At 72.7% G+C, this 57671-nt stretch carries 51 protein-coding genes and 2 pseudogenes (2 of these 53 only partly in view); 27 read left to right on the top strand and 26 right to left on the bottom strand.

Annotated elements, in window-relative coordinates; translation table 11 throughout:
• The 9 genes from ACU616_RS24130 to ACU616_RS24090 form a co-directional block, all read right to left on the bottom strand.
• Positions 1–252, bottom strand: the start of a protein-coding gene (locus ACU616_RS24130; protein WP_446760936.1) for a family 1 glycosylhydrolase. 750 nt of this gene lie to the left of the window's left edge; the window shows 252 of its 1002 coding nt (coding positions 1–252); it begins with the start codon at positions 250–252; its stop codon lies beyond the left edge, outside the window.
• Positions 253–267: 15 nt separating this feature from the next.
• Complete coding sequence (locus tag ACU616_RS24125; RefSeq protein WP_446760935.1) at positions 268–1902, bottom strand: FAD-dependent monooxygenase; 1635 nt, start codon at positions 1900–1902, stop codon at positions 268–270.
• Between the two features lie 182 nt (positions 1903–2084).
• A complete protein-coding gene (locus ACU616_RS24120; RefSeq protein ID WP_446760934.1) occupies positions 2085–2990 on the bottom strand; it encodes an alpha/beta hydrolase fold domain-containing protein in 906 nt (301 codons plus the stop codon).
• Between the two features lie 73 nt (positions 2991–3063).
• Positions 3064–3618 (bottom strand): quercetin 2,3-dioxygenase, encoded by a 555-nt coding sequence (locus tag ACU616_RS24115; RefSeq protein ID WP_446760933.1) that lies wholly within the window; start codon positions 3616–3618, stop codon positions 3064–3066.
• Positions 3619–3670: 52 nt separating this feature from the next.
• Positions 3671–3925: an alpha/beta hydrolase gene (locus ACU616_RS24110; RefSeq protein WP_446760932.1), complete on the bottom strand. Its 255-nt coding sequence runs from the start codon at positions 3923–3925 to the stop codon at positions 3671–3673.
• Positions 3877–4641, bottom strand: a complete 765-nt coding sequence (locus ACU616_RS24105) for an alpha/beta hydrolase (RefSeq protein ID WP_446760931.1) — start codon at positions 4639–4641, stop codon at positions 3877–3879. Before ACU616_RS24105 ends, ACU616_RS24110 begins: the two co-directional genes overlap by 49 nt.
• 130 nt (positions 4642–4771) lie before the next feature.
• Positions 4772–5581 (bottom strand): IclR family transcriptional regulator, encoded by an 810-nt coding sequence (locus ACU616_RS24100; protein WP_446760930.1) that lies wholly within the window; start codon positions 5579–5581, stop codon positions 4772–4774.
• Positions 5582–5846: 265 nt separating this feature from the next.
• A complete protein-coding gene (locus tag ACU616_RS24095) occupies positions 5847–6008 on the bottom strand; it encodes a hypothetical protein (protein ID WP_446760929.1) in 162 nt (53 codons plus the stop codon).
• A 304-nt stretch (positions 6009–6312) separates the two neighbouring features.
• On the bottom strand, positions 6313–6480 hold the full coding sequence (locus ACU616_RS24090) for a DDE-type integrase/transposase/recombinase (protein WP_446760928.1): 168 nt from the start codon (positions 6478–6480) through the stop codon (positions 6313–6315).
• Positions 6481–7148: 668 nt separating this feature from the next.
• On the opposite strand from ACU616_RS24090, the gene ACU616_RS24085 reads away from it, so the two are divergent.
• From ACU616_RS24085 to ACU616_RS24055, 7 genes are all read left to right on the top strand, one after another.
• Positions 7149–8159, top strand: a complete 1011-nt coding sequence (locus tag ACU616_RS24085) for a sugar phosphate isomerase/epimerase family protein (protein WP_446760927.1) — start codon at positions 7149–7151, stop codon at positions 8157–8159.
• Positions 8160–8415: 256 nt separating this feature from the next.
• Positions 8416–9006, top strand: coding sequence for a hypothetical protein (locus tag ACU616_RS24080; RefSeq protein ID WP_446760926.1), 591 nt, complete (start codon positions 8416–8418; stop codon positions 9004–9006).
• Between the two features lie 626 nt (positions 9007–9632).
• A complete protein-coding gene (locus ACU616_RS24075; protein ID WP_446760925.1) occupies positions 9633–10622 on the top strand; it encodes a helix-turn-helix transcriptional regulator in 990 nt (329 codons plus the stop codon).
• Positions 10623–10667: 45 nt separating this feature from the next.
• Positions 10668–11306 carry an MBL fold metallo-hydrolase gene (locus ACU616_RS24070; RefSeq protein WP_446760924.1) on the top strand — a complete coding sequence of 213 codons (639 nt, stop codon included), beginning with the start codon at positions 10668–10670 and terminating at the stop codon, positions 11304–11306.
• Between the two features lie 655 nt (positions 11307–11961).
• Positions 11962–14910: an ATP-binding protein gene (locus ACU616_RS24065; RefSeq protein ID WP_446761527.1), complete on the top strand. Its 2949-nt coding sequence runs from the start codon at positions 11962–11964 to the stop codon at positions 14908–14910.
• A 65-nt stretch (positions 14911–14975) separates the two neighbouring features.
• On the top strand, positions 14976–17540 hold the full coding sequence (locus ACU616_RS24060; RefSeq protein ID WP_446760923.1) for a PEP/pyruvate-binding domain-containing protein: 2565 nt from the start codon (positions 14976–14978) through the stop codon (positions 17538–17540).
• A 71-nt stretch (positions 17541–17611) separates the two neighbouring features.
• The gene (locus ACU616_RS24055; RefSeq protein ID WP_446760922.1) at positions 17612–18595 is read left to right on the top strand and encodes a methyltransferase; all 984 of its coding nucleotides are present in this window, start codon (positions 17612–17614) and stop codon (positions 18593–18595) included.
• A gap of 895 nt (positions 18596–19490) precedes the next feature.
• Here the strand turns inward: ACU616_RS24055 and ACU616_RS24050 are convergent.
• The gene (locus ACU616_RS24050; protein ID WP_446760921.1) at positions 19491–21116 is read right to left on the bottom strand and encodes an FAD-binding oxidoreductase; all 1626 of its coding nucleotides are present in this window, start codon (positions 21114–21116) and stop codon (positions 19491–19493) included.
• 155 nt (positions 21117–21271) lie between these two features.
• The gene (locus ACU616_RS24045; protein WP_446760920.1) at positions 21272–22087 is read right to left on the bottom strand and encodes an SDR family NAD(P)-dependent oxidoreductase; all 816 of its coding nucleotides are present in this window, start codon (positions 22085–22087) and stop codon (positions 21272–21274) included.
• Positions 22088–22297: 210 nt separating this feature from the next.
• Between ACU616_RS24045 and ACU616_RS24040 the strand changes: the two genes are divergently transcribed.
• The 4 genes from ACU616_RS24040 to ACU616_RS24025 are packed head-to-tail and all read left to right on the top strand — an operon-like array spanning position 22298 to position 26988.
• Positions 22298–23509: an FAD-dependent oxidoreductase gene (locus tag ACU616_RS24040; protein ID WP_446759151.1), complete on the top strand. Its 1212-nt coding sequence runs from the start codon at positions 22298–22300 to the stop codon at positions 23507–23509.
• A 40-nt stretch (positions 23510–23549) separates the two neighbouring features.
• Complete coding sequence (locus tag ACU616_RS24035; RefSeq protein WP_446760919.1) at positions 23550–24674, top strand: alpha/beta fold hydrolase; 1125 nt, start codon at positions 23550–23552, stop codon at positions 24672–24674.
• A gap of 7 nt (positions 24675–24681) precedes the next feature.
• Positions 24682–26007, top strand: coding sequence for a cytochrome P450 (locus tag ACU616_RS24030; protein ID WP_446760918.1), 1326 nt, complete (start codon positions 24682–24684; stop codon positions 26005–26007).
• A gap of 18 nt (positions 26008–26025) precedes the next feature.
• Positions 26026–26988, top strand: coding sequence for a PDR/VanB family oxidoreductase (locus tag ACU616_RS24025; RefSeq protein ID WP_446760917.1), 963 nt, complete (start codon positions 26026–26028; stop codon positions 26986–26988).
• Between the two features lie 100 nt (positions 26989–27088).
• Here the strand turns inward: ACU616_RS24025 and ACU616_RS24020 are convergent, their stop codons facing one another.
• The 3 genes and pseudogenes from ACU616_RS24020 to ACU616_RS24010 all read right to left on the bottom strand — a co-directional run bounded on the left by ACU616_RS24020 (position 27089) and on the right by ACU616_RS24010 (position 30497).
• Positions 27089–27964: an SDR family NAD(P)-dependent oxidoreductase gene (locus ACU616_RS24020; protein ID WP_446761526.1), complete on the bottom strand. Its 876-nt coding sequence runs from the start codon at positions 27962–27964 to the stop codon at positions 27089–27091.
• 153 nt (positions 27965–28117) lie between these two features.
• A pseudogene (locus tag ACU616_RS24015) lies at positions 28118–29107 on the bottom strand (FAD-dependent oxidoreductase); the annotation flags it as partial.
• 7 nt (positions 29108–29114) lie between these two features.
• Positions 29115–30497, bottom strand: coding sequence for an MmgE/PrpD family protein (locus ACU616_RS24010; protein ID WP_446760916.1), 1383 nt, complete (start codon positions 30495–30497; stop codon positions 29115–29117).
• Between the two features lie 408 nt (positions 30498–30905).
• On the opposite strand from ACU616_RS24010, the gene ACU616_RS24005 reads away from it, so the two are divergent.
• The 3 genes from ACU616_RS24005 to ACU616_RS23995 all read left to right on the top strand — a co-directional run bounded on the left by ACU616_RS24005 (position 30906) and on the right by ACU616_RS23995 (position 33750).
• Positions 30906–31319, top strand: coding sequence for a nuclear transport factor 2 family protein (locus ACU616_RS24005; RefSeq protein WP_446760915.1), 414 nt, complete (start codon positions 30906–30908; stop codon positions 31317–31319).
• A 63-nt stretch (positions 31320–31382) separates the two neighbouring features.
• Positions 31383–32708, top strand: coding sequence for a cytochrome P450 (locus ACU616_RS24000; protein WP_446760914.1), 1326 nt, complete (start codon positions 31383–31385; stop codon positions 32706–32708).
• A gap of 43 nt (positions 32709–32751) precedes the next feature.
• Positions 32752–33750 carry an SDR family NAD(P)-dependent oxidoreductase gene (locus tag ACU616_RS23995; RefSeq protein WP_446760913.1) on the top strand — a complete coding sequence of 333 codons (999 nt, stop codon included), beginning with the start codon at positions 32752–32754 and terminating at the stop codon, positions 33748–33750.
• Between the two features lie 426 nt (positions 33751–34176).
• Here ACU616_RS23995 and ACU616_RS23990 read toward each other — a convergent pair whose 3' ends face one another.
• The 5 genes and pseudogenes from ACU616_RS23990 to ACU616_RS23970 all read right to left on the bottom strand — a co-directional run bounded on the left by ACU616_RS23990 (position 34177) and on the right by ACU616_RS23970 (position 38521).
• Complete coding sequence (locus tag ACU616_RS23990; RefSeq protein WP_446761525.1) at positions 34177–34722, bottom strand: IclR family transcriptional regulator domain-containing protein; 546 nt, start codon at positions 34720–34722, stop codon at positions 34177–34179.
• 26 nt (positions 34723–34748) lie between these two features.
• On the bottom strand, positions 34749–34910 hold the full coding sequence (locus ACU616_RS23985; RefSeq protein WP_446760912.1) for a helix-turn-helix domain-containing protein: 162 nt from the start codon (positions 34908–34910) through the stop codon (positions 34749–34751).
• Positions 34911–35391: 481 nt separating this feature from the next.
• The gene (locus tag ACU616_RS23980; protein WP_446761524.1) at positions 35392–36042 is read right to left on the bottom strand and encodes an HtaA domain-containing protein; all 651 of its coding nucleotides are present in this window, start codon (positions 36040–36042) and stop codon (positions 35392–35394) included.
• A 198-nt stretch (positions 36043–36240) separates the two neighbouring features.
• Positions 36241–37142, bottom strand: a pseudogene (locus tag ACU616_RS23975) (PDR/VanB family oxidoreductase); the annotation flags it as partial.
• A 182-nt stretch (positions 37143–37324) separates the two neighbouring features.
• Positions 37325–38521, bottom strand: a complete 1197-nt coding sequence (locus tag ACU616_RS23970; RefSeq protein ID WP_446760911.1) for a cytochrome P450 — start codon at positions 38519–38521, stop codon at positions 37325–37327.
• A 231-nt stretch (positions 38522–38752) separates the two neighbouring features.
• Between ACU616_RS23970 and ACU616_RS23965 the strand changes: the two genes are divergently transcribed.
• From ACU616_RS23965 to ACU616_RS23955, 3 genes are all read left to right on the top strand, one after another.
• The gene (locus ACU616_RS23965) at positions 38753–39673 is read left to right on the top strand and encodes a LysR substrate-binding domain-containing protein (RefSeq protein ID WP_446760910.1); all 921 of its coding nucleotides are present in this window, start codon (positions 38753–38755) and stop codon (positions 39671–39673) included.
• A 1679-nt stretch (positions 39674–41352) separates the two neighbouring features.
• Complete coding sequence (locus ACU616_RS23960; protein WP_446760909.1) at positions 41353–41481, top strand: hypothetical protein; 129 nt, start codon at positions 41353–41355, stop codon at positions 41479–41481.
• A gap of 223 nt (positions 41482–41704) precedes the next feature.
• Positions 41705–41980, top strand: coding sequence for a transposase (locus ACU616_RS23955; protein WP_446760908.1), 276 nt, complete (start codon positions 41705–41707; stop codon positions 41978–41980).
• A 33-nt stretch (positions 41981–42013) separates the two neighbouring features.
• Here ACU616_RS23955 and ACU616_RS23950 read toward each other — a convergent pair whose 3' ends face one another.
• Both ACU616_RS23950 and ACU616_RS23945 read right to left on the bottom strand, forming a co-directional pair.
• Entirely contained in the window at positions 42014–42151 is a 138-nt protein-coding gene (locus tag ACU616_RS23950; protein WP_446760907.1) for a hypothetical protein, read from the bottom strand.
• 104 nt (positions 42152–42255) lie between these two features.
• Positions 42256–42939, bottom strand: a complete 684-nt coding sequence (locus ACU616_RS23945; RefSeq protein WP_446760906.1) for a TetR/AcrR family transcriptional regulator — start codon at positions 42937–42939, stop codon at positions 42256–42258.
• Positions 42940–43037: 98 nt separating this feature from the next.
• On the opposite strand from ACU616_RS23945, the gene ACU616_RS23940 reads away from it, so the two are divergent.
• Positions 43038–44546, top strand: coding sequence for an MFS transporter (locus ACU616_RS23940; RefSeq protein ID WP_446760905.1), 1509 nt, complete (start codon positions 43038–43040; stop codon positions 44544–44546).
• 488 nt (positions 44547–45034) lie between these two features.
• On the opposite strand, the gene ACU616_RS23935 is transcribed toward ACU616_RS23940, so the two are convergent.
• Entirely contained in the window at positions 45035–46009 is a 975-nt protein-coding gene (locus tag ACU616_RS23935; protein WP_446760904.1) for an aldo/keto reductase, read from the bottom strand.
• A gap of 143 nt (positions 46010–46152) precedes the next feature.
• Entirely contained in the window at positions 46153–47631 is a 1479-nt protein-coding gene (locus ACU616_RS23930; protein ID WP_446760903.1) for an MFS transporter, read from the bottom strand.
• 473 nt (positions 47632–48104) lie between these two features.
• Here ACU616_RS23930 and ACU616_RS23925 point away from each other — a divergent pair, with 473 nt between their 5' ends.
• The 7 genes from ACU616_RS23925 to ACU616_RS23895 all read left to right on the top strand — a co-directional run bounded on the left by ACU616_RS23925 (position 48105) and on the right by ACU616_RS23895 (position 53912).
• On the top strand, positions 48105–48311 hold the full coding sequence (locus ACU616_RS23925) for a hypothetical protein (RefSeq protein WP_446760902.1): 207 nt from the start codon (positions 48105–48107) through the stop codon (positions 48309–48311).
• Positions 48312–48927: 616 nt separating this feature from the next.
• Positions 48928–51057, top strand: a complete 2130-nt coding sequence (locus ACU616_RS23920) for an MMPL family transporter (RefSeq protein WP_446760901.1) — start codon at positions 48928–48930, stop codon at positions 51055–51057.
• 75 nt (positions 51058–51132) lie between these two features.
• Positions 51133–51336 (top strand): hypothetical protein, encoded by a 204-nt coding sequence (locus ACU616_RS23915; protein WP_446760900.1) that lies wholly within the window; start codon positions 51133–51135, stop codon positions 51334–51336.
• Positions 51333–51557 (top strand): hypothetical protein, encoded by a 225-nt coding sequence (locus tag ACU616_RS23910; protein ID WP_446760899.1) that lies wholly within the window; start codon positions 51333–51335, stop codon positions 51555–51557. Before ACU616_RS23915 ends, ACU616_RS23910 begins: the two co-directional genes overlap by 4 nt.
• The gene (locus tag ACU616_RS23905) at positions 51554–52723 is read left to right on the top strand and encodes a sensor histidine kinase (protein WP_446760898.1); all 1170 of its coding nucleotides are present in this window, start codon (positions 51554–51556) and stop codon (positions 52721–52723) included. Before ACU616_RS23910 ends, ACU616_RS23905 begins: the two co-directional genes overlap by 4 nt.
• An 8-nt stretch (positions 52724–52731) precedes the next feature.
• On the top strand, positions 52732–53382 hold the full coding sequence (locus ACU616_RS23900) for a response regulator (RefSeq protein WP_446761523.1): 651 nt from the start codon (positions 52732–52734) through the stop codon (positions 53380–53382).
• An 83-nt stretch (positions 53383–53465) separates the two neighbouring features.
• Entirely contained in the window at positions 53466–53912 is a 447-nt protein-coding gene (locus ACU616_RS23895) for a GtrA family protein (protein WP_446760897.1), read from the top strand.
• An 81-nt stretch (positions 53913–53993) separates the two neighbouring features.
• On the opposite strand, the gene ACU616_RS23890 is transcribed toward ACU616_RS23895, so the two are convergent.
• Positions 53994–54260: a putative quinol monooxygenase gene (locus tag ACU616_RS23890; protein WP_446760896.1), complete on the bottom strand. Its 267-nt coding sequence runs from the start codon at positions 54258–54260 to the stop codon at positions 53994–53996.
• 3 nt (positions 54261–54263) lie between these two features.
• Positions 54264–55460, bottom strand: coding sequence for an FAD-dependent oxidoreductase (locus ACU616_RS23885; protein ID WP_446760895.1), 1197 nt, complete (start codon positions 55458–55460; stop codon positions 54264–54266).
• Between the two features lie 97 nt (positions 55461–55557).
• On the opposite strand from ACU616_RS23885, the gene ACU616_RS23880 reads away from it, so the two are divergent.
• Positions 55558–56202, top strand: a complete 645-nt coding sequence (locus tag ACU616_RS23880) for a TetR/AcrR family transcriptional regulator (protein ID WP_446760894.1) — start codon at positions 55558–55560, stop codon at positions 56200–56202.
• Here ACU616_RS23880 and ACU616_RS23875 read toward each other — a convergent pair.
• A complete protein-coding gene (locus ACU616_RS23875; protein ID WP_446760893.1) occupies positions 56175–57110 on the bottom strand; it encodes a LysR family transcriptional regulator in 936 nt (311 codons plus the stop codon). The genes ACU616_RS23880 and ACU616_RS23875 overlap by 28 nt on opposite strands.
• A 97-nt stretch (positions 57111–57207) precedes the next feature.
• Here ACU616_RS23875 and ACU616_RS23870 point away from each other — a divergent pair, with 97 nt between their 5' ends.
• Positions 57208–57671: the start of a fumarylacetoacetate hydrolase family protein gene (locus ACU616_RS23870; protein ID WP_446760892.1), read on the top strand. The gene runs 511 nt beyond the window's last position; the window shows 464 of its 975 coding nt (coding positions 1–464); it begins with the start codon at positions 57208–57210; its stop codon lies off the right edge, out of view.

Genomic DNA, 57671 nt, shown 5'->3' with positions numbered 1-57671 from the left:
GCTCTCGTCGGGCTCGACGCGGCTCCACTCCAGGCTGAACCGGTAGGCGTCCAGGCCGGCGCCCGCGACGAGGTCGAGGTCCTCGGGCCAGCGGTGCCAGGAGTCGCAGGCGTCGCCGCTGGGCTCCGCGAACGGCGAGTGCGCGGCGTGCTCGGCCTCCCAGTGGTCGTTGTTCACGTTGCCGCCCTCCACCTGGTGGGCGGCGGTGGCGGCGCCCCAGAGGAAGCCCTCGGGGAACTGCGCGGCGGTCATGGGGTCTCCTCGGGGTCAGCGGCTGGCGGGTGCGGGGACGGCGGCCCCCAGCACCCGGGTGAGCAGGGCGGCGGGGTCCTCGACGACGTCGCCGCGCCAGGCCACGTGCTGGTCGGGCCGGACCAGCACCAGGCCCGCGCCGACGAGCCGCCGCAGCCGGGGCAGGCTGCCGAGGTCGACGACCTCGAGGGGCACCCCGGTGGCCGAGGCCTCCCGGCGCAGGCCGGTGCCGTCCGCGGCGGGGTCGAGCACCAGCAGGGTGAGTTCCGGGCCGAGCGCGTCGTAGAGCGAGCGGCCGTCGGGCAGCCAGGCGTGCGGCAGCCGGGCGCCGGGGTGCGCCGAGGGGGTGTAGCTCGTCAGGGCCGGCGCCGGTACGGGCCCGCCGTCGGGCACGACGGCGGGGGAGCGCGGGTAGTCGTAGCCCAGCACCAGGCCGAGGCTGTGGAACTCGGGGTCCTTGACCTGCAGAGCGCCGGCCAGCGCCGTCCGCAGCTCCTGCCCGGCGGGGCCGTCGTCGTCGAGGTCGCGGCCGGCGAAGGACGGCGCGAGGAACGCCTCCTGGCTGCCGGCGGCGTCGATCGTGCGCTCGGCGACCGGCCGGCGCTCGGCCTCGTAGCTGTCCAGCAGCGACTCCGGCGCCCAGCCGCCCAACACCGCGGCGAGCTTCCAGCCGATGTTGACCGCGTCACCGACGCAGGTGTTGAAGCCGTGGCCGCCCCACGGCGGGTTGAGGTGGGCGGCGTCGCCGACGAGGAGCACCCGCTGCCCGCGGTAGCGGTCCACCAGCAGCATCCGGGCCTGCCACGGGTCGGTGGCCAGCACCTCGACGTCGACGTCGTCCCCCACCAGGGTGCGCACCAGTGCCGCGGCGTCGGCGTCGCCGCCCACGCCGTCGAGGCCCTGCACGATCGCCCACCACGTGCCGTCGAGGTCCAGCCGGCCCATCAGGCCGCCGCGCTCGGCGCCGATGACCCAGTAGTGGACGCCGAGGGCGCACAGCGGCCGCTCCTCCAGCGCGCGCGACCGGAAGGTGACGCTGAGGTTGGGCAGCGCGCCCGACGAGCCCTCGTAGCGGGCGCCCACCGCCCGCCGCGAGACGCCGCCGCTGCCGTCGCAGCCGAGCAGCCACTCCGCGGTCACCTCGGTGGTGTCGCCGTCCGGGCCCTCGACGGTCGCGCGGACCTCGGCGGTGCCGTCGGTCACCGCGGTGACCCGCCGGCCGGCGAGCAGGGTGACCGTGGGCAGCTCGGCGACGGCGTCGCGCAGCACCTGCTCGACCACCGGCTGGGGCACCTGCTGCCCGGCCTCGGCGGCGACCTCGCGGCGGCCGGTCCACAGCCCGAACGCCTCGGGAAAGCGGGTGATCTCGTGGCCGAACAGGCCGGTGCAGAAGACGACGTCCTGGGCGTGCGCCACCGGCAGCGGCGCGTGGGCGCGCAGCCGGTCGGCCAGGCCCCACCGGCGCAGGTGCTCCATCGTGCGCACGCTGGTGGTCTTGGCCCGGGCGCGCAGCGGGTCGAGGGTGGTGCGCGGCTCGACGACCAGCACCTCGACGCCGCGCCGGCCCAGCTCGATCGCGGCGGCCAGCCCGCTGGGGCCGCCGCCGGCGACGAGGACCGGCACCCGGGACGGGACGTGGGCTTCGGTCACGCGGGACTCCTGTCAGGGAGCACGGACCGCGGCGCGGGGCACGCGGGCCGGGGAGGGAGCCGCCGCGGCGGGGGATGAGGACCTGCGTCCCGCCGCGGTCGGTGGATCGAGCATGCGTGGCCGCCGTCACCCTGCCGAGACCCGATTCCATTGGCCGGCACGCGAGCCGGGGCGGTTCCGGATCAGCTCCCGAGCAGGCGCGCGCGGAGGAAGGCGACGGTCCGGTCGAGGGCGTCGGCGGCCGCGTCGGGGGCGCCCAGCCACATGTGGTCGGCGCCGGCGGAGGTGTGCAGGTCGACGTCGGCACCGGCCGCGCGCAGGGCCTCGCCGAGGCGCTCGCTCTGCACGCAGGGCACGAACCGGTCGGCGCGCCCGTGCAGCAGCAGGAACGGCGGGGCGCCTGCCGCGACGTGGGCGAGCGGGCTGGCCTGGGCCGCGCGGTCGGGGACCGACGACGGCGGTGCGCCCAGCAGCTGCGCCTCGCGGGTGGTGGCGTCGTCGGGGTCGGCCCCGGCGTCCCCGGCGAAGCCGACGAGGTCGGTGGGCGGGTACCAGGCGGCCACCGCGGCGACCGCGCTCGGCGGCCCGGTCACGCCGACCTCCCCCTCCAGCGCCGGGTCGCTCACCAGGCCGAGCAGCGCGGCGAGGTGGCCGCCGGCCGACTCGCCCCACGCCGCCACCCGGTCGCCGTCGACGTCGAGCTCGCCGGCCCGCGCGCGCAGCCACCGGACGGCGGCCTTCGCGTCGTGCAGCTGCGCCGGCCAGACCGCCTCGCCGGTGAGCCGGTAGTCGGCGCTGGCGACGGCGACCCCCGCCGCGGCGACCCGCTCGAACAGCGTGCGGGCCGGGAACGCCGGCCCGCCGGAGTGCCGGCTGCCCAGCCGCCAGCCGCCGCCGTGCAGGAACAGCGCGACCGGGTGCGGGCCGTCCCCGGCCGGCAGGTACAGGTCGAGCTCGAGCGGTCGGGTGCCCGGGGTCGCGGCGAACGGGACGCCGGGGAGGACACGGGTGCCGTCCGGGCCGGGGGACGGCGCGGGCAGCGGAGCGGCGTGTGCGGGCGGGGGCAGCGGCAGGGCGGGGGTGGGCACGCGGGACCTCCTCAGAGTGCGGAGCCCCGGCGCGCAGGTTCCCTGCGCGCCGGGTCTCCGGTGGGACGACGGCTCAGGCGTCGGGCCACTCGTGGTCGCGGAGGAACTGCATGTCGTGCTGCTGCGCGGCCGCCTGCATGCGCGGGAAGTCCGGAACGAACGGCGGCTGGTCCTTGGTCGGGTGGTCGGTCGGCTGCCCCATGTGCTGGAAGAACCGCTCGAACCCGCCGGAGAGGGTGCCCATCATCCGGGCGTCCTCGACGATTTGGTACGCGTGCGCGAACCCCGCCGGCACGAACCCGAAGTCGCCGGGGGTGAGCAGCTGCGACTGCTTGCCGCCCTCGGTGTCCTCGAAGAACAGCCGCACCGAGCCCTCGAGCACGTAGAACGTCTCGTGGGTGGCGTTGTGCGAGTGCGTGGGGATGACGTCGCCGGCGGGGGAGTCGCTGACGACGATCCCGAATTGGTTCTCGGTCTCGTCGCCGGACAGCAGCACGCTGAACAGGTCACCGAAGAGCATCGCGTGCTCGCCCTCGCCGCGGCGCAGCACGTAGGGCACCGGCTTGCCGGGCAGCACGCCGTGCCACTGCGGGCCCTTCTCCGGGTCGATCAGGTACTCGAAGCTCATCTGCACTCCCGGGTCGGGTCGGCGGTGACCGCCCGAGCATCCGTGAGCCGGGTCACCCGACCAACGGCCGTGCCATTGAGCGGCACACCTCGGCCATCAGGTCGAGTGCACGGTCGACCGGCTCGACGTCGGCCGCGGGCAGGTCGAGGAAGCCGTGCAGCATCCCGGGCACGAGCACCTGCCGGACGTCGACGCCGGCCGGCGCCAGCGCGGCGGTGAACGCCTCGGCCGAGGCGCGCAGGTCGTCGTACTCGGAGGTCAGCAGCAGCACCGGGCACAGGCCGTCGAGGACGGCGTTGGCCGGCATCGCGCAGCCATCGGCCCGGCTCTCCGCCCGCCGAGGTGGGTGTGGATGATCGACGCCCGGTCCTCGGGCAGGAAGCGCAGCAGTCGGGGGACCTCGGTCATGAGCGCGGCCAGCGCCGCGGACGGCGCCGGGACGACGGCGTGCAGGGTGGTGCAGGCCGGCACGAGGGCTGCGGGGACCCAGCCGTCGTCGTCGCGCAGACGCAGCACCGCCCCGGTGGCCAGGTTGCCGCCCGCGCTGGCGCCGCCCACGGCGATCCGCGCCGGATCGATGCCCAGGTCGGCGGCGGAGTCCCGGACCCAGCGGACGGCGGCCACGACGTCGTCGTGGGGGACCGGGTAGGTGACTCCGCCGACGGCGAGCCGGTGGTCGACGCTGACCACGACGGCGCCGGCCCGCTCGCACACCTGCCGGGCGGTCCAGTCGGCCTCGGGCACGTCCAGGTCGCCCAGGCGGAAGGCCCCGCCGTGCAGCCACACCAGGCATGGCCGGCCGGTGCCGCCGCCGTCGGGCTCGTACACCCGGACCGGGACGTCGCCGTGCGGACCAGGCGCGGCCGCCGGCCGGGTGGCGACGGCGGGCGGCGGGGGAGCGCCGTCGACGGACATGAACGCGTCGAGGCGGGCGCGCTGCTCCGGGTCGGCGAGCCTCTGCTCGAAGGAGTCGATGCCCTCCAGCAGGTGCAGTGTCTCGGCGATGGCGGGGTGGATCGGCACGAGTCCCTCCGGAGCTCGGCGGTGGTCCGCGTCACCCTCGCCACCTGGGTGCCGCAACGGCCATCCCCGTGCCATTGGCCGGCAGGTCGGCACCGCCCCCGTGCTCCCGGCGAGAAGCCCCGCGGCGGCCTCAGCGGCCGGGGCCGAGGGGACGGCGGGCGCCGAGGCCGCGCGAGATCGCCCGGGCGGCGGTGCGCACCGCGGGGCCGAGCACGCGGGCGTCGGCGCCCTCCTGCGGGACGACGACCGAGACGGCGGCGGCGAGCCGGTCGGCCGCGCCGAACACCGGCGCGGCGACGGAGACGATCGGCCGGGGCACCCGGCGCCGGAAGTGGGCCATCCCCTCGCGGCGCACCTCGGCGAGCGTCCGGCGCAGCGTCGCCTCCGACACCGGGACCTGCTCGGGCTCGTGCAGCAGCGGGCGGGCCAGGTACTCCTCCTGCACCGCCGGGTCGGCGAAGGCCAGCAGCACCAGGCCGACCCCCGTGGAGTGCAGCGGCAGCCGCCCGCCCACCTGGTAGAGCACCGGGATGGCCGCGTGCGCCGACAGCCGCTCGAGCAGCACCGCGTCCCCGCCCTCGCGGACGGCGAGCAGCACGTGCTGGCGGGTGACCTCCTCGAGGTCGCCCAGGAACGGCATCGCGACCTGGCGCAGACCGCGGGCGCGGGGCGCGAGGGAGGCGACCTCCCACAGCCGCAGGCCGACCGTGAACCGGCCGTCGGCCCCGCGCTCCAGGGCGCCCCACGCCTGCAGCCGGCCGGCGAGCCGCAGCGCCGAGCTGGTCGGGATGCCGCTGCGCCGGGCCAGCTCGCCGAGGGTCAGCGACGGGTGCGCGGCGTCGAAGGCGCCGAGCAGCGCGAACGCGCGGTCGACCACCGGGTCGCCCTGCGGCGGCCGCTTGCCGCGGACGCGCGGCACCGCACCAGGGTCCTCGCTCACCGGAGGGCCACCGTGGCATCACCCGTGAGGTGCACACCACACTCGCTTTCCATTGTCCCTCGGCCTTGGTCTCCCAGCTGGCGAGCAGTCGCGTGCGCAGACCCAGGCGCCGGCAGGCGAGCAGCCCCAGCAGGGAGGCGAGCGTCATGATGCCGAAGCCGCCGGCCTGGATGCCGGCCAGGATGACGACCTCTCCGAACGTCGACCAGTGCATCGGGGTGTCGACCACGGCCAGGGCGCTCAGGCTCTTTGTCCCGTGCCGGGTTCAGTGGAGGCTTGGAACTGACGCGGCGACGGTGGCCGCCGCGGGGTTGTGCCGGTAGAAGACGTCCTCGTGCTCGGCCGGTGGGATCAGGCCGATCTCGCCGTGCAGACGCCGGTGGTTGAACCAGTCGATGTTCCCCCACTTCGTGGGAGGTGCCCCCATCGGCGACGGCGATCTCGAGGTCGTCGATGCCCCTCCAGGGGCCCTTGTTGCGGGTCAGCTCGGCTTTGAACAGCGAGTTGAACGCCTCGGCCTGGGCGTTGTCGTACGAGTCCCCGGTCGAGCCGACGGAGGCAATCGCCCCGGCGTCGGCGAGGCGCTGCGTGTAGCGCACGGCGAGGTGTTGCGACCCCTTCTCCGAGTGGTGGATGAGGCCGCCGAGGTCGCGGCCGGCCCGGCGGCGGGTCCAGATGCCCATCTCCAGGGCGTCGAGGGCCGGGTCGGTGCGCAGCGACTTTGACAGCTGCTAGCCGACCACTCGGCGGGAGAACACGTCGATGACGAAGGCGGCGTACACCCAGCCGGAGAACGTCCGGCAGTAGGTGATGTCAGCGACCCACAGCTGGTCTGGGCCGGTCGCGGCGAACGCCCGCTTCACCAGGTCCGGGCGGGTGTCCGGGCCAGCGCTCGGCACGGTTGTCCGCGGGCCTTTCGCCTGCATGATGCCGCGAGCCCCGCCGTGCGCATCAGCCGCTGCACGGTGCAGCGGGCCACCAAGTGGCCGCCGCGCGTGGCGTTCCGGCGTCCACCGCCACGGCTGCCACAGCCACGGGGCCTGTGCGCCGCGCGACTCAGCGGACGTTCCTCGCGGACAGGGCCGCCTCCGGCACGCGCGAGTACGGCCGTCCAACGCATTGCGCCGGCTGTCGTGGGCGTGTGCCGGAGGGTGCCGACGGCCAGCGCCACTGACTCGCGCTGACGCACTGTGCAGTACTCGTTCCCGATCGACGGCGACCCGCCGTACCCGGCGGCCTGCGGGGCGGCGACCCACCGGACGGCGCCGCACGTCGCGTGCCCTGCTCGCACGGGGTCGAGCAGGCGCCGGGGGAGGACGGCGGACTGCTTGCCGTCGGCCACGAGGTCGGCGTCGGTGACGTAGGAGGCCTTGTCGGAGCGCTGGCGAGCACCCGTCCGGAGAGAACTTCGGCGTGCTGCAGGGTGCCGACCGGCGGGAAGATCGAGGGGTATCTGGCGCAGTGTCTCGACTGATGGTGGGTTGAAGGCCCGCCCCGGCGCGTCCGCACCGAGTTCTCCGCGCGCTGGCTGTCGCCACGCCGGCCACCGAATCCCCTCGGAGACATCATGAAGCTCGGCCTCTACAACGCGATCCTGCACGACCGGCCCCTGCCGGACGCGCTCAGGGTCATTGCCGACCTCGGCCTCACCGGCATCGAGATCAACTCCGGCGGCTTTCTGCCCGCGGTGCACATCCCGACCTTCGACGACATCCTGATTAGCGACGCGGCCCGCGACGACTACCTCGCCCTCTTCGACGGGATGGGCGTCACCATCGCGGGACTGAACTGCAACGGGAACCCGCTGCACCCCAACCCGGAGATCCGCGAGAGGCATTCCGAGGACGTCCGGCGCTCCATCCGGCTGGCCAGCCGGCTCGGCCAGACCCGGGTGGTCACCATGTCCGGTCTGCCGGGAGGAGAGCCCGGCGCCACCCGTCCCAACTGGATCGTCAACGCCTGGAACTCCGCCGCGCTCGACGTCCTGGACTACCAGTGGGAGGTCGCGACCCCGTTCTGGAGGGGAATGGACGCGCTCGCCGGCGACCACGGGGTCAAGGTCGCGCTCGAGCTGCACCCGCAGAACCTGGTTTTCAACACCGGCGACGTGTACGAGCTCATCGACCGCACCGGTGCCCAGCACGTCGGCGTCGAGCTCGACGCGTCCCACCTGTTCTGGCAGCAGATGGACCCGATCTCGGTGACCCGCAAGCTGGGCCCGCTGGTCTATCAGGCCGCGGCGAAGGACGTGCGGATCAACGAGGACAACGTCGCTCTCTACGGGGTTCTCGACAACCGGTTTCGTCGGCTCGCCCCGGACGAGCCGCGGGTCAACCTCGGTGGCGACGAATGGGCGAACGAATGGCCGAAGGACTCCGCTTGGGACTTCGTGGCCCTCGGCAAGGGCCACGACGTCGGCTTCTGGACTGAGTGGCTCCGGGCGCTGTACGACATCGACCCCGGGATGCTGGTCAACATCGAGCACGAGGACGTCGAACTGGGCCGCATCGAAGGCATCCAGGTCGCCACCGAGGTGCTCAAGCAGGCCGACGCAGCCCTCGGAGCCGGCACCGGGTAGGACAGGGGGCGGCCGCGAGCCGTGAGGCGGTCCGCCACCGAATCGCTCCAGCCCCGTCCGCCGACCGGCCAAGGCTCGTCAGCGCGGTTGGAGGCCGGTCCCCGTCTGAGTCATGACCCATGGGCCGACCCCGATGGCGTCATGGTCACCGCACCGCTGACCAACCCGGTGAGGTCTGCTCCACCACTCAGCGGGACGTCACCACACGCTGCAGCGCTGCCGCCGGGTCCTGGGAGCCAACTCCGCCAACGCCCTGATGGCGGCGACCGCCCTCACGGGCGCTCTGCTTCGGCTGGGCAGAGTGCCGGCATCCCGGGCCTTGGGGGAGGACACGCTCCAGCGCAGCCGCCAAACCCTCGGTGATCACACAATCACTAATGCCGTCGAGCGCATCCTCGACGCTTGTAAAGCGCGGCGTGCCACCCCACCAACGACCTCGTGCATGGTTAGCGGCGGGCCGTCGTTGACCTGTCAGGGCAAGGTCCATCACGCGGTGGCACCGGCCGGAGACTCTCGGCGGCCGGGGAAGCGGGTCGGGTCGTGGGGCTCGTTCCTGGCTGGAGACCAGTCCGGCGACCGCAGGCAGCATCGTGTCGAGATGTTCGCGTCGGCCGAGGTGGCGCGAGAGGGCTCGCCAGTGCTTCAGGTGGCTGATGCCGTGCTCGACGTGGAATCGCTGTGCGGCGTGAGCCCGGCGTCGGCCTCGTGCGCGACCGTGGGGCTTCCGTATCGGTGTCCGAGGGGCGACGTGCCACGTGCGCACATGGCTCCGGCTCCGACGCGGGCCGGGGATATGCGGCTCGCGGTGGCTACGACCTCCGTCGTGACCGTGGCCGCGACTCGATAGGTGTACGCCACCGGCCTGCTGCCCTAGCCTCATCCGGTGGTCGATGAGCTCTCGGCCGCCGAGCACCAACAGCTCGCCTCGGTGACGTTCCTGGACGACGACTTCGTCGCCGCGCGACATCACCTGGAGTTGGCTTTCCGCGGATGGCGCAGGCTCCGGGAGCCGCGGAGGGCGGCGCGCGTCGCCGCGGAGCTGGCCGATCTGCACGGCAGCTGCCTGGACAACCTGGCCGCGTGCCAAGGGTGGGCTAACCGGGGGCGGCGGGTGCTGGTCCCGGTCGGACGGTGCGTGGAGCTCGGCTATCTGGAATTGCCTCTCGTCGCCTGTCTGGCGCCGGACGTGGACGCGCTCCTGGCCGCCGCAGACCGCGCACTGGAGCTGGCTCTCGAGTTCGCCGACCCCGATCTGGAGATCCGTGCGCTGGCCGATGGCGGCTACGCACTCGTCGCGCAGGGGCGGTTGCGTGAGGGGTTCGCCCGCCTGGACGAGGCCATGGCCGCTCTGTCCGGCGGTGAGGTGTCCAATCTGGCGATGGCAGGGACCGCATACTGCGCGCTGCTGTCGGCCTACGACCGTGTAGGAGACGTTCGGCGTGCCGAGGAGTGCAGCCGCGTCGTCCTGGGCGGGTGCTCGACCCGCTGGGCCGCCCGCGCGTCCTGCACGCGCACTGCCGGCTGGTCTACGGCTCGGTCCTGTGCACCGTCGGCCGGTGGACGGAGGGCGAGTCGGCACTGTTGGAGGTGTTGTCGGCGTTCGGGACGGCGGTCGGGCACCGCGGCGACGCCGCAACCCGGGTCGCGGGCCTGCGGTTGCTGCAGGGCCGCTTCGAGGAGGCAGGCGCGCTACTGCGGTCGGCCTTCACGGCTCGCTCGGCTGCCGAGCCGCTGGCGCGCCTCCACCTGATGACCGGGAACCCCGACCTGGCCGTCGGTGTAGCGCGTCGGGAGCTCAACGCCGTCGCCAGTGACCGGCTCCGCAACGGCGAGCTGCTCGGACTGCTCGTCGAGGCCGAGATCGCACGCGACGACGTCGCCGCCGCGATGGGCTGGGCTGCCAGGCTCAACGAGCTCGCTGAGGGGAGCGAGGACGCGGCGCTGCGCGCCCAGGCTCGCGTCGCCGTCGCGCGCGTCGCCGCCGCGCATCTGGATACACAGGCTGCCCTGAAGGCGTTCCAGGCGGCGCTGGGTCTCCTCGGCGACAGCAGGCCGCTGCTGAGCGCCACGGTGTCCATGGAGGTGGCCGAGGTCCTCACCCGCGCCGGTGACCGGGCGGCCGCGGTCGTCGAGGCACAGCGCGCGCTGGCCACGTTCGACCGGCTCGGCGCCAAGCTGCTCGCCGACCGGACCGGCGCCCTGTTGCGCTCACTCGGCAGCCGCTCACGGGGAATGGTGCGGGCTCCCGACGCGGCGGCGGCCGACCTCAGCCGGCGCGAGCGGGAGGTGCTCGAGCTGCTGCGCCAGGGCTTGACCAACGGCGAGATCGCCGCCCGTCTGTTCATCTCGGGACGGACCGCCGAGCACCACGTCGGCCGGGTGCTGAACAAGCTGGGCATGCGTTCGCGAGCGGAGGCGGCCGCGTTCGCAGTGGCGCACCTGAATGGGGGGTCGAGTACGTAGTCCAACCGATGTACCCGGGGTCAGGGCGGCGCATGGTCTACAGCCATGCAGACCACGACCGTCACCGAGATCGCCGACGGGATCTACCGCATCTCCACGTCGGTACCGGACGTGGCCCCGCCCGCCGGGTTCACGTTCAACCAGTTCCTCGTCGACGCCGACGAACCGCTGCTGTTCCACGCCGGCCACCGTCGGATGTTCCCGCTCATCGCTGAGGCAGTGACCCGCGTCCGTCCGGTCGAGGACCTCCGCTGGATCACCTTCGGACACGTCGAGGCGGACGAATGCGGAGCGATGAACGCCTGGCTCGCCGCCGCCCCGCACGCCGAGGTGGCGCACGGCGTCCTCGGCTGCCAGGTCTCGCTCGACGACATGTGCGACCGCCCACCGCGACCCCTGGCCGATGGCGAGGTGATCGACCTGGGCGGCAAGCGGGTGCGCCACCTCGACACCCCGCACGTCCCGCACGGCTGGGAGGCCCGGGTCCTCTACGAGGAGACGACCGGGACGCTGCTGTGCGGCGACCTGTTCACCCACATGGGCGACGGACCGGCGCTGGTGGAGACCGACGTCGTCGGACCCGCCATCGAGGCCGAGCTGCTGTTCCGGGCCATGACCCGTGCCCCGGCACGACCTCGATCCTGTCCCGGCTGGCCGACCTGGAGCCGACGACGCTCGCGTTGATGCACGGGTCCTCGTTCGCCGGTGACGGCGCCGGCGCCCTGCGCGAGCTCGCCGTGCAGCTCGACGCCCGGTTCCCTGCCTCGGCGTAGCCGAGCTCGGACCGGGCCGTGTCCGGGTGACCATGCCGACCGGGACACCTCAGCGGAGACGCATCGGTGTAGGCGTACCTGCTCCCGTCGCATTCCCACGGCTGTCCAGCCGTGGGGTTCGTATCGGTGTCCGAGGGGCGACGTGTCACATGCGCACCCGCCTGCTCCTGACCAGCCGAACCCGAGGCGCGCTCCTGCGGGCGCGGAGTGGGCACCCTCACGGCTCGCCGCGGGCCTGAGTCGGGTCGCCCTGCGGTGGTAGACGGCTCAGGGCCGGCGGAAGGCGCTGGGCGGTGCGAGGCCTCGGGCCGAGGTCTGCGGCTCCGGCCCCGACGCGCTCGGGGAGGCTGCTCGGCAGGCGCTGGACGTCGCGGACCTAGGGCCCTTCCTCGCGCGGTCCCCCCGTGGTCACGTCACGGCGTACGTCTGCGCGTTCGTGGCATCCCCACGTGGCGAGACCCTCGGGGCCTCATCGCCGGACGAGCAGTGGCCACGTGCCGACCACCGCCGGCCCTCCGGCCACCCCGGTGGGACGGTGGAGGGAGGTGTCGAACCCGGTGAGCGTCATGCCGACGGGGGCGCCCCTGGTGGGGCGTGACGACGACCTCCACCGCTTTACCGAGGTCCTGCAGGGCGTGATCGGCCACCGGCACCCTGCCGTCGTGTTCGTCACCGGTGAGGGCGGCGTGGGCAAGTCGCGGTTCATCCAGGAGGCGGTGGCCGTCGCTCGCGGTCGTGGCGTGCTGACCCTGCACGGCACGGCCGGTCCGCTCCAGCGCGACCTCTCCTACGCACCCCTGGTGGAGGCGCTGCGGCCACTCCTGCGTGGCACCGGTCCCAGCGGGCGCGCCCGGATCGAGGCCCTGCTGGAGGGACTGTCGGACCTGGCCCGGCTCTTCGACGGGCTGCCGCTCGCGCCACCCCAGCCGTTGAACGACCTCGGGCTGGAGCGCACCCGCCTGTTCGAGGCCGTCACCCGGCTGCTCGACCGCGCGGCCTCCGAACGGCCCGTCGTGCTGGTCCTCGACGACCTGCACTGGGCCGATCCGGCATCGCTGGGGCTCCTCCACTACGCCGTTCGTGGTCTCATCGGGCGACCCGTGCTGTTCCTTCTGGCCTTCCGCGAGGCCGAGGCCGATACCCCGCTGCGCGACCTCGTCGCGGCCCTGCGATGCGGCGTCGGCTTCACGGAGTTCTCGCTCCGACCGCTGGACAGCGCCTCGGTCGACGCCCTGGCTCGGGCCACGCTCGGCGGCGCGGTGCCCAGCAGGCTCGTGGAGGTGCTCACGCAGCGGACCGGAGGCGTTCCCCTGTTCGTCGGAGCCGTGATCACCAGGTTGGTCGAGGACGGGACGCTGTTCCGCTCCGGGGGCCGCTGGGTGCTGGGGCCGGAGACCGCCGAAGCGGTGCCTACAGCGGTGCGATCGCTCCTCGGCGGGCGGATCGAACGTCTGCCCGGGGCGGCGCGCGCAGCGCTCGACGCCCTCGCTGTCTGCGGCGGCAGCGCGCCGGCCGACGTCCTCGCCGCCATCGTCGACGAGGACTCGATGTCCACCGGCCTCGACCTGCTCTGCCAGTCGGGACTGGCCGACCAGGAGTTCACGGACAGGGGGGTCGCCTACCGCGTGACCCACCCCATGCTGACGGAGGTCGGCCTGGAGTTGCTCCCTGCGGGCGCACGGCGGCGGCGGCACGCGGCGGCGGCGCGCGCCTGGCAGCAGGCTGTCCCCGAGGACCTCGGCACCATCGCGTTCCACGTCTGCGGTGCCGGCAACGAGGTGGACCCGGAGTACGCGCTCGACGTCCTCCTCCGGGCGGGCGCCGAGGCGCTGTCCCGGCGAGCCGGTGAGGAGACGGCTGTCGCCGCCCGGGCGGCCCTCCTGGCGGCCGCGGCGAGCTCCCGCGACGAGCTGCGTGGACCGTTGTTGGAGCGGCTGGCCCAGGGGGAGGAACTGGTCGGGCGGCTGGCGCGGGCTCGCGACGCCTGGCGGGCGGCCGCCGAAGCGGGAGGCCGCGGTGATCCGGGCGAGGACGGCGTCGAGCGGGCACGCCGGCTGCACCGTGCCGCGCTCACCGGCTGGGACCTGGGTCGCTTTCCGGAGGCTCTCCGCGACCTCGACGAGGCCGACGTGGCGCTGGTGGGCCTCCCGCCCGGTCCCGTGCACGTGTCCGTGCTGGAGACCAGGGCGCGGCTGGCACTCCGCCGTGGCGACGCAGCCGCCCAGCGCCGCCACGCCGCCGCGCTGGCGGCGATCGTGGAGGTCACCGGCTCGCCGCGGGCCCGGGTGGTCGCCACCATGATCGACTTCCAGCTGGCCGGGATGGAGCGGCGGCTCGGTGATGCCATGGAGTGCATGCCCCGCATGCTGGAGCAGGCCGAGGCCCTGGGCGATCCGGTGCTGAACAGCGCGGCGCACCGACTGGCGTGCCTCTCGACGCTGGCCTCGGACGGCGCGGACGCCGCCTGGCAGCGGGCGGAGGACGGCTTGGAGCTGGCCCGTTCGATCGGAGTGCCGACCCTGGAGGTCATGCACCTGGTGGACCGCGGCTACGCCGGCTTCCTGGCCGGCCGCTGGGACGAGGCGCTCGACGACTTCGCCGGCGCGTTGGAGTTGGCGGAGCGCACCGGCCTGGCCCGCGGCGCCACCTTCGCGCTCACCGGGGATGCCATGGTCCTGGCTCAGCGCGGCCGTCTCGACGAGGCTGCCCACCGGGCTGCGGAGGCGACCGACCGCCTCGGCGCGGGCTCCGCTTTCGAGTTCCACGGTCTCGCTCTGCTGGAGCTCGCAAAGGCCCGGATCGCCATGGCCCGGGGGCAGTACGCGCAGGCGGTCGAGCACGCACGCCGCAGCGTCGGGCAGGGGTTCACCCGCGTACCGGCGCTGCTCGTGCTGGCCAGTGCTGGTCTGGCGGCCGGAGACCAGGGCGTGGCGCAGACCGCGGTAGCCGATCTGGCCGGCATCGATCCCGCCGCGCCGTACCCGAGCGCCGTGGCGGACTGGGCCGCAGGTCGGCTCCGCGGGGATCCGGACGTGCTGGCGTCGGCCGCGGCCGCCCTCACCGGCCTCGGGGTGGCCTACGAGGCCGCGGTGGCCCAACTGGACCGCGCGGAGGTCCTCGCCGGCCGGGCCGCCGGGCCAGAGACCTCGGCCCGTACCGAGGCCGCCGCGGAAGCCGCTGCCGCGCTGTGCGAGCTGGACCGCATGGGGGCCAAGCCCCAGGCCGACCGGGCGCGGCAGCTGCTGCGGTCACTGGGTCAGCGCACGCTTCCACCCCCGGCCGGTCCCCGGGACACGGTCGGGCTCACGCGCCGGGAGGAGGAGGTGGTGAGGCTCGTCGCGACCGGGCTCAGCAACGCCGCGATCGCCGAGCGTCTGTTCATCAGCCAGCGGACGGTCACCACGCACCTGCAGCACGTCTACGCCCGCCTCGACCTCCGGACGAGGGCCGCCCTCACCCGATACGTCGACCAGGAGCTGACCGAGCCGGGACGGGACGGCGTCCGGAATACGTAGTTCCGCCGATGCCGGATGCCCTACGTAACGGGCCACCGTGGACGCACCCAACCGGAGGTGCCGCCATGACCACGACCACCGGCCGGCCGAGGAGCGCACAGCAGGACGGCCTCATCGGAACCGGCGAACCCGACCTGGTCCTCCCGCTGCAGGAGGCCACCGACCTCCGCCTGGCCGGCCGCAAGGCCGCGACCCTGGCGGTCCTCGCCGCGGCCGGGTGCCCCGTGCCTCCGGGCGTCGTCCTCTCCACTACGGCCTTCGGCCGGGCCGTGGCAGCGGGCGGAGGCGGGCCGGACCCCTGCGGCCTGCGCGTGCCCGACGACGTGGGGGCAGCGCTGGCGTCAGCGGTCGCCCGGTGGGGCGACGTGCCGCTCGCCGTCCGCTCCTCCGCCGTCGATGAGGACCTTGCCGACGCGTCCTACGCCGGCCTCTACACCACGGTCCTCGACGTCCGCGGAACGGCCGCCCTCCTCGACGCCGTGCGCCGGTGCTGGGAGTCAGCCTCCTCCACCGGGATCGTGGCTTACCGCCAGGCGCGGGAGGAGCGGTACCGCACAGGCATGGCGGTGCTCGTGCAACCCATGCTCCGGCCGGCCGCCGCCGGGGTGGCGTTCACCGCGGACCCGGTCACCGGCGAGCGGGACGTCGTCGTCATCGACGCCGTCCCCGGTACCGCCGAGGCGCTGGTGTCCGGGGAGGAGACACCGGAGCGCTGGGCCGTCCGCGGCAGCGGTCCCGAGCTCTCCGGGCCGCGGCCGGGCTCTCCGGAGCCGGTGTTGACGCCCGGGCTGGCCTCGGCCGTCGCCGACCTCGCGCGGCAGGTCGAGGCCCACCGCGGCGGCCGGTCGCAGGACGTCGAGTGGGCGGTCGAGGGGGACCGGGTCTGGTTGCTCCAGGCACGGCCGGTCACCGGGCTGCCCGACCGGCCGCCGACCCCGGTCGAGGTGCCGGTTGAGGTCCCCGGGGGCTTCTGGGTGCGGGAGTCCACCCACTCGGCGCTGCCGTGGACCAGGATGACCCGCGAGGTCCTCGCGCCGCGCAACCGTGGGTTGCGGAAGTGGGCCGAGGACACCGGCCTCCTCATTGACGGCGGGGAGGTCCGGGACATCGGCGGGTGGGAGTACGTGCGGATCGTCCCGCTCGGCGGCAAGGAGCCGCCACCGCTGCCGGCCTGGGCCGCCCCCATCGCGTTCCGCGTGGTCCCGGCAGTGCGCCGCCGGACACGGCAGGCGGCGGCCGCCGCCCGGGACGACATCCCGATGCAGCTGCTCCGGCGCTGGTCGGCGCAGTGGCGTCCGCAGTTGGCGGGGCGGATCGCGGCGCTGCGCGGGGTGGACCTGCCCACGTTGGACGACGCGGCGCTCGAGGCGCACCTGCGGGCCGTGCTCGACCTCACGGAGGAGGGCTACGTCGTGCACTTCCGGCTGCACGGCGCTCTCATGATGGTGCTCGGCGACCTCGCTTCCACCTGCCGTGAGTTGCTGGCCTGGCCTGATGACCGGTGGCTGGACCTGGTCGCCGGGACGTCGGCCACCTCCACGGCCCCGGGAAGGGCACTGGCCCGGATTGCCATGACCGTGGCCGAGCGTCCGGACCTGCGCCGGCTGGTCACCGACGGCGCGCCCAGCGAGGTCGTGCTCGCGGCCGATCCGGAGTTCGCCACCGAGTTCGCGGACTACCAGGAGGAGTTCGGCTGCCGGGTGCTCAGTTACGAGCTGGCCGAGGAGTCGCTCGACGAGCGGCCGGAGCTTGTGCTGGGGTTGCTCCGCGACCAGCTGACGACCGGGTATGACCCGGCCCGGCACGACGAGGAGCTGGCTCGTCGACGGCGCGCGGCGGCCGACGAGGCGCGGGCGCGGCTGGCCGGCCGTTCGCCGGCGGACCGGGAGCGCTTCGAGTCGGAGCTGCGCCGCGCGCTGGAGGCCTACCCGGTCCGCGAGGACAACGAGTTCTTCACCATGAGCGCGCCCCTGGCCCAGGCCCGACGGGCGGTCCTCGAGGTGGGTTCGCGGCTGGCCTCGCGCGGCTCGCTCGAGCGCCCGGACGACGTCTTCCACCTGGAGCCCGGTGAGCTGCTGGAGTCGCTGCGGGAGGGGATTGACCGGCTCGCCCTCGTGGCGCGGCGGCGTGGCGAGCGGGCGTGGGTGCTGGCTCACCCCGGGCCGGCCAGCTACGGCCGGGCTCCCTCGGGGCCGCCACCACTGTCGGCCATGCCCGCTGCGGCCCGCCGGGCGATGGAGCGCTTCCTGTGGCTGTTCGACCAGCTCCTGGGAAAGGAGGACGAGCGGCTCCCGGCCGGGCCAGGAGCCGGCGCCGTCCGCGGCATCCCGGCCTCCGCGGGTACCTACACCGGGCCGGTGCGCGTGATCCGGACGGAGGCGGAGTTCGACCGGCTGCGCGGCGGGGACGTGCTGGTCTGCCCCGTGACCTCGCCGGTCTGGTCGGTGCTCTTCCCGCTCGTCGGCGCGCTGGTCACCGACGCCGGCGGGACCCTGTCCCACCCGGCGATCATCGCCCGCGAGTTCGGCGTGCCGGCCGTCATCGCCACCCGCGACGGGACCTCGCGGCTCCGCGACGGTCAGCTGGTCACGGTGGACGGCGGGACCGGCACCGTGCAGGTGCGGTCGTGACCGCGGTAGCGCGCGCGGGTGCCCGGACCGTCGGTGGGGCGGACGGCGGCTCGTCGGCCTCCGCAGAGGCGGTGATCGCCCGGCTCCACGACGCCTTCTCGATCGCGGAGGTGGTGCGCGCCGCCGAGCGGACCGGCGTGACGGCGTTCCTCGCACGCGCCGGGGCCTCGTCAGCCGCGGAGGTCGCCGACGCGTGCGGGCTCGTCGCCGTCCCGACCGGCCGGTTGCTCACGGCGTTGGCGGAGCTCGGGGTCCTGGTGCCGTGCCCACCGGATCGCTTCCGACCCCTCGTTGACCTGACACGGTGGTCGACGGTGATGGCGAGCTCGTGGGCGTCGCTCGAGGCATGCCTCCGGTCCGGTCGACCGACGGTCAGTGCCGACACGGCCGCCGGTGCCGCCGAGTTCTACCCCACGGTCGTCCCCCGGCTCGCGGACCGGTTCTCGACTGCGGCGTCATCGATGGCCCGGCTGCTCGCTCCGTTCGCCGGACGTGTGCTGGACGTGGGTGCCGGTGCAGCTCCATGGAGTGCCGCCCTGGCAGCAGCAGATCCCGGTGTGCGGGTCACCTGCCTCGACCTCCCGCAGGTGCTGGCCGAGACGCGGCGTTGCGTCGCGGCGGCGGGGCTGGCGGAGAGGTTCGACTACCTCCCCGGGGACGTCTTCACCATGTCTCTCCCGGCACCGGTCTACGACCTCGTGCTGCTCGGGAACGTGTGTCACCTGTTCGACCCGGCGACGAACGCGTTGCTGCTGCGGCGGCTCCGCGACACCCTCGTACCCGGCGGGACCTTGGCGATCGTCGACGTGCTGCCCTCCGCGGACCCGGCGGCTCGCGTCCGGGTAGCGCTCTACGAGTTGGGATTGCTGCTGCGGACCACGCGGGGCCAGGTGTACTCGATCGAGGACTACGAGGCGTGGGCGTGGGCGGCTGGCTTCCGTGAGCTGAGCACTCGACTCCTCGATGGCCCGGTGGACGCCGGCCTCATTACGGCGAGGGTTCCGGACGATCGTGCCCTGCGGCAGCGATCGCGGACCTCGGTCGAGGTCGGATGACGACGCGATCTCGCCGTCGTCGATGACTCCGCCGGGTGCGTGGCACCGGTGACCAATGGCATCAGAACCGACTCGCAGGCATATACAGGCACATAGCGCACCGTCGATGATCTCTGCGTGCGGCATGGGGTGGGGAGTGGCCACGGGGCGCCTCATTGCATCCGCGTCTTGGTTCACGGGCGGGAGGTGGCGGAGGGCGACCAGACCCCACAGGAAGGAGGGGTCGGCGACCCGCCGCATGACCCTCCGAGCCACCGTCACGCTGAGCTACGGTGGCTTCCAAGCGATCCAAGCGGCCTTCGCCGGGGCGCGAGATCGGGACTTGACCACCTTTTGACCACCATTGGGGCCTGTTCAGCGCCGTCCGCCTCCGTTCGCTGTCGTTCCGTATGCCGCTTGGCCTGCGCAGATGAACTCAGGCGGACACGCACGGACCCACGGCCGACGGCTGGGGGTCAAGGGGTCGCAGGTTCACATCGTGTCAGCCCGACAGTGAAACGGCGGGTCAGAGGCGGGTCGCTCCTTCGGACCGACCCGCCTCTCGCGTGAGTACGGCAACCGCACCGCAACCGGAACCACCTCCGCGGCCGCTCGCGTGACGAAGCACCGCACGTCACCGTGCCGGGTCGGCACCATGACGGTCTCCGGCGCGGCGACGTCGCGACTCGTCAGGGAGACGGAGGGGGCCCTGACTCATCGGGTGGCGACCGTGGAGGAGGCGAGCCTCGAGTGCGTCGGTGACCTTGGTCAGGGGAGAGCTCATGGCGACGTGCCTCGCAGTCGGGTGTGGTGGGGGGACGTCCCCGGTCCCGGGCACCCGGGGCGGAGGCCGAACGGCTGACCGCTCCGGCGATCACCGACGGCACCAGCGGAACGGCCGGCCAGCGCGAGCGGCTCAGGCCTCCGTGCGCAGGCGCATGGACGCCGGCCAGATGCCGTGCCGACCAGGGGCGAGGATGCCGTTGGGGTCGACCGCGTCCTTGATCTTCTCCACGAAACGGCGGTAGGCGTGGTTGTTGAAGGTGAACTGGTCCGAGGCCAGATCCATGAAGTCCAGGTGCGCCCGGTACTCACCCATGCCGCGCTTGCCCGCTTCCCGCACCATGAGCTTGCAGGCGTCGTACGCCCGTCGGGTCTGGGCCTCGTCCGACGCATCGAAGATCATCATGACGACGTTGACCATGGAACGAGCGCTGACGTTGAACATGGCCACCTGGTAGTCCAGGCCGGCCTCGCGCTCGATCAGGTCGCGCAGGAAGCGGTTGGCCTCGACGCCGTCCTCGCTGCTCAGCGCGACGACGGGAGAAAAGGAGAGGTGCCCGCCGTTGTCGCTGCCGCCGTACCAGCCGACCACGTTGTAGATGTCCATGTTGGGGACACCGCCGACGATGCGCTCGGCGTAGCTCTGCCGCTCCGGGACCTCGGCGAACGGGATCGGCTCACCGGTCACCTGGACACCGGGGATCGCCTCGAAAGCAGCCTTCACCTTGGCGAAGTTGTGCTCGACCACCACCCGGTCGCCCCACAGTGCACCGCGGCCGGACCAGCGCCCGATCCCCGTCTCCTGGGCGATGCGGTCGATCGTCGCGTCGTCCAACGGCGCCTCGGAGTCCGTCCACTCGCTCCGCCGGGTCAGCACCGAGGCGAGCAGCAGGGTGTTGCGGAGGGAGGGGATGCCCTGGATGGTGCCGTCCAGGCGCAGGCGCCGGAGGGTGTCCAGGAGGGGACCGAGGGCGTCCTCCGTCTCCGCCTTCACGTTCCACGGGTGCAGGACCTCGGGCTTGGGGTAGAGCCAGACGCCCATCTTCGTCACGATGCCGTAGTTCGACTGGATGAACAGCGGGTCGAGAGTCGGCCCGAGGCCACGCTTGTAGAGGTGCCAGGTCTTGTTGCCCTCCATGGCGCCCATGCCGGTCCGCAGCAGGGACCCGTCGGCGAGGACGACCTCCATGCCGCACGGTGCACCGAAGTCCTGACCCTGCGGCCCGTACGTGATCCCGTTGTCCATGGCGTTGCCGACGACGCTGCCCCAGCCGAGGTCCGCGATCGAGGCGAACAGCTGATGGCCGCCCGCCTCCAGCGCGTCGTAGAGGTCGAACCACCGGACGCCGGGTTCGACGACGGCATAGGCCAGGTCCTCGTTGATCTCGAGCACCTTGTTCATCTCGCGCAGGCTGACCACCACCGAACCGCGGATGCGCGGAGCGGGACCGCCGTACCCGTTGTTCCGACCCTGGCTGTGCGTGTACAGGGGGATGCGGTGCTCGTTGGCCGCCCGGACCACCGCCTGCACCTCCTCGGTGCTCGTCGGCAGGACGGCAGCCGACGCCGTGTAGTCGTCCCAGGTCTCGTAGGCGTAGGGGTCGCGGTACTCCCGCAGCGCCGCCTCGGTGGTCAGGATCCGCTCGGCCGGAAGGGCCTCGGCGAGCTGGGCGAGGAAACGGTCGAACTGTTCGGGCTCCACACCCGGTGGGAGATGGCGGGCCGGCGTTGCGTCCTGGGCTGCGAGATCGGTCGACATCGATGTCCTCCTGGGAGCGGAGCCGGCGGCGGTGCCGTCGAGGGGTTGGCGGTCCGGTGTCCGCTGACCGACCGTCGGTGCGCTCACGGTAAGTCGGCCAGGACCCTCGGTCAACGTCGCACCGGCGTCGTCGGCCGACCGGCGGATCGGTGGACTCAGCCGCGGGCAGCGGCGGCCGCAGCGAACGCCTCCGCGATCGCCCGGTGCCGACCGGCCACCATCGGCCAGCCCTCCGGGTGGGTGACGATGTAGAGATCGCCTGCAGCGATGCCGTCGATCACGATGCGGCCCACGTCGTCGGGTTCCAGCCACGTCATCCCGAGGTCGGGGCCCGCCGCGAGGTCGACATCGGCCAGCGCTCCGCCAGTCGCGTCCGCCGGGCGGTTGCGCGTGCTGTTGGAGATCGCGGTCCGGACGGTCCCCGGCACCAGCACGGAGGCGCCGACCGCGGAGCCCTCGGCTGCCAGTTCCATCGCCAGGGTCTCGGTGAGGGCGACGATCCCGTACTTGGAGACGTTGTAGGCGCCCAGGCCGGGCCCGGGCACGAGGCCGCCGATCGAGGCGGTGTTCACGATGTGCCCGCCGTCGGCGTTCGCCTTCAGCAGGGGCAGGAACACGTGGACGCCGTGGATGACGCCCCACAGGTTGACCTGGAGCATCCACTGCCAGTCGGACAACTGCAGGTCCGCGATGGGCGCCATCGGCCCGACCCCCGCGTTGTTCACGACGACGTGGACGGCGCCGTGCTCGGCGAGGGTCGCGTCGGCCAGCGCCTGCACACTGGCCGGGTCGCGGACGTCGGTCCGCACGCCCAGCGCACCGATCTCGGCTGCGGCACGCTGGAGGGCGGCCTCCTCGATGTCGGCGATCACCACCTGCATCCCGGCGGCGCGGAACTGCCGGGCGATCCCCAGCCCGATGCCGGAGGCGCCCCCGGTCACGACCGCGACCTTCTCCCCGAGGTCCTTCATGCCGCTCAACGGTCGTCTTCGCCCCTCGGCCCGTCAACCGGGGCCTGCCAGCCACACCTCGCCGGCCCGTCCACGTGCCCTGTGTCACTTCCCGCCATAACCTTGTCCAATTCCGCCACCGGGCCGGCGCAGGCGCGACGGCGGGAGGGAGTCGTCCCGCAGTCCGGTCCCGCCCTCGCGTGACCGATCCGGGGAAGTGGAGGTGCGGCCGTGCCGCAGCCGCAGGTGATCGTCGCAGGAGCGGGGCCGATCGGTCTGGTCACGGCGCTGGGACTGGCCCGGCGCGGCGTCGCCGTCACGGTGCTGGAGCGGGAGCCGGGCATCGTCCGCTCGCCGCGCGCGATGGTCTACCACAACGGCGTCCTCCCGGGCCTGGCCGAGCTGGGCCTGCTCGACGACGTCGAGAAGGCCGGGGTCCGCGCGACCGAGTTGGCCTTCTGGGACTACGCCAACCAGGAGGCGATCCGCTTCGATCTGGGCCACTTCGAGGGGCATGAGCCGTTCCCGTACAACGTCCACCTCGGCCAGGACCGGCTGGCCGACATAGCGCTGGAGCACTTGCGGGAGTACGAGGACTGCCAGGTCGTGTTCGGCGCCCTCGTCACCGGCTTCGAGCAGGACGAGGCCGGTATCCGGGTGAGCGCCTACGTCGGCGGGCACCTCACGACGTACCGCGCGCAGTACGTGATCGGCACGGAGGGTGCGGCCAGTCCGTTGCGCACCATGGCCGACCTGGGCTTCGAGGGGATGACCTGGCCGGAGCGGTTCGTCGCCGTGAACGTGCGCTACGACTTCGCCGGCCTCGGGTACGCCGACTCCAACATGGTGGTCGACCCGGTGATGGGCGGCATCGTCGCCCGGATCGACACCGAGGACCTGTGGCGGATCACCTACCACGAGGACAGCGCGCTGCCGGCGGAGACCGTTCCGGCGCGGATCGTGGAGTTCTTCGACAGGCTGCTGCCCGCCGGCGCCGACTACGCGATGACCCAGTACTCGCCCTACACCATGCACCAACGGGCGGCGCGCAGCTTCCGTCACGGGCGGCTGCTCCTCGCCGGGGACGCCGCCCACATCACCAACCCGATCGGCGGGCTGGGGCTGACCAGCGGGTTGTTCGACTCCTACGTGCTGGCCCCGGCCGTGGCGGCGGTGCTGGCCGGGACCGTCGACGACGCGGTGCTCGATGAGTACGCCGCCCAGCGGCGGCAGGTGTTCCTGGACTACGCATCCCCTCGCGCGAGCGACTTCAAGACGCTGGTCTTCAACTCCACCGACCGCACCCAGCTGGACCAGACGTTGGGGACGCTGCGCGCGGCGGCAGCCGACCCGGCGATCGCCTTGGAGGCCCTCCGGGTCAGCCAGCCGTGCCGGACCCCGTCACTGGTCGACGCTCCTTCCCTCTCCGCCAGCGAGCGATGAGGCCGCGCTCCAGCGAGGTCGCGCACCCGGCGTTCGCGGGGTGAGCGCCCCGGAGCGGATCGTGCGGGACGGCTTCTGGATCGCAGGGGAGCTGCGCGGGACGCCGACGGGGACGGCGAGTGTCGGGTCGATGTACGTCGAGCGGCTCTCTCCGGACACGACGACCCGGCCCCACCCGGTCGTGCTCGTGCACGGTGGGGGTGGACAGGCCACCGACTACCTGGGCACGCCCGACGGTCGCCCTGGCTGGGCCCAGCAGCTGGTGGGGGAGGGGTTCACCGTCTACGTGGTGGACCGGCCCGGCCACGGGCGCTCGCCGCACGACCCGGCGGTGTTCGGACCGACGATCACCGCTCTGACGGCGGAGCGGTTCCTCTCGATCTTCGCGCCGGAGGCCTACGCGACGACGCACACCCAGTGGCCGGTCGGCCGGACGCTCGACGATCCCGGCGTGCAGCAGGTCACGGCCTCCTTCGGCCCGATGCTGGCCGACTGGGCCGTGATGCACGCCGTCGAGCAGCAGCGCCTGGCGGCACTGCTGGACCGGATCGGACCGGCGATCGTGTTCTGCCACTCGGCCGGCGGCCCGGCCGGCTACCTGGCGGCGGGCGCCCGTCCGGCCTTCGTGAAGGCACTGGTCGTGATCGAGACCGTCGGCCCGCCCTTCGCTCCCCACTCGTCGGGTGCCACGCTGTCGTGGGGAGTGGCCAGCGCGCCGCTGATCGACGACCCGCCGGCCGCCGACCCCACGGAGCTCCAGCTCGTGACCGAGGACGTGGTGGGGGGACCTCCGCGCACGCTGCAGGCCGAGCCGGCCCGCCGGCTCTCCTCCCTGGCGCAGGTGCCGATCGCTGTGGTGACGTCGCCGAACTCCGTGTTCCGCCAGTTCGACGACCACCTCCTCGCCTTCCTCCAGCAGGCCGGTTGTCAGGCCGACTCGGTGCGGCTGGAGGACCACGGTGTGCTGGGCAACGGTCACGGCATGATGTTCGAGCTCAACAACCGTGAGGCCCTCCAGGTGATCCTGGACTGGCTCGGCAAGCGCGTATCGTCAGGATCGGCCGCTCCACGGCACCGGTCGACGGCGTCGCATCCGCCCACGTGTCGGAGTCCTGACGAGCCGGGCCGACTGCCAGCTCTCGTACAGCAGCCGAGCCAGGAGTGAGCAAGTGATGGAGACCTCGAACGCACCAGCGACGGAGCCGTCGCTGACGATCACCCACGACGGCCCGGGGGGCTGTCCGGTCCTGCACGGCTTCGAGCCCCTCGAGCCCGCGCAGATCGCCGACCCGGCCGCCGTGACGGCGTTCTCCCGACGCGAGGTGCCGGTCTTCTTCAGCCCTGCCCTGGGGGCGTACATCGTCACCAGCTACGCGCACGCGGTGAAGGTCGTCACGGACTGGAAGGCGTTCGGCCGGGCCCCGTTCATCGACAGGGAGATGCCCGAGGAGCTCCGGGACGTGCTGCCCGAGGGGTTCGTGACCGCCGCCATCACGAACTGGAACGACCCGGCGAACCACACGCGGTTGCGCAAGCTGGCGCAGGTCCCGTTCGTCCGTCAGAACGCCCGGGACGCCGCGGAGCTGTGCCGCCGCGTCGCTGACGAGACCATCGAGGAGTTCCGGTCGGCCGGCGAGGCGGACCTCATCCCCGCGTTCGCCCGCAAGGTCCCGATGCGCTTGATCCTGGCGATCCTCGGCCTCGATCGGGCCCGTGAGCACGACCTCCACCGGTGGGTGGTCGGCGTCATGCGCATGATGGGCGACCCGACCGTCACCGACGCCGACATGGTCGCGATGGGCCGGGACCAGGCGGACTTCCGCCGCTTCACCCTGGGCGCGATCGAGGAGCGGCGACGGAACCCGCGGGGCGAGGGGGACTTCCTCACCGACCTCATCACGGCGACGAGTGACGACGGCGAACCGAGCCTCTCCGACGACGAGGTCTTCGCCGCCGTACTGCTGTCGATCATCGCGGGCGGCGACACCACCGTGAACCTCATCGCGCAACTGGTCACGCGGATGCTCGACCGCGACGGCGCACTCTGGCGCGAGGCGGATGCCGACCGCACGCTGATCGACGGCATGATCGAGGAAGAACTCCGGTACGACCACGTCGGGCGCCTCGTCTACCGAACGTGCAACGTGGCGACCGAGATCGGTGGCGTCGCCATCCCGGCGGGCGCGGTCGTCGCAGTCCACCTGTGGTCCACCGGCCGCGACGAGGCCGTGTTCGAGTCCGCGGAGGTGTTCGACCCGCGCCGTCCGGACGTCGCCAGGCACCTCGGTTTCGGCCGGGGCGCCTACTCCTGCATGGGCTCGGCTCTGGCGAGGGTCGAGACCCGCCAGGCCATCGAGGCCCTGCTGGACGGGCTGCCGAACGCCCGGAAGGTGCCCGGCCACGAGGTCAGGCGCGTCTTCTCCACGGCGATCCAGAGTGTGCTCGACGGTCTCGTCGTCGCGTGGGACGTGGCCGAGCGAGCCGGTACGACGGCGTAGCGGGCCAGGAGGGCTGCAATGCACACCACACACGACGAGGTCGACCTGCGCCTCCAGGTCGGGCTGCGCCGGACCCTCGCCGAGGGCGTCGTCGTCCTCGACCTCCGGGAGCCCGACGGCGGGGAACTGCCGGCATGGTCGCCGGGGGCACACATCGACCTGCGGCTGTCCGACGGTCTCACCCGCCAGTACTCACTGTGCGGCGACCCCACCGACCGCTCGGTGTGGCGGATCGGCGTCCTGCGCGAGCCGGTGAGCCGCGGGGGCTCCGAGCACGTCCACCGGGCCCTGCACGAGGGAGCGACCGTCGAGGTCCGGGGACCCCGCAACCACTTCGAGCTGCTGCCGAGTCCGCGGTACCTGTTCATCGCCGGCGGCATCGGCATCACGCCCATCCTGCCCATGCTCACCGCTGCTGAGCGAGCCGGTGCGGTGTGGGAGCTGCACTACGGAGGGCGCAGCCGCCGCTCGATGGCCTTCCTCGACTCGCTCGAGGAGGCCACTGGCAACCAGGTGGCCCTGCACCCACAGGACGAGGTGGGGCTCATCGACCTCGAGAGCATCCTCGGCAGTCCCCGGCCGGACACGCTCGTCTACTGCTGCGGACCCGAGCCGCTGCTGACCGCCGTCGAGCAGCACTGCTCTGCGTGGCCCACGGGAGCGCTCCACGTCGAGCGGTTCGCGCCGAAGGACGTCGGTGCGCCGGTGCTCGCTGGCGCGTTCGAGGTGGAGCTGGCGCAGTCGGGGATGACGCTGACCGTGCCGCCGGAACGATCGATCCTCGACGTGGTCGAGGAGGCCGGTGTGGGCGTGCTCTCGTCCTGCCAGGAGGGGACGTGCGGCACCTGCGAGACCCCGGTCCTCGACGGCGCGGTCGACCACCGGGACTCGCTGCTGACCCCGGCCGAGCAGGCGGCCAACGACACCATGTTCATCTGCGTGTCCCGGGCGGCCGGCCCTCGGCTGGTCCTCGACCTCTGAGCTCCGGAGCCCGGCGGGACCACCGCACCGCTCCCGCCCGCGACGGGTCGGCCGGCGGCCCACTCGGCACACCGCCGTCTCGGTCCCGTCACCGTCCAGGTCAGACGGCCACACGAGCGGCGTCCCGGTGACCCGGCGGGCCCCGAGCGAGAGCGCACGGGGAGGCGTGGAGGCATGGGCGTCGTGGCTGTTGACGCCGGGGGACGGTCCGCGCCGTGATCGAAGGCCGACCCGACGGGCCGCTCGGTGATCGGGCGTCCTCGGGGACTCCGTCGACCGGCCCGGCTGCGGTCGACGTCACAGGACCGGCCGAGCTGGCTTTTGGTCGCTGGTCCCCTCCGGCCGGTTCCGGGTTCTGCCGCACCGGCGGAGTGTCGATGGAGCCGGGGAAGACGGTGTTCACGCGCACCGCGCGGTCGCCCAGCTCGTTCGCGGCCAGTGCGGAGAGGCCGCGGAGCCCCCACTTGCTGACGGTGTACGCCGTCGTGCGCGTGCCGGTCAGGCCGGCGACCGAGCTGACGTCGACCACCGAGCCACCGTCGGTCATCAGTGGCACGAGGGCCTGCATGGCCAGCAACGACGCGGTCAGGTTGACGGCCAGGGCCCGGTCCCACTGGTCGGCCGAGACCTCGGGCAGCCGTTGGCGCGCACCGATGGCGGCGTCGTCCACCAGCCCGTGTACGCGGCCGCGGGTCTCCGCGAGGCTGTCGGCCAGTTCGGCCCAGGTGTGCGGGTCGCTGACGTCGGCCTCCCGGCAGAGCGCCGCGACCGACCTGGCCTCGTCCCCGAGTTCCAGGTCGACCGCGATCGGCACGCCGCCCTCCGCAGCGACCTCGTGCAGCTCCGCCAGCCCCTGGCCCCGACCGGCGCCGGTGATGACGACGACCTCGGCCTGCAGGGTGGCCACGGCGCGTCCCCCTCGGACCGTCGCGACCGGCTGCACCAGCGGTGCCGTCTCCAACTGCTTGGTGAACATGAAGGTGGTGCGCTGGACGTCCTCGTCGGCGGCCATCGCCCGCAACTTCGACAGCTCGGCTTCCAGCCGGACGGGGTCGCTGGTGGGGTAGAGGAGCTGCTTGTCGGCGCTGGCGCGCGGTGAGGCGATCTCCAGGAAGGTGCGCCGACGCTCCTCGGCATAGCGGTCGAGCACCGACTCGTCCGCGGTCCCCTCGACGACCGCGGCGAGGGCGTCGTAGAGGACGAAGGTGTCGAACAGCCCCGAGGTCAGGCCCAGACCGCCGGTCGGGTTGGTGGCGTGGGCGGCGTGACCGGCGAGCAGGACCCGTCCCGCGCGCATGCTGGAGGCGGCGCGCTGGTGCATGCGGTAGGGGCGGTAGGCGTCGAGCTCGTAACCCTCGTCGCCCGGCAGCAGCTTCTCGTACCACTGGGGGATGCGGTCGCCCATCTGGTCCTCGGGCGTGTCCGGGTGCTCGGCATAGGTGACCCGCCACAGACCGGTGTTGTCGATCTTGGCGGTGATCGCGCCGTAGGTCGGGTCGATCTGCAGCGTGGACCGCGCGTAGCCGTGCGCCTCGAAGTCGTAGTGGACGTTGGTGGCGACGAAGACCTCCGGCCAGGTCATCCCCTCGAACGCCAGCCCCTGGGACTTGCGCACCGTGCTGCTGGCACCGTCGGCTCCGACCAGGTAGGAGGCGCGGAGCTGCTCGGTGCCCTGGGCGCCCTCGGCGGTGACCGTGACGCCGTCGTCGTCCTGGGTGATGCCGGTGACTCTCGTGCCGAACCTGACGGAGACGTTGTCGAACCTGCCGAGCTCCTGCAGCGCGATGTCGGCGAGCTCGTGCTGGCCCATGTGCAGGTTGTAGGGGTGCGGGACGAGCCCCTCGAGCACGCCGACGCTCAGGTCGATCTTCTCGCCGGTCGCGTAGACCTACCAGGAGTAGTCCTGCTTGGTGAACCCGACCCGCTTGGCGGCCTCCAGCAGGCCCAGCCGCTCGATGCCCTCCAGGACCGACCAGTGGTAGACCATCGCCCGCGGCGCCTGGCCGATGGCCGGCTCGGCGTCGAGCAGCCTGACGCTCAGCCCGGTCCGGGCCAGGCCCAGGGCGTTGAGGACGCCGACCGGACCGGCGCCCACGATGACGACGTCGCTGTGCTGCACGGGGAACTCAGTTCCGCCCGGTCGCCGAGGCGAGGACGTCGAGGTAGGAGACGTCGCGCAGCCCGGCCAGCTGGAGCGTCGACCGCTCGAGGGTCGCCACGTGCTCGGACGGGAGGCCGTACCCGGCGTTGGTGCGGAACTTCGTCAGGACGTCGTCGGTGCTCAAGGGGTTCTCCGCACCGCCTCGCTGGTAGCGGAACTCGTGCTCGAGGACCCGGCCGTCGACCGTCTCGATGCGGACGCCCCCGCCGAAGGAGTCGGGCTTCGCGCTGTACTGCCGCAGTTCGTAGCCGATCCGCGGCGTGAGCGCGGCCACCTCCGGGTCGGCGATGGCGTCCTCCGTGAAGGAGCCGACGTCGAGCCTGCCGGTGACCAGGCGGGTGGCCAGGCAGTAGGGCAGGCTGAACTTGGCGTCGTAGGCCGTGCGGGGGTGCACCTTGTCGGCGACGGGCTCGCTGACCAGCGCGACTCCGGTCTCGGTGGTGCACCCCACGATCGACGTGACCTCGTCTGCTCGCAGGGGGTTCGCGGCGAGCACCTCGGCCAGCGCGTCGACCGCGGCGTGGGTGTAGTGACAGGCCGGGTAGGGCTTGTAGGCGATCTCGTCGGTGACCCAGTGGTTGCCCAGGTCGCCCACCTGGTTGCCCAGGTCGCTGTCCGCACCGTGCACGTAGGTGGCGTAGTAGCCGCGCGCGCCCTCGAAGACGGTCGCGGGTCCGGTCGCCCCGTGTGCCGCGAGCGCGGCGGCCGTCAGTCCGGAGCGCGCCGCCCAGCCCGCGTGCAGGCGCTTGGTCTCGGACCCGTCGGAGAGGAACTCCAGCAGCCCCGAGGCCATGCTCCCGGCGATCCCGAGCGCGTTGGCCGTCTGGACGGCGTCCAGGCCACGGGTGCGGGATGCCGCCGCGGTGGCCCCGAAGACGCCGCACACCCCGGTCGGGTGGAAGCCGCGGGCGTGGAACGTGCCGCCCGCCGCGTTGCCGACACGGATCGAGACCTCGTTGCCGGCGACGATCGCAGCCAGCAGGTCGGCACCGGTCGCGCCAGCCACGCGCGCGGCGACGATGGCGGCCGGGACGACGCCGGCGCTGACGTGCACCACCGAGTTGGGGTGGGTGTCGTCGAAGTCCAGCGCGTGGCAGAGCGTGCCGGTGACGAACGCGGCGTCGGCCGGGGTGAGGTCCGTGGCACCGATCGCGGTGGCCGTGCCGTGTCCGCCGATCTCGCGCACGGCGCCCAGGGTGTACGACGCCTCCCCGAAGGCGTACGCCGCGACGCCGCAGCCGAGAGCGTCCAGCGCGTGCACCTGTGCGTGCTGCACGGTGGCCTCGGGGATCTGCTCGATCTTCAGCTGTGCGACGAAGTCGCTGAGTCGCTCGGATTGCGTGCCCACACCGGCTCCGTTCGCTAGCCGTCCAGTTGTGCTGTCACCGTATGTCGGGCGCCGGGGTGTTGCAACGGTCACAGCAGGACCCTGGGCGGCTGGGGGGGGGGGGGGGGTGACCCGTCGATCCCCCACGGATGCACCTCCGGGGCGACAGGAGGTGCCCGCTCCAGGCGGGAGCAGCGTGCGTCGCGGACCCTTGACCGAGTGGTGTCGCTCACATAATGTGCGCTGAGCGAAGAGTTGTTCCGTCAACGACCCAGAACGCGCGGGCATCATGACCGCCCGCAGCGGCCGTGGTCCCCGTCCACGGTGGTGCCGGGGACGTCTCGGGTGCATGCCGTCGGTTCTCGGCCGGGTTCGCTCGTCGAGCGTCGCACCACCCGGACGAGACCACGAGTGAGGAGTACGTGAGCGATGGCCGGTGGCAACGAGGAGACGGTCCGCGCCTTGATCGAGGCCCTCAACCACAAGGACTGGAACCGCTTCGGCGAGCTGCTGCACCCCGACCTGACCTACGCGCTGCAGAGCTACCACCTGCCCGGTGCCGCCCCGATGGACAAGGCGACCACCCTGGCCGCGCTGCCGGGTCTGGTGGCCACGGTGTTCGACGCCGACAGTCCGCAGCTCGAGGTCACCCACGTGGTGGCCCAGGGCGACTGGGTCGTGGCCGAGGTGCGTGGCAGCGGCAGGTTCCACGAGGGAACGGAGTACGAGAACCGCTACGTGCACGTGTACGAGGTCGTCGACGGGCAGGTCCGGACCGATCGTGAGTACATGGACACCCAGCACACGGCGATGCTGTTCGACCGCGTCCTGCCGGCGTCCTGATGGACCCGGACGACCGGCCGCAGCGACGTCCCCCGATCCAGCCGAGCGAGACAGGAGTGACCGATGACCGACACCCAGGCAGCCGCAGGGGCAGAGCCTGAACTGAGGATCACCCACGACGGCCCCGGCGGTTGCCCGGTGCTGCACGGCTTCGAGCCCCTCGAGCCCGCCCAGATCGCGGACCCGTCCGTGGTGATGGCGTTCTCCCGCCGCGAGGCGCCGGTCTTCTTCAACCCCCAGCTCGGGGCGTACATCGTGACCAGGCACGCGGACGTCGCGAAGGTCTTCATGGACCAGGAGACCTTCGCGCAGATCCCCTTCATCAACCGGCCGATGCCCGACGAGCTCCGGGAGCTGCTCCCGGACGGGTTCGCCACCGACGCCATCGCCCCGTTCCAGAACTCGACCACCCACCCGCGGGTGCGGAAGCTCGCGCAGGTGCCGTTCATGCGCCGGAACGCCCTCGGCGCGACCGACCTGTGCCGCCAGGTCGCGGACGAGACCATCGCCGAGTTCCAGGCGTCCGGCGAGGCGGACCTCATCCCCGCCTACGCGCGCAAGATCCCCATGCGGCTGATGCTCTCCATCCTCGGGATCGACAGGGCCCACGAGGACGACCTCCACCGGTGGGTCGCGGAGTGCATGCGGGTGTTCGGTGACCCGACCGTCACCGACGCCGAGCTGATCGAGCTCGGCCGGGAGCAGGCGGCGTTCCGCCGCTTCGCGCTCGACGTCATCGACGACCGGCGGCGCAACCCGCGGGGCCAGGGGGACTTCCTCACCGACCTCATCACCGCGACCGTGGACGGCGAGCAGGCCCTCACCGACACCGAGGTCTTCGGTGTCGTGCTGCTGTCGATCATCGCCGGCGGTGACACCACGGTGAACCTCATCGCGCAGATGGTGGCGCGGATGCTCGGCGACGGGGGCGCGCTGTGGCGCGCGGCCGATGCCGACCGCACGATGCTCGACACGATGATCGAGGAGGAGCTCCGGTACGACCACGTCGGCCGGTTGACCTACCGCAAGGTGCTCCTCGACACCGAGATCGACGGCGTCGCCATCCCGAAGGACTCGCTGCTGGCCGTGCACATATGGTCCACCGGGCGCGACGAGTCGGTGTGGGAGGGCGCGGAGCGGTACGACCCCCGCCGCCGCGACGCGCTCAAGCACCTGGGCTTCGGCAAGGGGAGCCACTCCTGCATGGGCGCCATGCTGGCCCGGGTCGAGACCCGGCAGGCCATCGAGGCCCTGCTCGACCAGCTGCCCGGCGCCCGGCGGGTCCCGGGGCACGAGGTGCAGCGCATGTGGGGCACCGCCGTCCAGAGCGTCGTCAGCGGCCTGGTGGTCGCCTGGGACGTCCCCGTACCGGCCGGCGCGAACGCCTAGCACCGGGCTCGTGATCCCAGATCAGACCGGACGAGGAGAAGACGTGAGCGGAGTCCTGCAGGGCAAGGTGGCCATCGTGACCGGGGCCGGGCGGGGTCTGGGGCGGACCCACGCCCTGGCCCTGGCCCGCGCCGGGGCCGCCGTCGTGGTGAACGACATCGGCATCGGCATGGACGGCGGCGGCCGCGACACCCAGCTCGCCGCGTCCGTCGTGGCCGAGATCGAGGCAGCGGGCGGGCAGGCGGTCCAGGACGCGACCGACGTCTCGGACTGGGACGGGGCCAAGGGCGTCGTCGACACCGCGCTGTCCGCCTTCGGGCGCCTGGACATCGTCGTCAACAACGCGGGCATCAGCCGGTTCGCCCCGATCGACCAGGAGACCGGCGAGGACTGGAACAGGGTCATCGGCATCAACCTGACCGGGACCGCGGCGGTCTCACACTGGGCCGCCGCGCACTGGCGTCAGGCCGGCGCCGAGGCCGGACGGGCCATCGTCAACACCAGCTCCCCGGCCGGGACCAACCCGATGCCCGGTACCCCTGCCTACTGCGTCTCGAAGGCCGGCGTGCTCGCGCTGACCTTCACCTCCGCCGGTGACCTCGCCGAGCTGGGCGTCCGGGTCAACGCGATCGCCCCCATCGCACGCACCCGGCTGACCGAGGCCGTACCGATGTTCGCCGACGTCGTAGCGCCCGTGCACGAGGGCTTCGACCGCATCGCGCCCGAGCACGCGTCAGCGGTGGTCACCTATCTGGCCTCGCCCGCGTGCACCTTCACCGGGCGGGTCTTCGGGGTCGAGGGGGACGACCTGTTCCTGTTCAGCGGGTTCAGCGCGAGCACCCACTTGAACAACAACGGAGAGCAGTGGTCGATCGAGAGCCTGTCCGCCGCGCTCGCAGACGTCGACCGGCACGACCGCGGCTACGCGATCGCGCCGTCCACCCGGTTCGTGCAGCCGCAGCCCGGGGACGTCGTCCTCGCGGCGCTGGAGGCCGTCGAACGGGGCGATGCCGTGCCCGTACCTGACCCCGGGAGCGTGTGAGCAGGCCGGGGATGTGCCCGAGCAGCACGGCGCGGGGGCGTCGCTGCTGATCCCGCCGCACCTCCGACGCCGTCGGACAGCTCTTCCGGGCGGCTCGTCGGACGACGCTGCAGACAGCGGCGGCAGCGGTGGGGCGGGTGTGGACGTGGCCGCCGCCCAGGAGGTGACCGAGCCGCTGACGAAGCCGCCGACGGAGTTCCCGATCACCGAGCCGCTCGCCCAGCTGCCGGAGCCGGGGACGGTCGTCGTCTTCATGGACAACGGGACCCCGGTCGCCGGCCAGATCCACGAGCAGCTCGACCAGGCCGGTGAGGTGCTGGGCCTGGAGGTGCGGCGGGTGCCGAAACCCGGTGCTGAGCGTGTGACGCAGCCGGGCGCGCACCGGGACCGGGCTGCCGGCCCGGACCGGTGCGCGCCCGGCCGGACTCAGCGGGTGGTGCCGCGGGCGTCCGGCCGGGACAGCGCGGCGGAGATCGTGGCGGCGGCCTCCCGCAGCGGCGGGAGGCACTCGCGCCGGAGGTGGGCCAGCGTCGTCCGGGCAGCGTTGGACGAGACGCTGAGGGCGGCGCTGGTCCGGCCGTGCCGTCCGGTGACCGGGACCGAGATGGCCCGCAGGCCGATCTCGAGCTCCTGGTCGACCAGGCACCAGCCCTGCTCGCGGACCTGGTCGAGCCGGGCCCGGAACTCGTCGGTATCGGTGACCGACGGCGGGGTGTGCTGCCGCAGCGGGTGACCGGCCAGGTAGGCCTCCAGGGCCGGCTCGTCGAGCGCGGCGAGCAGCACCCGGCCGGCGGCCGTGGTGGCGGCCGGGAGGCGGCTGCCCACGCCGCCGCCGATGGTCATCACCCGCTGCGGGTGCACCCGGGCGACGTAGACGATGTCGGGCAGGTCGAGGGTCGCCATGGAACAGGACTCGTTCAGCCGCTCGACCGTCTCGGCGATCACCGGGCGGGCGATCTCGTCGACACCCAGGGAGGCGAAGTAGTTCCAGCCCAGGCTCAGACCCTGGGCGTGAGGGAGAACTCGCGGCCGTCGGACTTCAGGTGCCCGAGCGAGCGCAGGATGCGCCGGGCTGCGGCGCGGGTCATGCCGGTCAGCTGCGCGACCTCGCTGAGGGTCATCGCGGGGTGCTCGCGGTCGAAGGACTCCAGCACCGCCACGGCGCGTTCCAGCTGCTCGAGACGTTCACCGCTGTCGGCTGCCGCGCGTGCGCCAGGACCGGGCTCGATGCACAGCGCCTAGCCACCTGTTCGGTCAGCGAACCGTCGTCGAGGTGGCCCGACGTCCTGGCCGGCCGCTCCAGTGAGTACGAGATCGAGCGCCTCTACCGGGACGCCCCGCTGATGAGCATCGGCGAGGGCACCAACGACGGGTCCGCACCGTGGTGGCCAAGTCCCTCCTGAGCGGCAAGACCGTCGTCGGCTGAGCGCGCACTGACCGCACACCCGCGCTCGTCGGTCCCCGGGTCACCGGGCCTGACGGGCGGGCCGGCCCGGGGTCACCCCGACGACGCCGGGGTGGACCGGGCCGGTGCGCTGTCCGGCTCGGGGTCACCCGGGCAAGCGGAGTCGCAGGGATCCTGGGCAGTTCGAACCTCGACCTTCGAGCCGAAGTCGTCTGCGGCCGATCGAGCATCGAGGTTCAATCGTGGTCAATCAGGTCGACGGTCGGCAGCGTCAGCGTAAGCGGGTCGAAGGCTTCACCGGCTGGGTAGACGTCGTTGAACAAGGCCACTCCGCCCTGGGTGAGCCTCACGGCCGTACCGCTCCACATCTCGATTCCCTCGGGAGCCGGTCTTGCCTCCAAACGGAGCGTGACCAGTGGCACCCGTTCGGCCGGCTCCTCTCCGGACTGGCCGGCGACCGTGAGTTCTGCTCTGCCGTCACGGAGGGTGAGAACCGGGAACGCGATGCGAACGAAGAGCATGCCGAAGTGGCCGGTGAAACGGATGTCCCCGCCGAAGGCCCAGAACCGATCAGGGGGGCCATGCTCCGTCGGCCGGATCCCTGCCTGGACGGCGGGAAGACCACTTCGTTCCCGCGGACGGGCACGGCCCCTCCTCCCACCCAACCTCTGCCGTCCGGCAATCGCTGGACGTATTCGATGAAGGAAGTCTTGATGGCCCACCGCAGACCCATGGTCGGCTCGAAAGGTGCTCCAGCGAAGTGCTCGGTCACGGCGTACTCCAACGTGGGACGAGCGGCGCCGCCGCGGACCGCGGGTCGCCAGCTCGGGCGGACGCCACGGTGTGCGTCGACCCCTTCTGGAAGCACCACAACGAGGGCGGCCCATCGGGAGCTCGGCCGGCCTCGTCAGGGCCTTGCACGCACGCACGCCCGCCAGAGCCGGCCTGGAGGGTCCTCCGGCCACGCGGCCACCTCACGAGTCCCCCAGATCAGCCGGTGACACCCGAACAGGATGAGTGTCCGCCCAGTGCGGTCGCCAGTTGGGCGGCCATCGCTGACGGTCCGACCACGAGGTGCGGCCGGATCAGAGGTCGAGGACCAGCCTGGGGCAGGCGGCGCGGGAGACGCAGATGAACAGGGTGTCGTTGGCTTCCTGCTCGTCCGGCGTGAGGAGTGAGTCGCGGTGGTCGACCTGGCCGTCCAGGACGGGTGTCTCGCAGGTGCCGCACGTGCCCTCCTGGCAGGAGGACAGCACCGGGACGCCGGCTTCCTCGGCGACGTCGAGGATCGAGCGGTCCGGGGGACGGTGAGGGTCATGCCGCTTCGGGCGAGCTCCACCTCGAAGGCCCTGGCCAGGACGGGCTCGCCGACCTCCTTGGGTGAGAAACGCTCGACGTGCAGCGACCCCGAGGGTCAGTTGCCGCAGTGCTTCTCCACCGCCTGGAGCAGGGGCTCGGGGCCGCAGCCGTAGACGAGGGTGTCCGGCCGCGGGGTGCCCGGGATCGCGTCCAGGTCGATGAGGCCGACTTCGTCCTGCGGGTGCACCGTGACCGGCGTCTCGGTGATCACGGCCAGGGACTCCAGGAACGCCATGGAACGGCGGCTGCGACCGCCGTAGTGCAGCTCGACCTGGGAGCCGGCGGCCTGTGCGGCGCTCAGCATCGGCAGGATCGGGGTGATCCCGATGCCGCCGGCGATGAGGACGTACCGCGGGGCGGGGACCAGCGGGAAGTTGTTGCGCGGCCCGCGGACGTCGACCTCACTGCCCTCGGTCAGCTCGTCGTGCACGTGAACCGACCCGCCTCGACCCGTGGGCTCGCGCAACACCCCGATCTGCCACACGAACCGGTCCGCGGGGTCACCGCACAGCGAGTACTGACGGATGACGCCGTCGGGCAGGTTCAGGTCGATGTGCGCGCCGGGCGCCCAGGCCGGCAGCTCGGTGCCCAACGGGTCGTGCAGGTCGAGGACGACGACGCCCTCGGCCCCTCGGTGCGGGAAACGACGGTCAGTCGCAGGTCCACCTGTCGTGGGTCGTGTGCACGGGATCCTCCGGGGAGACAGGTACCGGCCCGGTTCAGAGAGGCCGCGGGTGGTGACGTTCCGCCAGGACGACGCTCCATGCTCCGGAGAACGCGGACCCCTCGGCGAGTCAGCGACGGGGGTGCTCAGTCGAACGCCAGGTGCAGGACGCTGTAGCCGCTGCGCAGCGGGATCATCGGCGCGGGCTCGGTCGGGCCCTCGAGGCGGATGTTCCCGGTGCGGGCCAGGATCTTCTCGCAGACGAGGGCCAGTTCCAGCCGGGCGACGGGTGCGCCGAGGCACTGATGTGGGCCCATCCCCATCGTCAGGTGGGTCCGCTCCCGCGGCCTGTCGAAGATGGCCCGATCAGGCTCGGGGAAGGCATCGGGGTCGCGATTGGCCGCTGCCCAGCTCAGCGCGACTAGATCCCCGGCCGGCATCGTCACCCCGTGCAGCTCCACGTCCTTGGTGGTGTTGCGGGCGAGCTGGTGCAGTGGCGGGTACAGACGCAGGATCTCCTCCACGAACGCCGGGATCAACTCGGGCTCCAGGCGCAGACGCTGCTGGTCCTCGGGGTGTGTGGCCAGGTGGTGCAGCATCGACGTCAACGCGTTGGTGGTGGTCTCCGAACCGGCGCTGAAGAGCAGCACCGCGATGGCGCCGGCAACCTCCGGCCCCCACGGCTGCCCGTCCGGACCGGTAGCCGCCAGCACCCCGGACATCAGGTCTGTCGCGGGGTCCCGCGGGTTGGCCGTGCGGTCGGCGATGAGCGCGTTCACCGTCGGGGCCCAGTAGTCCGAGACCAGCGCGTTGAGCGCTTCCGGGTCGCTGCCTGCCGCCATGATCTTCTCGAAGCCCTCCATGAAGACCAGGTAGGTCTCCTCGGGCATGCTCATCAGCGCCGCCAGCACCCGCATCGGGAGCATGGCGGCCAGCTCCGTCACAACCTCCCCTCGGCCGCCCTCCAGCAGGGTCGTCACGTGCTCGTCGACGTAGCGCTCCACGGCGGGACGCAGATTCTCGATGTACTCGGGGGTGAAGTAGGCGTTGAGCACCTTGCGGTACATCGAGTGCTCGGGCGGGTCGATGGTCTGCGGGATCACCTTCGGGAAGTCGGGGAGCTCCACGAACGGCTGGCCGGCGCGGAAGGTCTTCCAGTCCCGCGCCGCCTTCGACACGTCGGCGTACCTGGTCAGCACCCAGTACCCGCCGAAAGGCTCCTCGCGGGCCACCGGCTCGCGCTCGCGCATCTCGGGATAGCGCGCCATGGCCCCCTCGCCACCCAGGAAGTTCAGTGGCGTGCGCTCGGTGGTCGCGTCAGGGGTCTCGCGGATGTCGGCCATTGCTTCCTCCAGGGGAAGGTCGCGCGCGCACCGTTGGGCTGCGGCCCGCATCACAGCGTCCGGTCGGCGCCTTCACGACCCCGGACGGGCATGGGTTCGCGTGTTGGTACAACGTGAGCGACCTGGTGGTGTGAACCTGATCACAGCATTCCGGCGGCCCTGGGCCGCTGTAAATCGCAAGTTTCTTAGGCATCACATAAGCCCAGCTGATGCACCGCCTAAGCTCGTTGCGTGCCGACGGCGAGCTCGCGAATCACCCTGCGCCAACTCGAATACGCGCTGGCCGTGGCCGACGACGGCACGATGTCCGGCGCAGCCGAACAGCTCAACGTGTCCCAGGCGGCAGTCTCGATGGCCGTCGCGGACCTGGAACGAGCCCTCGGCGTCCAGCTCTTCATGCGGCGCAAGGCCAAGGGCGTGACCCTCACCGATGTCGGGCGGACCGTCCTCCCGGAGATCCGCCGCCTGCTCGCGCACGCGGATGATCTGCACTCCATGGTGCAGGGCCTGGGCCAGTCCGTCGAGGGCACGCTCACTCTCGGCTGCTACCCGCCCCTGACGCCCTTCGTGGTTCCCCGGATCCTCAGCACATTCCCGCGACGACATCCGCTGGTCGACATCAAGCTCTTCGAGGGTTCGGTCGACGAGCTTCGTCAGCGGCTGCTCGACGGTCGTTGCGAGGTCGCCCTCATGTACGAGACCGGGATCGGTCCTGCTGTCGCGACCACGCGGCTCTACACCCTTCGTCCGTACGTGATCCTGCCGGCGGATCACCAGCTCGCGCGCGAGAGCGGCCCGATGCTCCTCGCTGACCTCCGCGATGAGCCCATGGTCATGCCCGACATGCCCCCGAGTGAGGATCTGTACCGCGAGGTCCTGCGCGGCGCAGGCGTCGAGCCCAAGGTGTCCTTCAGGGCAACGACGGCGGAAGCCCTCCGCTCGCTCGTCGCTTGTGGCGTTGGGTACTCCTTGGTTCTGCAGCGACCCTCGCCTGCGACGACGTACGCCGGGCCGCCGTTGAAGTACCAGGAGATCGCAGACGACATCCGCTGCGTCGACGTCGTACTCGCCCAGGCCAAGGCGGCGCGCCTGACCCATAGAGCACGGACTTTCATCGACTTCTGTCGCGAGGTGCTGCCCCCAAGCGCCTGAACCGCCGCATCGACCTTCCCGCCGCTCAGACCGGCGACACCGCCTCGCCATCACAGGACGGGTCAGACGTGCGCGCTACAGCGCAACCCCTCGTCGAGAGGACCGCTCGCCGGTGACGCCTGTGCGGCGAGGATCGCGGAGCACGTGGTGGCGGACCCGCCTCCTCCGTCGCCGCTCGTACCGGCGCCCCCCAGGACGCATTCGAGCCCTCCAAGAGCCAGATTGGCCTCCACATTGAGGTTTTCTCACCAGGAATCCGCACTCGGTTGAAGGGTGCGGTCGGCGTCGCTGGTCAGCACTGCAGCGGGTCGTCAGGAACTTCGAGCGCGGCGCCGCGGGGCAGGCTCCCGCCACGTGGCAGTCGACTCTCTGCTGACACATGGGCCTGACCTGCAGGGATGCTTCTCCTCGCCGTGCGTGGACGGCCAATCCTGGTGAGAAAACCTCATTAAAGTGTACCGGGACGGTCTGCGTCACCCGCGTACTCGAACATGGAGTCGAACGGCGTATTCAGCCGAAGGATCGGGCTGCCCGATCGCTACGACGGCTACTGAAGACCTCGACATCACGTTGGTCACGCCTCCTGCATCCCGGGCAATTCCATTCGTATCAGCCGACCACCTCCGACGACTCGGTCGACATGGCTTCGGTCGTCCACGAACACCTGCCCCTCGTCGACGCCTGAGGAGGACTGGCCGGCCCTGGGCCGCGAGCTGCGTCGGCTGCACGCGGTCACCCTCCCCGGGCCGACCGGCACGGTCACCGAGACCACCGAGCTCACCACCGCCCACCAGACCGTTCTTCGCGCCTGCGGGCTCACCCCACCACCCCGCACCACCGCCCTACACCCCCGCCTGACCAGCTCGGATACGGCCACCGAGGGCGGCGGAGCGTGTAGTGACACGCCCCCGACACGTGCCGAGGCGCATCGCCGCAGGTCAACACCCGCACTCGCCGGTCCCGTCGACCTGCAGACTGCGGAACCCGGGTTCAGGTCCAGACAGAAGAACACCCCGGGTCCCTGACCTGCAGGAACACCGGGGTGAGGCTGTGTCCGAGGGGGGACTTGAACGGTGGTGTCAGCCTCGTCGACGCCTGGTGGATCGAAGGTCGGCGGAGTAGGCACGCACCCCGACGACGCGACCAACTCACGACCAAGGAACCTCCCTCAGTACCCGGAGTTGATCAACGCCAGCCGATCACATGCACCGATGTTGACCTGGGTGTTCGTCATCGATCGATTGCTCCCAGCCCCTCTGAGATCAACTCGCAGGTCATGGGTTCGAAGTCAATGGGGAAGTAGAGAAGTGGCGTCCGCCAGGGTGGTGTTCGACAGCCCCAGTAGGCAGCGGGCGTGCAGCGTCGCTGCGGCGATCCCCGCCTCGACAGCGAACCGCGTGAACGCACGCGATGACGAACGGCTCGGAGGGATGAGTTTCTCAGGACTGCAACGTCTTGCCGGGTGTCATCCCGGTGTCCGAGATCTCTATGACCGGTCCTCCGATCGAGAAGGGCTCCGGTGTCCTTCCAAGCCCGCCTCGACGCCGTCAGGACCGCGACGGGCCAGACTCCGGCAGCTACTGGACCTGGCTGCCGAGCGCGGCTACGGGCCGGACACCAAGGCGACCGGGGTCGTCGCGTGACTCAGGGACGACTACGACGCGGCGCCCGGTCACGCCATGGCCTTCGTCCACGTCCTCGAGAACGGCGCCACCATCAGTGACAAGCACGTCGGCAGCAGCGGCAGCCACCGCGACGCCTCCGCAATCCTGCGGCTGGACGGCAAGACACACCGGACAGCGTCGTGATCCGGGCTCGCAGGCGCCGGTCCCCGTCCGCGGAGAGCTCCCTCGGTCGGCGGTGCGGTGTGCCGGCATGTGTGGCACCGCGGGGCGTTCACAGTTGTCCGCAGCCATGCGCGGACAACCGCATCAGCCGTCTGAGCTCGCCGTTTGTACGACGACGGACTGAAATGACCCCCGTCGGCTGAACACCTCCGGACTCGGCAGCAGCCAAGGAGGGAGGGCCCGGGTGGGCCGACGGAGCGAGTACCCCAAGGAGTTCCGGCAGCGAGCGGCGCAGCTGGTGCTCGACAGCCGCCGCAGCGTTCGTGACGTCGCCGGCGAGCTCGGGGTGAACCACGAGACGTCGCGCAGCTGGGTCGCGGCCGAGCGCCGGCAGCGAACCGAGGGGCCGGCCGCGCTCGGCGCCGATGAGCGGCTGGAGCCGGCCCGGTTGCGGCGCAAGGTCGCTGAGCTGGAACTCGAGCGCGAGATCTTGGAAGAAGCCGCGGTCTTCTTCGCGTGAGACGGGCGGTGAGTCGCGGACTGGTCTGCGAGTTCATCGCCGCGCCCGCTCACCGGCAAGGCCTGCGTCGACCGGATCGTCACCGACCTCGCCCTCGTCGACGTCACCGCCGACGGGCTCGTCCTGCGCGAGACCGCGCCGGGCCCCGGTGGCCGAGGTGGTGGCCGCCACCGGCGCACCGCTCACCGTCCCCGACGACGCCTGGCGTCCGGCGCCCGAGCACCGGGCCGGGGACGGGCGGGCTCCCGTGGCTCAGGGGTCCGTGCGGGAGGGGGTCACCGCGGGCGTGAAGCGGGGTGCGGACGGCGGAGCGGCTCGAGGATGCGGGACAGGTCCTCCTCGGTCGCGGGCGACGAGGGCAGCGGTGTGGGCCGGTCCCGGCGCGTCAGGAAGCCGTCCAGCACGAGGGTCATGGACCGGTCCCGTGCGCCCGGGTCATCCGCGGCGCCCACCTGGGCGACCAGCAGCGTGGTCAGCATCAGGTCGAGAGCCGCGACGTCGGGTCTCAGCACCCCGTCCTGCTGCGCCTGGTGCACCACCGCCTCGATGTGCCCACCGATCTCCACCCGGTCCCGCTCGATCCGCTCGCTGCCGTGCGCGGCCGCGGCGAGCACCTGGGCGAGTCCCCGGTTGCGCGCCTGGAGCTCCACCGCCCACCGGAGGAAGCCGCACAGCCCGGTCCAGGCGTCGGGCTCGGCGGCCGCGCCCTGCGCCCGGCGGACCATCTCGTCGAAATCCTGCTCGAACAGCGCATCGACGAGGTCCGACCGCTCCGGGAAGCGCCGGTAGACGGTCGCCGCACCGACGCCGGCGGCGCGAGCGATCTCGTCGAAGCCGGCGTCGACACCGCGCACGGCGAAGACCTGACGGGCCGCATCGAGGATGAGCTGCCGGTTGCGCTCGGCATCCCGGCGCAACGGCCGGCTCGCGACCTCGGGCGCCGGTGTGACGGAGGACATGAGAGCCGCCTTGGAGTAAGTGGAATGGATTGTCCGTTTCTGATGCTAGCGTGTCCGACGGAAACGGAATTATCTTTCCACTTCATTCGGAGGACAGCATGAGCTCGACCATCGACGAGCAGCGGGACAGCTCCCCGAGCAGTTCCGCGACGGCGGAGGGTGGGGGCCCGCGCCGCTGGTGGATCCTCGCCGTCGTCGCGCTGGCCCAGCTCGTCGTCGTCCTCGACGCGACCATCGTGAACATCGCGCTGCCGACGGCGCAGGCCGATCTCGGGTTCGGCAACGACTCCCGGCAGTGGATCGTCACCGCCTACGCCCTGGCCTTCGGCTCCCTGCTGCTCCTCGGCGGCCGGCTCGCGGACCTGTTCGGTCGTCGGCTGCTGTTCCTCGTCGGGCTGACCGGGTTCGCGGTCGCTTCCGCCGTCGGTGGTGCCGCCGAGGGCTTCGGTCTGCTGGTCACCGCCCGCGCGGCGCAGGGCGTCTTCGGTGCCATGCTCGCCCCCGCGGCCCTGTCGCTGCTGACCGTCACGTTCGCCGAGGGCAAGGAGCGCGGACGCGCCTTCGCCATCTTCGGCGCGATCTCCGGTGCCGGGGGTGCTGTCGGCCTGATCCTGGGCGGCGCGCTCACCGAGTACCTGTCCTGGCGCTGGTGCCTCTACGTGAACGTGCCGATCGCGATCGCGGCGATCATCGGCGCGCTGGTCTTCCTGCCCCGCCGCGAGCCCCGCGTCGCGGGTGCGCCCGGCCTCGACGTGACCGGCGCCCTGCTCAGCGTCGCCGGCCTAGTCTCCCTGGTCTACGGGCTGGGCTCGGCCGAGACCGACGGCTGGAGCTCGGGCACCACGCTCGGCTTCATCGGCGCCGGCCTCGTGCTCCTCGCCGCCTTCGTCGTCGTCGAGACCCGCGTGGCGAACCCGTTGCTGCCCATGCGCGTGCTCACCGACCGCACCCGCGGTGGCGCCTACGCGGCGATCGCCATGGCCTCGGCCGGCATGTTCGGCGTCTTCCTGTTCCTCACCTACTTCATGTCGACCGTGCTCGGCTACGAGCCGCTGCCCACGGGGCTGGCGTTCCTCCCGATGATCGTGTCCCTGATGGTCGGTGCCCAGGTGTCGTCGAACGTCGTGAACCGGATCGGCGTCAAGGTGCCGGTCGTGCTGGGCTTCCTGGTCGCCGCGGGCGGGATGGTGCTCCTCACCCGGCTCGGCGTCGACAGCAGCTACTGGACCGGCGTCGTCCCGGGCCTGGCGGTCGTCGGCGTGGGCATGGGCTTCGTGATGGCGCCCGCGTTCTCCGCCTCCACGTACGGCGTGCAGGCCGAGGACGCCGGTGTCGCCTCGGCGGCGGTGAACACGTTCCAGCAGATCGGTGGCTCGATCGCCACCGCGGTGCTGAGCGCGCTCGCCGCGTCGGCGGCCACGGACGCCCTGGTGGGCGTCGACCCGTCGAACCCGGCGGCGCTGCTCGAGGCCTCGGTGAGCAGCTACACCACGGTGTTCGCCTGGTCGGCCGTGATCCTCGCCGCGGGCGCGGTGATCAGCGCCCTGATGCTCCCGCACGGCGCGCTGGAGCGGGACCCCGACGCGGCGCCGGTCATCGCGCACTGACCGCCGCGTCGTGAGGAGGGCGGGCCCCCGTGCCGGGGGCCCGCCCTCGCCCTCCGGGACGCCGCCCACGACCTGGTCGGCGGTGGCGACGCAGATGAGGCAGTCGGGCAGCAGCGACAGCGCCCGACGTCCGCAGACGGGGACCAGCGCAGCGGCGCCAGGGCCCGGCCGACGGCGAGGTGTTCCGCGGGATCGAACCGCTGGTCGATCGAGAGCTGGACGACGGGGACGTCCGCGTCCGGCCAGGCTGGCAACAGGACGGCACACACACCGTGGTCGTGGCCGCGTTCGTCGTCCTCGCGGACGGCGATGCCCGCGCCGCTCAGCCGTTCGACGACTCGGCCGGCGAGCGCCGGCGGACCGGGCGCCGGGTACCGGGTGACCCCCGAGCCCCGGCCGGTTCACCGAGCCGTCAGCAGGCCTTGGACGCCCCGTCGCTGAGGAGGGCCCGGAGCGTTGCGGTGTGCACGGTCACTGCGCAGGGAGCATCAGCTGAACCCGGCCACCGCGCGCGGCGTGTAGGGCTCCTCGAGTCGGGCGATCTCCTCGTCGGTGAGCTGCACGTCGACAGCGGCGACGGCGTCGTCCAGATGCTCCTCCTTCGTGACGCCGACGATCGGCGCGGTCACCACGGGCTTCGCGAGCAACCACGCCAGCGCCACCTGCGCGCGCGGAGTGCCGCGATCCTGGGCGACTTCCGCGACCCGCTCGACGATGGTCCGGTCGCTGCGCTCGTCGTACAGCCGCCGCGCGAACTCATCGACGCTCGACCGGCTCGTCGTCTCCTCCTGGTCACGCGTGAGCCGACCACGGGCCAGCGGACTCCACGGGATGACGCCGATCCCCTGATCGGCGCAGAGCGGGTGCATCTCCCGCTCCTCCTCACGGTTGAGCAGGTTGTAGTGGTCCTGCATCGACACGAACCGGTGCCAGCCACGCTCGCCCGCCAGGTGCAGGGCCTTTCCGAACTGCCACGCCCACATCGACGAGGCGCCCAGGTAGCGGACCTTGCCGGAGCGGACGCACGAATCGAGGGCCTCGAGGGTCTCCTCGACCGGCGTGTGCGGGTCCCACCGGTGGATCTGGTAGAGGTCGACGTAGTCGGTGCCCAGCCGGCGCAGGCTCTCGTCCAGCTCCCGCAGGATCGCCTTGCGGGAGAGGCCGGCGCCGTTGGGCCCGGGGTGCATCCGGCCGTGCACCTTGGTGGCCAGCACGATGTCGTCGCGATTCGTGAGGTCGCGGATCGCCCGGCCGGTGATCTCCTCGCTCGATCCGGCCGAGTAGACGTTCGCGGTGTCGAGGAAGTTGATGCCGCAGGCGAGGGCCTTCTCGATCAACCGCCGGCTCTCCTCCTCCGGCAGGCTCCAGGGCTGACCGCCTCTGGAGGGCTCGCCGAAGCTCATCATCCCCAGGCAGATCCGGGACACCTCGAGACCGGTGGCGCCCAGGCGCGCGTACTCCATGCGCCCACCCTGGTGCACCGACGACCGCGCTGCCACCCTTCACGCGGAGGGGAGCGTCCGTGGAGCCTCGCCCCGTCGGCCCGCCAGATCCTGCTGGTCGACCGCCGTGGCCGAGACGGCTCAGCCGGGGAGTTCCTGGGGACTCACGTCCCGACCTCCGGGTGCCGCGCGGCTTCCTGGCGTCGATCGAGACGCCAGTCGACGACGCCGATGACCAGGGCGAGGCCCGCGAAGAACACCGAGACCGCGAGACCGGCCATCAGTGCTAGGGAGAAGTCGCCGTCCGTGGCGCCGAGGACGACGTAGAAGAGGCCGGGCAGGACCGCGGTCCCGATGGCTGTGCCGAAGCGCTGGGCGCTCTGCAGGCCCCCGCCGGCGGCCCCTGCGAGTCCAACCGGCACGTTTCCCAGCGTCAGCGTGATGTTGGGCGAGACGACGCAGCCGCTGCCCGTGCCGGCGAGGAGCAGGGCAGGACCCGCAGCCCAGCCCGCCTGCTCCGGTGGCACGAGACCGAGGACGACGCCCGTAGCGCTGAGGCCCAGCATGGAGGTGCCGAGGCCGAGGACGGTCACTCCGCGGCCATAGCGCTCGACCAGGCGTCCGGCGACCACCGCCGCTGATGCCGATCCGATCGCGAAGGGCATGACAGCCAGGCCCGACTGCAGGGGGCTGTAGCCCAGACCGGTCTGGAAGAAGATCGCGAACATCACCCAGATCCCGCCGAAGCCGATGAAGTAGGTCGTGCCGACTGCCAGACCCGCCACGAAGCCACGGGTCTCGGTGACCAGCCGCGGGTCGAACACCGGTTGCCGGCCGGTGCGGGCCACCCGGCGCTCCCAGGCGGCGAAGGCGGCGAACACGGCGATGGCGACCGGGAAGAGCCACCACAGCCGGACGAGGCCGCCGGATTCGGCCTGGACCAGGGGGAACAGCAGTGCCAGCGCCCCGGCCCCCAGCAGCACGGCACCGATGCCGTCGAGGTAACCGGGGTTCCCGGACCCTCCCCTGGGGAGCAGTCGCAGCGCCAGGACGAACGCGACGGCGCCGATCACGACGTTGACGTAGAAGATCCACCGCCAGCCGCCGGGTCCTGCCGCGAGGGCGAGGATGAGACCGCCGACGAGCGGCCCGACGGTGCTGGACAGGGCGAGGGTGGCGCCGTACAGCCCGAACGCACGTCCTCGTTCGCCGCCGCGGAACAGTTGCTGGATCAGTCCGGTGTTCTGGGGCCCGAGGAAGCCGGCGGCAAGACCCTGGGCGAGACGGGCGGCGATCAACAGGCCGGCCGTGGGCGCCGCCCCCGCGGCCGCGCTGCCCAGCGTGAATCCGGCCAGTCCGAGCAGGAACAGGCGGCGTCGGCCGAAGGCGTCACCCAGCCGTCCGGCCGGCACGAGCGCCAGACCGAAGGTGAGCGCGTACCCGGAGATCACCCACTGCGCTTCCGCTGGGGAGGCCCCCAGGTCCTCCTTCACCGCGGGCAGGGCCACCGCGACGATGCTGAGATCCAGGACGCCCATGAAGCCCACGACGAGGGCCACCGACAGGGCTCGCCAGCGCCGAGGGTCGGGGTGGAACGTCTCATCCGCGACCAGCGCATCAGGCTTCTGGTCCGACCTGGTCACGAGTGCCTCCTCCGGGCGGGGGAACCGACAGCCTCACAGGTCCCGGGGAGTCCTCGTCCGGGCTGACCGGCTCTGCCCTCTCACAGGCGGGATGTCCGGCTCAGCAGGAACGCGCGGCACCGCCGGACCGGACGGTACCGGCCGGTCGCACCGCACCCTTCCGAGGCCGGCCTCTCGTCGCTGGACCGCTCCTGGCCGCCGTCGTCCCAGCAGCCGACGGTGGCACCTGCTCAGCGACAGGTGGCGCGCTTCCGGGGTGAAGGGGCCGGCCCGTCACCATCGGCGTGGTTGCGGGGCGAGCACGTCGCGCAGACCCTCGCCTCCATCCGCGAGGCCGGCACCGTCGTCCTCACCGGGCTCGGCGACATCACCGCCGTCGGCGCCCCGATCGCCCCGATCGCCCTGGGTGACCTGACGCTGATCAGGAGCGGCTGCAGGGCTCGCTGTTCGGGGAGGCGAACCCCCGTCGCGACGTGCCGAACCTGCTGCGCGCGTACCAGGCCGGCCAGCTCGAGCTCGACGAGCTGGTGACCAGGGAGTACACGCTCGACCAGGTCGCCGAGGCCTACGAGGACGTGCACGCCGGGCGCGCACCACCCGCGACGTCATCGTCTTCGACTGATCGACCGGGCGCTCCTCGGGAGCCGCCGGACCTCGCGGGACGGCGGCTCCCACGGTGAGTCGGACGAGACGTGTAACGCTTGCGATCTCGACCGCTGCCCTTGGCAGCGCACCGGCCCTCGTCGTGGACCGGTGACGGGTCCGCGTGCGCTCGTCGCCGGCTACCGGTCTCGGGTCGGCCGCACGGCTCTGGTCGCCGCTCGCGGCTGACCGCATGACCAGCCGCGCTCCCCGGGTGGGCGCCCGGAGGCGCTGACGCGCCCCTGCAGGTCCGGCTGTTCACGGGCCTGTGACGGCTCGTGATCTCGTTGGGCTCCAGTGCTCGACCTGAGACGTCTCGCGCCGGCACTCCTCGAGCGTCGCGCAGTGGCTGGGACGGCGACGTGGTCCGGCTGTCCTGACCTGGCGGGAGTCGCGACCTGGGACGTGCGACCGGCACCTCGGGCCGGTCTCACCCCGGTTCGGCGTCGACGCCGACGGCGGCACGCACCTGGTGGCCGGTCGGTCACGGGCTACTGCGTTCGCAGTAGGTGAAGTGGGTCCGGTGAGACGACGGCGGGACCTGCTGCCGCGCCGATGCTGACAGCAGTCCTGATCTCAGATCCCCGGAGGCCTGCTGTGTCTGCTCTTGCTCGCTGGTGTGCGCGACGGCGGTTCGTCGTGCTCGCTTTGTGGTTGGCCGCCCTGTTCGGTCTCGGCGGGGCGGTGGGTGGAGTCGGTACGTCGTTCAACGACTCCACGGACCTGCCCAGCAGCGAGTCGAGCACCGCCTACGAACTGCTCGCCCAGGCCGGGGCGAATCCCGACGACGGCGACACGACGGACGGGAACGTGGTCTGGCAGACCGACGGAGTCGAGGTCACCGACCCCGCGGTGGTCGCGCAGGTGCAGGACGTGCTGGCGCAGATCGCCGCCGTGCCCGGCGTCGAGTCGGTGGTCAGCCCCTACGACGCCGCCGGCGCCGCGCAGGTCTCGCCCGGCGGGGACGTCGCCTACGCCTCCCTCACGCTGGCCGAGGACGCCGACACCGAGCGGATCACCGAGCTCGCCGACACCCTCGACGGCTCGACGCTCGAGGCGCTGACCGGTGGTGCGGCGTTCGCTCCCGTGATCAGTGCCGGCGGCGCCGGCGAGGTCATCGGTGTGCTGTGCGCGCTGGTCATCCTGCTGCTGGTGTTCCGCTCCCTGTGGGCCGCGCTGCTGCCGATCGTCACCGGCGTCGTCGGCGTCGGCGTCTCCGCCCTCGTGGTGCTGCTGGGCTCCAACGTCGTCGACCTGCCCAGCCAGACGCTGGCGATGGGCTCGCTGATCGGCCTCGGGGTCGGCATCGACTACGCCCTGTTCATCGTCAACCGCCACCGCAGGGCGCTGCTCGCCGGCGTGCCGCTGCGGGAGTCCATCGCGCAGGCGGTCAACACCTCCGGCCGGGCCGTCGCCTTCGCCGGCGCGACCGTCATGATCGCCCTGCTCGGCATGACCATCCTCGGCATCAGCATCCTCACCGGCATGGCGCTGGGCGCCACGGTCACCGTGCTGCTCACCGTCACCGCCGCGCTCACGCTGCTCCCCGCACTGCTGGCGATGCTGGGCACCAAGGTCCTGTCCCGCGGGCAGCGTCGTGCGCTGGCCGCCGGCGAGTTGGTCACCGAGTCCGGCGGCGGGCTGTGGGGCCGCTGGGCCACCGCCGTGCAGCGCCGCCGCGGCCTGCTCGGGCTGGTCGCTGCTGCCCTCGTCGTCCTGCTCGCCGCGCCGGTGGCGAGCATGCGACTGGGCTCGGCGGACGACAGCAGCGACCCGACCGACTCGGTCACCCACCAGTACCACCAGGCCATGTCCGACGGGTTCGGTGACGGCTTCGACGCGCAGCTGCTGCTGGTGGGCCGGACCCCCGACGACGCCTCCCGCGCCGCGTTCACCGAGCTGGCCGGGGAGCTCTCCTCCGTCGAGGACGTCACCGCGGTCAGCGCCGCGCCGCTGGCCGCCGGCCAGGAGATCGGCGTCATCACCGTGACCCCGTCCTCCACCGGGCAGGCCGAGGCCACCGCCGACCTGGTCACCGCACTGCGCGAGGAGGTCGTCCCGGCCGCGGAGTCCGGCACCGATCTGCAGGTGTACGTCGGCGGCAGCACCGCCAGCGGCATCGACTTCTCCGAGGCGCTGACGTCGAAGCTGCCGGTGTACCTGGGGCTCGTCGCCGTGCTCGGGTTCGTCCTGCTGGCCATCGCCTTCCGCAGCGTGCTGGTCCCGCTGATCGGCGCGGTCACCAACCTGCTGTCCATCGCCGCCGGCCTGGGCGCGATCACCGCGATCTTCCAGTTCGGCTGGGGCTCGGAGCTGTTCGGCGTCGGCTCGGCCGCCCCGGTCGAGGGGTTCGTGTCGGTGATGATCGTCGGCATCGTCTTCGGCCTGTCGATGGACTACCAGGTGTTCCTGGTCAGCCGCATGCACGAGGAGTGGACCCACACCCGCGACAACCGCCGCGCCGTGCGGGTCGGCATGGCCGAGACCGGCCGGGTGATCGCCACCGCCGCGGTCATCATGGCCTGCGTCTTCGCCTCCTTCGGCTTCACCGGTGAGCGGATCATCGCCGAGCTCGGGGTCGGCATGGGCGCCGCGGTGCTGGTCGACGCGTTCCTGGTCCGGATGGTCCTGGTGCCCGCGGTCATGCACCGCCTCGGTGACCGCAACTGGTGGTACCCCCGCTGGGCCGAGCGCATCACCCCGCGGGTGTCCATCGAGGGTGAGTCGGTCCCCCCGACCGCGAGGCCCACGATCGGTGAGCTCGAGCCCGCCGGCCGACGCTGACCGCGTCCCCACCCCGAGGCCGGCCCGGTCGCCCCGCGCGACCGGGCCGGCCGCATCCCCGAGAACGGAGTCGTCGTGCCCACCGAGCAGCACACCGCCGAGATGAACGCGGTGAGGGCGGCCTTCGTCCGTGGGGCCACCCCGGTGTGCGCCGACACGCGGATCGCCGGGCACGTGGTGACACCGGACCCGGTGGCCGCGGCGAGTGCGCTGCCCGACCTGACCGTGTCGGGTGCCGCTCGGGGGGACGCGCTGCGGAGGCGGTTGCCCTGTCGGTGACGCTCACCTGGTCCCCGCAGCGCCGGGACCTGCTCGTCGTCCTCGCGCCGTCGCACGGAGCCCGGACGGCGTGCCTGGACGGGGACGACCTCGAGGGCCCGTCCGACCTGGTGCACCTGGCCGGCGGGACCATCCGGCTCGAGACGCCCCGGTGCGGTGGGTCCGTCCTCGCCGTGGTGCTGCCCGTGCTCGGGCTCCCAGGTGCGAGGATCGGTCGGTGACCCGGCCGCTCCCGCCCTCGGTCGAGCTGCCACGGCCGCCGTTCTGGATGCGCCGGCCACGCGTGCTCGAGGTCAGCACTCCGCTCGTCATCGCCGGCGCGCTCGCCGCCGGCGCCGCCACCCTGCCGTTCCACGAGAGCCCGGGAGGCGGGCTGCTCGCACTCCTCGTCAGCGCCGCCGGGGTCGTCCTGGGCTACCGCGTCCCGCTCGTCGGCCTGGCGCTGCTCGCGGGGGCCCCGCTGGTCGCGGACGGCCTCGGTGCCGATCCGATCGTGCAGTGGCAGGTGTCGATGTTCGGGGCGTTCCTGCTGGCGCTGCGCGGACTGTCCGGCCTGCTCACCGGTCTGGTCATCGGCGCGGCGGACTTCCTCGCCCTGGGCTCGGCCGCCGGCGGGTTCGGGCTGGCGAACCCCATCGCCTACGTCGCCGGCGCCAGCGCCCTGGCCGCCGCGGCCACCGGGAGCGCCATCCGCGGACAGTGGCAGTACTGGGCGGCGTTGCAAGGAGCCACTCACGAGGCGGTCGCCGGCCGGGACGCGGCGGTCGAGCGCAGCGTGGCCGAGGAGCGGCTGCGGATCGCCCGCGACCTCCACGACACCCTCGGCCACGAGATCGCAGTGGTCGGCATGCACATCGGTGGCGCCGAGGTGCAGCTCCCCGCGGGCGCCGACGCCTCCCGCGGGCACCTCGAGGCGGCCCGGGGCAGCGTCAAGTCCCTGCTGGCTGAGACGCAGGAGATCCTCCGGGTTCTGCGCTCCGACCGGGACGGGGACGCGACGAGCCCGGCGGCCAGTCACTCCGGCATCCCCTCCTTGATCGAGGGCTTCCGGGCCGCGGGGTTGGACCTGGAGGCGCAGGTGGGGGACCTGTCCCGGGAGCTCCCGCCGCAGGTCAGTGCCGCCGCGTACCGCATCACCCAGGAAGCGCTCACCAACGCCCAGCGCCACGGGGTGGGGCCGGTGCGGCTGACCGTCGACCTCACCGGTCCCGCCGTACAGGTGGACGTGGTGAACGCCGTCGGTGATCCGACGGAGGGCGGGGGACGGGGGCTCATCGGCATGCGCGAACGCGCCTCGGCCGCCGGTGGCCGGCTGGAGGTGTCCGCGGACGACGGCTGCTTCCGCGTCCGCGCCCTGCTGCCCGTGGCGGAGGGGGCGCTGAGGTGATCCGGGTGATGCTGGTCGACGACCAGGAGATGATCCGGGCCGGTCTGCGCTCGATCGTGGGCGCCCATCCGGACCTCGAGGTGGTCGCCGAGGCGGCCGACGGCCTGGCCGTCCTGCGCGACCTCGAGACCGTCGAGGTCGACGTCGTCCTCATGGACATCCGGATGCCCGGGATCGACGGCGTGGAGGCCACCCGCCGCATCCGGCTCACCCGGCCGCCGGAGCAGCTGCGGATCCTGGTGCTGACCACCTTCGACCAGGACGAGAACGTGCTGCGGGCCCTGCGGGCCGGCGCCGACGGCTTCCTCAGCAAGGGAGCCGGCCCGGCCGAGCTGACCGGAGCGGTCATCGACGTCGCCTCGGGGAGGCGAGCGCTGTCTCCCGGGGCGGTCGGTGCGGTCGTCGACCACGTCGTGGCACAGCGGGCGGTCACCGCGGACCCGGTCCTGGCCGCCCGCTTCGCCGAGCTGACGCCGCGGGAGCGCGAGGTGGTCGGCGCGATCGTCTCCGGGCTGGACAACGCCCAGATCGCCGAGCAGTTCTTCCTCTCCCCGTTCACCGTGAAGACCCACGCCAACCGCGCGATGACCAAGGTCGGCGCGCGTGACCGCGCCCAGCTCGTCGCGCTGGCCGTCCGCGCCGGCATCACCCCGCAGTAGCCGGTCGCCTGCTACGCCTGCAGTAGGCCGAGTGGATGCGGAGGGACGACGACCCCGGCCCTGCCGGGACCGACGATCGACGTGTGCAGAAGACGACCTCCCGGCTGATGTCCCGGCTGCGCCGCGACGACGCGCGGGCGCAGCTCGCCCGGTTCGTCGCCGTCGGCGGCATCGCCAACGTCCTGTACGCCCTCGTGTTCGTCCTGCTCGCAGACCTCGGCAGCACGCCGGCCAACCTCGCGGGCGCCCTGACCTCCTCGGTGCTCGCCAACGAGCTCCACCGCCGGCTCACCTTCTCCGCCACCGGCCGGGTCACCTGGCTGGAGGCGCAGTGGGAGGGCGGCGGACTGGCCCTCGCCGGGATGGCGGCGACCACGGTGGCGCTCGACCGGTTCGACGCGCTGGTCCCCGGCAGCAGCGCAGCGGCGCACCTGGCCCTCGTGGCCCTGGTCACGGGGGCGGTCGGGCTGGTCCGGTTCGCCGCACTGCGGTGGGCCTTCCGGGCTCCGGCCGGGCCGGTCACCGCCTGATCGGCCCGTGCCCACCTCGCGAGGCCCACGTCGCAGCGGCGACGACTGCGGCACGCGGCTCGAGGGGTGGTACGTGGCCGCCTACGGCCGGGAGATCGGCCGCGAGCTGTTCGCCCGCACGATCTGCGGTGAGTCGATCCTGTTCTGGCGCACCGAGGCCGGCGCGGTGACCGCGTCCCGCCAGACCTCGACACCGAGGATCCGGTCGGGGTCCTCGACGTCCGCGGCGAAGGTGTAGGCCAGGCATCCGTCGTCCCCGCGCGTGGCGGCGGCGACGACCCGGGCCGCTGCGACGAGTTCGTCGCAGCGGCCGGGCGCGGCGGTGGCGTTGCCGATCACGACCAGCACGGCTCAGTCCTCGATCAGGACGAGCTGTTGGTTGATCTCTCGCGGGTTGGAGTCGCCGGCCATCTTCTGCAGGAACGGCGTGTGGTCGAAGAGGAAGTCGCGGACCGGGCGCAGCGGTGCGGGGGCGTGGTGGAAGACCTTGCCGAGCATCCAGGCCATCTGCACCTGCTTGGCGGTGTGCGGCTTGCGCGGGTCCTCGTAGGACTGCAGCGCCCGGGCGACCGCGTCCGCGTCGGTGAGGTCGACCCCGCGCAGCGCGACACCGAGGAAGTAGCCGTCCTCGATCGACATGCCGGCCCCGTAGGCCGCGTAGGGCGAGGTCGGGTGGGCGGCGTCGCCGACGAGCGTGGCCCGGCCCTTCGACCACTGCTCGAGGGCGGGTCGGTCGCGCAGCACCCAGCGCTGCACGTCGCCCGGCTCGGTCGCGGCGATCAGGCCCGGTAGTGGTGCGGGGAACTCCGCGCCGAGCGCCGTGGCCGCGGCCTTGAGGTCGGCGGGCGCGGGCGCGTCGGGGTCGGTGGCGGTGAGCACCCACCACTGGTGGCCGTCGCGGCCCTTGTGGCGGATGGAGGTCCAGCTGCCCTGCGTGGTGCGGCTGTGGCTGAGCACGCACTTGTTCGGGATCGTGCCCTCGACCTCGGCGAAGGTGAACCCGCCGAAGATGTGCAGCCGGTGCTCGCGCTTGGGCGCGTCGCCCCACAGCGTGCGGCGGACCAGGGAGTCGATGCCGTCGGCGCCGACCAGCACGTCGTGCTCGGCGGTGCTGCCGTCGGCGAAGTGCAGGGTGACCGCGCGCTCGTCCTGCTCGATGCGCTCCACCTGCTGCCCGAAGCGGATGACGCCGTCGGGGATGGCGGCGAGCATCCGCTCGTAGAGCTCCGGTCGCAGCAGGCCGATGAACCCGCCGCCGAAGGCCTCCTGGACGTCCCTGTCGAGCTTGACGTCGACGCGCACCTTCCCGCGGACGTTGCGGAACTCCGAGTGGGTGGGCGCGCCGAGGTCGTCGGTGTCCACGCCGAGGGCCCGCAGGGCCTTCAGCGGCGGCGGCCAGAGGTTGAGGATGTTCCCGGCCGGGCGGGCCTCGCGGTAGCGCTCGTAGACGACGACGTCGTGGCCGGCCGTGAGCGCGCCGAGAGCGGCGGCCATGCCGGCCGGACCGGCGCCGAGGACGGCGACACGGCCGCGGGAGGAGAGGGTCATCGGGCACCTCGGGATGGGCGACGATAACTGTAGCGATTACTACAATTGACGGGGAACTGTAGTGCACGTCACGGTTCTGTCAAGAGAGGATGAGCAGATGGACGCCGACCTCGAGGTCCGCCCGCCCAAGCAGCAGCGCAGCCGGCGGGCCTGGAGCCGTGTGCTCGACGCCGGGGTGGCGATCCTCGAGGACGGCGGCTACGAGGCCTTCACCATCGCGGCGGTGTGCGAGCGGGCCCACGTCGCGCCGACCGCCCTCTACGCCCGCACCACCAGCAAGGACGGCCTCTTCCTCGCCGTGTACGACCACGGCGTGGACCGCCTGCGCGCCGGGCAGGAGGTCTTCGCTGACGAGCAGCGCTGGACCGGGCTCGCGCCCGCCGACCTGGTCCGCGCCGCGGTCGCCGAGACCGTGCGCATCTCCCTGCGCCACGAGCGCTTCCTGCGCGCCGTGGTGCTCCTCTCGGCGTCGCACGCCGAGGTCCGCCGGCGCGGCTCCCGCCACAGCCAGGAGCTGGGGGAGGGCTTCGCGGCGGTCGTGCTGCGGGCGCGCGAGGCGATCCGGCACGCCGACCCGGAGGCCGCCGTCCGCGCCGCCTTCGGGACCGTCTTCGCCACCTCGATGATCCGCGTCGCCTACGGCCCGGGCTTCGCCACGCCGGCGCCGGTCGACGACGACGCGTTCGTCGCCGACCTCGGTGAGACGGCGGTCCGCTACCTGCTCGCCGGCCCCGTCGGCTGACCCAGCCCGGCGCCCACGCCGGTGACCACCTCGACCAGCCACCGGTGGCCGGGGTCGAGCCGGCGGCTGGGGTGCGACCAGGCCGTCTCGGTGATCGGCGGCAGCTGCACCGGCAGCTCGACCACCCGCAGGTCGCGCGCGGTCAGCTCGCCGGCGAGCCGCTCGTGGAAGAGGACGAGCAGGTCGGTGCCGACGACGAGGCGGTCGAGCACGCTGAACGACTCGACCCGCACGGCGCAGTGCCGGTCGACCCCGAGGGCGGCGAGCGCGGCGTCGGCCGGTGAGGACATGAGCAGCTGCTGGAAGGGCATGACCCAGCGGGCGCGCGAGACGTCCTCGAGGCTCAGGCGGTCCCCGACGGACGTGTTGCCCCGCCACGTCGCGCAGATCCACCGGTCCCGGTAGAGCTCGACGCCGGGCAGCTCGGGCAGCGCGAACAGTCCGCGCGGGACGACGAGCAGGTCGACGTCGCGCAGCAGCGCCAGCGGGTCGGTGGTGACCCGCGCGTCCAGCGACCGGAAGTCCAGGCTGGCGGCCGGCGCCTGCCGGGTGACCGCCGCGACCAGCGGTGGCCCCAGCACCGCGAGCACCGAGTCCGAGCAGGCGACGACGAACCGCCGGTCGGTGTTGCCCGGGTCGAAGCGCGGCTGGGCGGCCAGCACCCGCTGCAGCCGCTCGAGGGTCTCGCCGAGCTGGCCCTGCAGCGCCTGGGCCAGCGGGGTGAGCACGTAGCTCCCGCCCACCCGCTCGAGCAGCTGGTCGTCGAAGTGCCGGCGCAGCCGCGCGAGCGCCGCGCTGGTGCCCGGCTGACTCAGGCCGACGCGCTCCCCGGCACGGGTGACGTTGCGCTCCTCGAGCAGGGCGTGCAGCACGACGACCAGGTTCAGGTCGAGGCTGGGGAGCTCCACGCGGACCTCCTGTGGCCGGGTCATAAGGCGCCTGGATGCCCGTCCATACGGATCCGTCGTTTCCGCCGGGCCGGCGCGGGCGCCGATGCTAGCCAGCGTGACCCCGCTCATCGACCACGCCGGGGAGTGGGCACTCGCCCGCCTCGCCGACGACGACCGGACCTTCCCCGCGCTCGTCGCCCGCGACCGGGTGCTCGACCTGTCCTCCGCCACCGCACTCCGCTCCCCGACCGGGACCCGGGAGCTGCTCGACCGGTGGGACGACGTCCTGCCGGTGCTCGAGGAGACGGCCCGCACCGCGGACGGCTGGCGGCCGCTGGAGGGCCTCGCCGTGCTGCCGCCGGTGGAGCCGCGCCAGGTCTTCCAGGCCGGTGCCAACTACCGCACGCACGTCATCGACATCGCCGTCGCGCACGCCGACGGCTCCGACGGCCGCACGGTCGAGCAGGTGCGCGCCGACGCCGCGGCCGAGATGGACACCCGGCTGCAGCACCCGCCCTACGTCTTCCAGGGCCTGCCCAGCGCGATCTGCGGCGCCTACGACGACGTCGTGCTCCCGCT

It is taken from the genome of Geodermatophilus sp. URMC 62, assembly GCF_052931475.1.
The sequence above is the reverse complement of the archived record's forward strand: the minus strand, read 5'-3'. Positions and strand labels throughout refer to the sequence as shown.

Coding starts and splice junctions, on each gene's coding strand:
- ACU616_RS24115 (WP_446760933.1), bottom strand. CDS start 3,618: ATGAGCTTCGAGTACCTGATCGACCCGGAGAAGGGCCCGCAGTGGCAC.
- ACU616_RS24110 (WP_446760932.1), bottom strand. CDS start 3,925: ATGCCGGCCAACGCCGTCCTCGACGGCCTGTGCCCGGTGCTGCTGCTG.
- ACU616_RS24095 (WP_446760929.1), bottom strand. CDS start 6,008: ATGGGGGCACCTCCCACGAAGTGGGGGAACATCGACTGGTTCAACCAC.
- ACU616_RS24085 (WP_446760927.1), top strand. CDS start 7,149: ATGAAGCTCGGCCTCTACAACGCGATCCTGCACGACCGGCCCCTGCCG.
- ACU616_RS24080 (WP_446760926.1), top strand. CDS start 8,416: ATGGCGGCGACCGCCCTCACGGGCGCTCTGCTTCGGCTGGGCAGAGTG.
- ACU616_RS24070 (WP_446760924.1), top strand. CDS start 10,668: ATGCAGACCACGACCGTCACCGAGATCGCCGACGGGATCTACCGCATC.
- ACU616_RS24065 (WP_446761527.1), top strand. CDS start 11,962: ATGCCGACGGGGGCGCCCCTGGTGGGGCGTGACGACGACCTCCACCGC.
- ACU616_RS24060 (WP_446760923.1), top strand. CDS start 14,976: ATGACCACGACCACCGGCCGGCCGAGGAGCGCACAGCAGGACGGCCTC.
- ACU616_RS24050 (WP_446760921.1), bottom strand. CDS start 21,116: ATGTCGACCGATCTCGCAGCCCAGGACGCAACGCCGGCCCGCCATCTC.
- ACU616_RS24045 (WP_446760920.1), bottom strand. CDS start 22,087: ATGAAGGACCTCGGGGAGAAGGTCGCGGTCGTGACCGGGGGCGCCTCC.
- ACU616_RS24030 (WP_446760918.1), top strand. CDS start 24,682: ATGGAGACCTCGAACGCACCAGCGACGGAGCCGTCGCTGACGATCACC.
- ACU616_RS24025 (WP_446760917.1), top strand. CDS start 26,026: ATGCACACCACACACGACGAGGTCGACCTGCGCCTCCAGGTCGGGCTG.
- ACU616_RS24020 (WP_446761526.1), bottom strand. CDS start 27,964: ATGTTCACCAAGCAGTTGGAGACGGCACCGCTGGTGCAGCCGGTCGCG.
- ACU616_RS24005 (WP_446760915.1), top strand. CDS start 30,906: ATGGCCGGTGGCAACGAGGAGACGGTCCGCGCCTTGATCGAGGCCCTC.
- ACU616_RS24000 (WP_446760914.1), top strand. CDS start 31,383: ATGACCGACACCCAGGCAGCCGCAGGGGCAGAGCCTGAACTGAGGATC.
- ACU616_RS23980 (WP_446761524.1), bottom strand. CDS start 36,042: ATGGGCCGCCCTCGTTGTGGTGCTTCCAGAAGGGGTCGACGCACACCG.
- ACU616_RS23970 (WP_446760911.1), bottom strand. CDS start 38,521: ATGGCCGACATCCGCGAGACCCCTGACGCGACCACCGAGCGCACGCCA.
- ACU616_RS23960 (WP_446760909.1), top strand. CDS start 41,353: ATGGCCTTCGTCCACGTCCTCGAGAACGGCGCCACCATCAGTGACAAG.
- ACU616_RS23945 (WP_446760906.1), bottom strand. CDS start 42,939: ATGTCCTCCGTCACACCGGCGCCCGAGGTCGCGAGCCGGCCGTTGCGC.
- ACU616_RS23940 (WP_446760905.1), top strand. CDS start 43,038: ATGAGCTCGACCATCGACGAGCAGCGGGACAGCTCCCCGAGCAGTTCC.
- ACU616_RS23935 (WP_446760904.1), bottom strand. CDS start 46,009: ATGGAGTACGCGCGCCTGGGCGCCACCGGTCTCGAGGTGTCCCGGATC.
- ACU616_RS23900 (WP_446761523.1), top strand. CDS start 52,732: ATGCTGGTCGACGACCAGGAGATGATCCGGGCCGGTCTGCGCTCGATC.
- ACU616_RS23885 (WP_446760895.1), bottom strand. CDS start 55,460: ATGACCCTCTCCTCCCGCGGCCGTGTCGCCGTCCTCGGCGCCGGTCCG.
- ACU616_RS23880 (WP_446760894.1), top strand. CDS start 55,558: ATGGACGCCGACCTCGAGGTCCGCCCGCCCAAGCAGCAGCGCAGCCGG.